Annotated in this window: 51 protein-coding genes, 4 tRNA genes and 1 pseudogene (2 of these 56 only partly in view); 28 read left to right on the forward strand and 28 right to left on the reverse strand. The window is 73.2% G+C overall.

Annotated elements, in window-relative coordinates; translation table 11 throughout:
• A protein-coding gene (gene malQ / locus SGUI_RS05730) for a 4-alpha-glucanotransferase (RefSeq protein ID WP_066637400.1) crosses the window boundary here: on the reverse strand, positions 1-1,322 show its 5' portion. Its footprint begins 862 nt before the window's first position; only the first 1,322 of its 2,184 coding nucleotides appear in the window; it begins with the start codon at positions 1,320-1,322; its stop codon lies off the left edge, out of view.
• Positions 1,323-1,399: 77 nt separating this feature from the next.
• Here malQ and SGUI_RS05735 point away from each other — a divergent pair, with 77 nt between their 5' ends.
• From SGUI_RS05735 to SGUI_RS05750, 5 genes and pseudogenes are all read left to right on the forward strand, one after another.
• A complete protein-coding gene (locus SGUI_RS05735; protein ID WP_066637403.1) occupies positions 1,400-2,305 on the forward strand; it encodes a mechanosensitive ion channel family protein in 906 nt (301 codons plus the stop codon).
• 68 nt (positions 2,306-2,373) lie between these two features.
• Positions 2,374-2,532 (forward strand): annotated as a pseudogene (locus SGUI_RS17955) (sigma factor); the annotation flags it as partial.
• Between the two features lie 106 nt (positions 2,533-2,638).
• Positions 2,639-2,878 carry an RNA polymerase sigma factor gene (locus SGUI_RS17960; RefSeq protein ID WP_237141524.1) on the forward strand — a complete coding sequence of 80 codons (240 nt, stop codon included), beginning with the start codon at positions 2,639-2,641 and terminating at the stop codon, positions 2,876-2,878.
• Between the two features lie 369 nt (positions 2,879-3,247).
• Complete coding sequence (locus tag SGUI_RS05745; protein ID WP_083190522.1) at positions 3,248-4,741, forward strand: hypothetical protein; 1,494 nt, start codon at positions 3,248-3,250, stop codon at positions 4,739-4,741.
• Between the two features lie 21 nt (positions 4,742-4,762).
• Complete coding sequence (locus SGUI_RS05750) at positions 4,763-7,099, forward strand: hypothetical protein (protein WP_066637410.1); 2,337 nt, start codon at positions 4,763-4,765, stop codon at positions 7,097-7,099.
• Positions 7,100-7,112: 13 nt separating this feature from the next.
• Here SGUI_RS05750 and SGUI_RS05755 read toward each other — a convergent pair whose 3' ends face one another.
• The gene (locus SGUI_RS05755; RefSeq protein ID WP_237141460.1) at positions 7,113-8,918 is read right to left on the reverse strand and encodes an alpha-amylase family glycosyl hydrolase; all 1,806 of its coding nucleotides are present in this window, start codon (positions 8,916-8,918) and stop codon (positions 7,113-7,115) included.
• 93 nt (positions 8,919-9,011) lie between these two features.
• Between SGUI_RS05755 and SGUI_RS05760 the strand changes: the two genes are divergently transcribed.
• The 5 genes from SGUI_RS05760 to SGUI_RS05780 all read left to right on the forward strand — a co-directional run bounded on the left by SGUI_RS05760 (position 9,012) and on the right by SGUI_RS05780 (position 13,023).
• Entirely contained in the window at positions 9,012-9,422 is a 411-nt protein-coding gene (locus tag SGUI_RS05760; protein WP_066637412.1) for a globin, read from the forward strand.
• Between the two features lie 122 nt (positions 9,423-9,544).
• Positions 9,545-11,269 carry a glycoside hydrolase family 13 protein gene (locus SGUI_RS05765; RefSeq protein WP_066642883.1) on the forward strand — a complete coding sequence of 575 codons (1,725 nt, stop codon included), beginning with the start codon at positions 9,545-9,547 and terminating at the stop codon, positions 11,267-11,269.
• Positions 11,266-11,541, forward strand: coding sequence for a hypothetical protein (locus SGUI_RS05770; protein WP_066637413.1), 276 nt, complete (start codon positions 11,266-11,268; stop codon positions 11,539-11,541). The genes SGUI_RS05765 and SGUI_RS05770 overlap by 4 nt, the downstream gene beginning before the upstream one ends.
• 76 nt (positions 11,542-11,617) lie before the next feature.
• Complete coding sequence (locus SGUI_RS05775; protein WP_066637414.1) at positions 11,618-12,157, forward strand: SigE family RNA polymerase sigma factor; 540 nt, start codon at positions 11,618-11,620, stop codon at positions 12,155-12,157.
• A complete protein-coding gene (locus SGUI_RS05780) occupies positions 12,154-13,023 on the forward strand; it encodes a hypothetical protein (protein ID WP_066637417.1) in 870 nt (289 codons plus the stop codon). The genes SGUI_RS05775 and SGUI_RS05780 overlap by 4 nt, the downstream gene beginning before the upstream one ends.
• A 105-nt stretch (positions 13,024-13,128) precedes the next feature.
• Here the strand turns inward: SGUI_RS05780 and SGUI_RS05785 are convergent, their stop codons facing one another.
• Both SGUI_RS05785 and SGUI_RS05790 read right to left on the reverse strand, forming a co-directional pair.
• Complete coding sequence (locus tag SGUI_RS05785) at positions 13,129-14,451, reverse strand: hemolysin family protein (protein ID WP_066637424.1); 1,323 nt, start codon at positions 14,449-14,451, stop codon at positions 13,129-13,131.
• A gap of 4 nt (positions 14,452-14,455) precedes the next feature.
• Positions 14,456-15,718 (reverse strand): MFS transporter, encoded by a 1,263-nt coding sequence (locus SGUI_RS05790; protein WP_066637427.1) that lies wholly within the window; start codon positions 15,716-15,718, stop codon positions 14,456-14,458.
• Positions 15,719-15,778: 60 nt separating this feature from the next.
• On the opposite strand from SGUI_RS05790, the gene SGUI_RS05795 reads away from it, so the two are divergent.
• The gene (locus SGUI_RS05795) at positions 15,779-16,375 is read left to right on the forward strand and encodes a 3'-5' exonuclease family protein (protein ID WP_066637429.1); all 597 of its coding nucleotides are present in this window, start codon (positions 15,779-15,781) and stop codon (positions 16,373-16,375) included.
• Positions 16,372-16,923 carry a winged helix-turn-helix domain-containing protein gene (locus tag SGUI_RS05800; RefSeq protein ID WP_066637431.1) on the forward strand — a complete coding sequence of 184 codons (552 nt, stop codon included), beginning with the start codon at positions 16,372-16,374 and terminating at the stop codon, positions 16,921-16,923. The genes SGUI_RS05795 and SGUI_RS05800 overlap by 4 nt, the downstream gene beginning before the upstream one ends.
• Positions 16,924-16,969: 46 nt before the next feature.
• On the opposite strand, the gene SGUI_RS05805 is transcribed toward SGUI_RS05800, so the two are convergent.
• The 3 genes from SGUI_RS05805 to SGUI_RS05815 are packed head-to-tail and all read right to left on the reverse strand — an operon-like array spanning position 16,970 to position 18,887.
• Complete coding sequence (locus SGUI_RS05805) at positions 16,970-17,659, reverse strand: DUF8185 domain-containing protein (RefSeq protein WP_237141461.1); 690 nt, start codon at positions 17,657-17,659, stop codon at positions 16,970-16,972.
• Complete coding sequence (locus SGUI_RS05810; RefSeq protein ID WP_066637433.1) at positions 17,656-18,153, reverse strand: acyl-CoA thioesterase; 498 nt, start codon at positions 18,151-18,153, stop codon at positions 17,656-17,658. Before SGUI_RS05810 ends, SGUI_RS05805 begins: the two co-directional genes overlap by 4 nt.
• 20 nt (positions 18,154-18,173) lie before the next feature.
• Positions 18,174-18,887, reverse strand: a complete 714-nt coding sequence (locus SGUI_RS05815) for a VldE C-terminal domain-containing protein (protein ID WP_157621749.1) — start codon at positions 18,885-18,887, stop codon at positions 18,174-18,176.
• 63 nt (positions 18,888-18,950) lie between these two features.
• On the opposite strand from SGUI_RS05815, the gene SGUI_RS05820 reads away from it, so the two are divergent.
• The 3 genes from SGUI_RS05820 to SGUI_RS05830 all read left to right on the forward strand — a co-directional run bounded on the left by SGUI_RS05820 (position 18,951) and on the right by SGUI_RS05830 (position 25,140).
• Positions 18,951-20,021, forward strand: coding sequence for an aldo/keto reductase (locus tag SGUI_RS05820; RefSeq protein WP_066637435.1), 1,071 nt, complete (start codon positions 18,951-18,953; stop codon positions 20,019-20,021).
• A gap of 19 nt (positions 20,022-20,040) precedes the next feature.
• A complete protein-coding gene (locus SGUI_RS05825) occupies positions 20,041-21,021 on the forward strand; it encodes an acyl-CoA thioesterase (protein WP_066637437.1) in 981 nt (326 codons plus the stop codon).
• 177 nt (positions 21,022-21,198) lie between these two features.
• On the forward strand, positions 21,199-25,140 hold the full coding sequence (locus SGUI_RS05830) for a cell wall-binding repeat-containing protein (protein ID WP_191090951.1): 3,942 nt from the start codon (positions 21,199-21,201) through the stop codon (positions 25,138-25,140).
• Positions 25,141-25,328: 188 nt separating this feature from the next.
• Here SGUI_RS05830 and SGUI_RS05835 read toward each other — a convergent pair whose 3' ends face one another.
• A complete protein-coding gene (locus SGUI_RS05835; protein ID WP_066637448.1) occupies positions 25,329-27,161 on the reverse strand; it encodes a glycoside hydrolase family 15 protein in 1,833 nt (610 codons plus the stop codon).
• 169 nt (positions 27,162-27,330) lie between these two features.
• Between SGUI_RS05835 and SGUI_RS05840 the strand changes: the two genes are divergently transcribed.
• Positions 27,331-27,525 carry a hypothetical protein gene (locus SGUI_RS05840; protein ID WP_066637450.1) on the forward strand — a complete coding sequence of 65 codons (195 nt, stop codon included), beginning with the start codon at positions 27,331-27,333 and terminating at the stop codon, positions 27,523-27,525.
• Here the strand turns inward: SGUI_RS05840 and SGUI_RS05845 are convergent.
• The 6 genes from SGUI_RS05845 to tyrA form a co-directional block, all read right to left on the reverse strand.
• Positions 27,517-28,449, reverse strand: a complete 933-nt coding sequence (locus SGUI_RS05845) for a pseudouridine synthase (RefSeq protein WP_066637452.1) — start codon at positions 28,447-28,449, stop codon at positions 27,517-27,519. The genes SGUI_RS05840 and SGUI_RS05845 overlap by 9 nt on opposite strands.
• Before the next feature lie 35 nt (positions 28,450-28,484).
• A complete protein-coding gene (gene ettA / locus SGUI_RS05850; protein WP_066637455.1) occupies positions 28,485-30,167 on the reverse strand; it encodes an energy-dependent translational throttle protein EttA in 1,683 nt (560 codons plus the stop codon).
• Between the two features lie 51 nt (positions 30,168-30,218).
• The gene (locus SGUI_RS05855; RefSeq protein WP_066637458.1) at positions 30,219-30,755 is read right to left on the reverse strand and encodes a single-stranded DNA-binding protein; all 537 of its coding nucleotides are present in this window, start codon (positions 30,753-30,755) and stop codon (positions 30,219-30,221) included.
• A gap of 231 nt (positions 30,756-30,986) precedes the next feature.
• The gene (locus tag SGUI_RS05860; RefSeq protein WP_066637460.1) at positions 30,987-32,624 is read right to left on the reverse strand and encodes a GTPase; all 1,638 of its coding nucleotides are present in this window, start codon (positions 32,622-32,624) and stop codon (positions 30,987-30,989) included.
• Positions 32,624-34,327 carry a dynamin family protein gene (locus SGUI_RS05865; protein WP_066637462.1) on the reverse strand — a complete coding sequence of 568 codons (1,704 nt, stop codon included), beginning with the start codon at positions 34,325-34,327 and terminating at the stop codon, positions 32,624-32,626. The genes SGUI_RS05860 and SGUI_RS05865 overlap by 1 nt, the downstream gene beginning before the upstream one ends.
• 53 nt (positions 34,328-34,380) lie before the next feature.
• Entirely contained in the window at positions 34,381-35,523 is a 1,143-nt protein-coding gene (tyrA, locus tag SGUI_RS05870; RefSeq protein ID WP_066637468.1) for a bifunctional chorismate mutase/prephenate dehydrogenase, read from the reverse strand.
• Positions 35,524-35,567: 44 nt separating this feature from the next.
• Between tyrA and SGUI_RS05875 the strand changes: the two genes are divergently transcribed.
• Positions 35,568-35,640 (forward strand) — tRNA-Arg (locus SGUI_RS05875).
• A gap of 92 nt (positions 35,641-35,732) precedes the next feature.
• Positions 35,733-35,963: a hypothetical protein gene (locus tag SGUI_RS05880; RefSeq protein WP_066637471.1), complete on the forward strand. Its 231-nt coding sequence runs from the start codon at positions 35,733-35,735 to the stop codon at positions 35,961-35,963.
• A gap of 9 nt (positions 35,964-35,972) precedes the next feature.
• Here SGUI_RS05880 and SGUI_RS05885 read toward each other — a convergent pair whose 3' ends face one another.
• On the reverse strand, positions 35,973-37,202 hold the full coding sequence (locus SGUI_RS05885) for a PrsW family intramembrane metalloprotease (RefSeq protein WP_083190525.1): 1,230 nt from the start codon (positions 37,200-37,202) through the stop codon (positions 35,973-35,975).
• A gap of 78 nt (positions 37,203-37,280) precedes the next feature.
• On the opposite strand from SGUI_RS05885, the gene orn reads away from it, so the two are divergent.
• Complete coding sequence (gene orn / locus SGUI_RS05890) at positions 37,281-37,856, forward strand: oligoribonuclease (protein WP_237141498.1); 576 nt, start codon at positions 37,281-37,283, stop codon at positions 37,854-37,856.
• Positions 37,857-37,927: 71 nt separating this feature from the next.
• Here the strand turns inward: orn and SGUI_RS05895 are convergent.
• Together SGUI_RS05895 and SGUI_RS05900 are read right to left on the reverse strand one after the other, a co-directional pair.
• Positions 37,928-38,000: transfer RNA gene (locus SGUI_RS05895), tRNA-His, on the reverse strand.
• 103 nt (positions 38,001-38,103) lie between these two features.
• Entirely contained in the window at positions 38,104-39,129 is a 1,026-nt protein-coding gene (locus tag SGUI_RS05900) for a YihY/virulence factor BrkB family protein (RefSeq protein WP_066637477.1), read from the reverse strand.
• 150 nt (positions 39,130-39,279) lie between these two features.
• On the opposite strand from SGUI_RS05900, the gene SGUI_RS05905 reads away from it, so the two are divergent.
• Positions 39,280-39,930, forward strand: a complete 651-nt coding sequence (locus SGUI_RS05905) for a DUF1801 domain-containing protein (protein ID WP_237141462.1) — start codon at positions 39,280-39,282, stop codon at positions 39,928-39,930.
• Between the two features lie 61 nt (positions 39,931-39,991).
• Here the strand turns inward: SGUI_RS05905 and SGUI_RS05910 are convergent.
• Positions 39,992-40,064, reverse strand: a tRNA-Lys gene (locus SGUI_RS05910).
• Between the two features lie 138 nt (positions 40,065-40,202).
• Positions 40,203-41,318, reverse strand: coding sequence for an NUDIX domain-containing protein (locus tag SGUI_RS17355; RefSeq protein WP_191090952.1), 1,116 nt, complete (start codon positions 41,316-41,318; stop codon positions 40,203-40,205).
• 69 nt (positions 41,319-41,387) lie between these two features.
• On the opposite strand from SGUI_RS17355, the gene tdh reads away from it, so the two are divergent.
• The 4 genes from tdh (at position 41,388) to SGUI_RS05935 (ending at position 46,394) form a co-directional block, all read left to right on the forward strand.
• Positions 41,388-42,440, forward strand: a complete 1,053-nt coding sequence (tdh, locus tag SGUI_RS05920; protein WP_066637481.1) for an L-threonine 3-dehydrogenase — start codon at positions 41,388-41,390, stop codon at positions 42,438-42,440.
• Between the two features lie 10 nt (positions 42,441-42,450).
• Positions 42,451-43,644: a glycine C-acetyltransferase gene (locus tag SGUI_RS05925; protein ID WP_066637484.1), complete on the forward strand. Its 1,194-nt coding sequence runs from the start codon at positions 42,451-42,453 to the stop codon at positions 43,642-43,644.
• Positions 43,645-43,731: 87 nt separating this feature from the next.
• Complete coding sequence (locus SGUI_RS05930; RefSeq protein WP_066637487.1) at positions 43,732-44,202, forward strand: hypothetical protein; 471 nt, start codon at positions 43,732-43,734, stop codon at positions 44,200-44,202.
• Between the two features lie 194 nt (positions 44,203-44,396).
• A complete protein-coding gene (locus tag SGUI_RS05935; RefSeq protein ID WP_066637490.1) occupies positions 44,397-46,394 on the forward strand; it encodes a heavy metal translocating P-type ATPase in 1,998 nt (665 codons plus the stop codon).
• A 27-nt stretch (positions 46,395-46,421) separates the two neighbouring features.
• Here the strand turns inward: SGUI_RS05935 and SGUI_RS05940 are convergent, their stop codons facing one another.
• Positions 46,422-46,700 (reverse strand): DUF3618 domain-containing protein, encoded by a 279-nt coding sequence (locus SGUI_RS05940; RefSeq protein WP_066637492.1) that lies wholly within the window; start codon positions 46,698-46,700, stop codon positions 46,422-46,424.
• 88 nt (positions 46,701-46,788) lie between these two features.
• Here SGUI_RS05940 and bcp point away from each other — a divergent pair, with 88 nt between their 5' ends.
• Positions 46,789-47,271, forward strand: coding sequence for a thioredoxin-dependent thiol peroxidase (gene bcp / locus SGUI_RS05945; protein ID WP_066637494.1), 483 nt, complete (start codon positions 46,789-46,791; stop codon positions 47,269-47,271).
• A gap of 25 nt (positions 47,272-47,296) precedes the next feature.
• On the opposite strand, the gene SGUI_RS05950 is transcribed toward bcp, so the two are convergent.
• The 6 genes from SGUI_RS05950 to SGUI_RS05975 all read right to left on the reverse strand — a co-directional run bounded on the left by SGUI_RS05950 (position 47,297) and on the right by SGUI_RS05975 (position 51,734).
• A tRNA-Leu gene (locus SGUI_RS05950) sits at positions 47,297-47,378 on the reverse strand.
• 12 nt (positions 47,379-47,390) lie between these two features.
• On the reverse strand, positions 47,391-48,341 hold the full coding sequence (locus SGUI_RS05955; protein ID WP_066637496.1) for a homoserine kinase: 951 nt from the start codon (positions 48,339-48,341) through the stop codon (positions 47,391-47,393).
• Complete coding sequence (gene thrC, locus SGUI_RS05960; protein WP_066637498.1) at positions 48,341-49,435, reverse strand: threonine synthase; 1,095 nt, start codon at positions 49,433-49,435, stop codon at positions 48,341-48,343. The genes SGUI_RS05955 and thrC overlap by 1 nt, the downstream gene beginning before the upstream one ends.
• A gap of 62 nt (positions 49,436-49,497) precedes the next feature.
• Complete coding sequence (gene rdgB, locus SGUI_RS05965; protein ID WP_066637507.1) at positions 49,498-50,130, reverse strand: RdgB/HAM1 family non-canonical purine NTP pyrophosphatase; 633 nt, start codon at positions 50,128-50,130, stop codon at positions 49,498-49,500.
• A complete protein-coding gene (rph, locus tag SGUI_RS05970; protein WP_066637509.1) occupies positions 50,124-50,918 on the reverse strand; it encodes a ribonuclease PH in 795 nt (264 codons plus the stop codon). Before rph ends, rdgB begins: the two co-directional genes overlap by 7 nt.
• Positions 50,919-50,936: 18 nt before the next feature.
• Positions 50,937-51,734 (reverse strand): LLM class F420-dependent oxidoreductase, encoded by a 798-nt coding sequence (locus SGUI_RS05975; protein ID WP_066637517.1) that lies wholly within the window; start codon positions 51,732-51,734, stop codon positions 50,937-50,939.
• Between the two features lie 34 nt (positions 51,735-51,768).
• Between SGUI_RS05975 and SGUI_RS05980 the strand changes: the two genes are divergently transcribed.
• Complete coding sequence (locus tag SGUI_RS05980) at positions 51,769-52,050, forward strand: DUF7218 family protein (protein ID WP_066637520.1); 282 nt, start codon at positions 51,769-51,771, stop codon at positions 52,048-52,050.
• 12 nt (positions 52,051-52,062) lie between these two features.
• Here SGUI_RS05980 and yczE read toward each other — a convergent pair whose 3' ends face one another.
• Positions 52,063-52,776, reverse strand: coding sequence for a membrane protein YczE (yczE, locus tag SGUI_RS05985; protein WP_066637522.1), 714 nt, complete (start codon positions 52,774-52,776; stop codon positions 52,063-52,065).
• A gap of 106 nt (positions 52,777-52,882) precedes the next feature.
• On the opposite strand from yczE, the gene yczR reads away from it, so the two are divergent.
• The gene (gene yczR / locus SGUI_RS05990) at positions 52,883-54,358 is read left to right on the forward strand and encodes a MocR-like transcription factor YczR (protein WP_066637524.1); all 1,476 of its coding nucleotides are present in this window, start codon (positions 52,883-52,885) and stop codon (positions 54,356-54,358) included.
• A gap of 140 nt (positions 54,359-54,498) precedes the next feature.
• Positions 54,499-55,776: an MFS transporter gene (locus SGUI_RS05995; RefSeq protein WP_066642893.1), complete on the forward strand. Its 1,278-nt coding sequence runs from the start codon at positions 54,499-54,501 to the stop codon at positions 55,774-55,776.
• A gap of 3 nt (positions 55,777-55,779) precedes the next feature.
• On the opposite strand, the gene SGUI_RS06000 is transcribed toward SGUI_RS05995, so the two are convergent.
• Positions 55,780-55,964 carry the 3' portion of a molybdopterin-dependent oxidoreductase gene (locus SGUI_RS06000; RefSeq protein ID WP_083190527.1) on the reverse strand. The gene runs 1,438 nt beyond the window's last position, so only the last 185 of its 1,623 coding nucleotides appear in the window; the start codon falls outside the window, past its right edge; the stop codon is at positions 55,780-55,782.

Consider the following 55,964-nt stretch of genomic DNA (forward strand, 5'->3'; position numbering starts at 1 on the left):
CGCCACGGCGGCTGCGACCAGTCCTGGCCGAGCTGGTTGTACTGGTCCGCCGGCGCGCCGACCGTCACGCCGCGGGCGAGCGCGTCGCCCAGGCCCCACGCGTCGGCGCCGTCCGGGTGCACGCCGACGGCGAGGTCAGAGATCACCCCGAGCGACATCCCGGTGTCGAGCAGGTCGCGCTGCACCCGGGCGAGCTGCTCGTCGAGCACCCACTGCAGCCAGCAGTGGAAGTCCACCTCGGCCTCGTGCTCCTGGCGGTATGCCTCGACCGCCTCCCCGCGGGCGTCCTGCAGCTCCTGCGGCCACTCCCGCCACCAGGTGCCGTGCTCCTGGCTGATCGCGCACCAGGTCGCGAAGTCGACGAGGCCCTGGCCCTCCCGCTCGACGTAGGCCTCGAACGCGCGGGCGCGCCGCAGCGAGCGCGGCTGCGCGTGCACGAGGCGCAGCGCCGCCTCCTTCGCCGCCCACACCGGGTCGCGCTCGAGCGTGTCGAGGTCGAGGTAGCGCTGGGCGTCGTCGGCGTGCCACTCGAGGAGCTGGCGCTGCGCGGCGGAGAGGTAGCCCACCTCGGGCACGTCCTCCACCCGGAGGTAGATGGGGTTGACGAAGCGCCGGCTCGTGGGCAGGTAGGGCGAGGGCTCCATCTCGCCGACCGGCTCGGCCGCGTGCAGCGGGTTGACCAGGACGAAGTCCGCGCCCAGCCCGGCGGCCCAGGCGCCGGCGTCACCCAGGTCGGCGAGGTCGCCGATGCCCCAGGATGAGGAGGAGCGCATCGCATACAGCTGGGTCATGAGGCCCCAGCCCTGCGCCCCCTCGGCAGCGAGACCCGGAGGCAGCCCCAGCCGCGGCGGCGTCACGACCAGCGGCATACGGGCCCCCTGCCCACCGGCCTGTACGACCACCTCGTGCCAGCCGAGCGGCAGGTCGGAGGGGACCTCCAGCAGCAGCCGGCGCACCGTGACCCCGTCGACCTCGCGCTCCTCAGGCTTGCCCCCACCCACGGCGAGCTGGTGCTCCGCGCCCTCCTCGGTCACCAGCTGCGCGCTCACGTCGTCGCCGGGAGCGACGTGCATGGGCAACGTCGCGCTCTCGCCCCCCGCGATGACGAGCACCGGCGGCAGGGTGCGCCGCCACTCCCGCTCCTGGGCACGGTCCAGCTCGCGGTCGGCGAAGTCGCCGCTGACGTCGACCCCGAGCGCGGCCAGGACGGCGACGACCGTCTCGTCGGGGACCTCGGTGTGCCGGCCCTGCCAGTCCCAGAACTCGGTGGCGATGCCGTAGGCGGCCGCCAGGTGGGCGAGGGCGGGCGTGCGCTGCGTCACAGGGGTGCTGACCTCTCGGGCGGGGGGCGTGCGGGGCAAGTCTCTCAGGAGGTCGGCGCCACGCCACAATGGCAGGCATGTTTGGTCTGGAACTGCCTTTCGACACCTGGGAGTCGACCCTGGACTGGCTCCTCGGTGCCCCCCTGCGCGTCGTCCTCATCCTGCTCTTCGCCGTGGCGGCCCGGTGGGCCGCCCACCGGGCGATCCGCGGGGTCGTGGAGGGCGCGGCGAAGCGCGCCGACGACCACGAGCGGTCCTCCCTCGAGCGCGCCTTCGACAGCGCCACCGGGGCCCGCAAGGAGCGTCGCCGGCAGCGCGCCCTGACCATGGGCTCGCTGCTGCGCAGCATCGCGACGTTCCTCATCGCCACGGTGGCCCTGCTGACGATCATGGCCGAGCTGGGGATGCCGCTCGCGCCGCTGCTCACCAGCGCCGGCATCGGTGGTGTGGCCATCGGCTTCGGCGCGCAGTCCCTGGTCAAGGACTTCCTCTCCGGCATCTTCATGATCATCGAGGACCAGTACGGCGTCGGTGACCTCATCGACACCGGCGAGGCCGTCGGGACCGTCGAGGAGGTCACCCTGCGGGTCACCCGGCTGCGCGACCCCAGCGGTGTCGTGTGGTTCATCCGCAACGGGGAGATCATCCGGATCGGCAACAAGAGCCAGGGCTGGGCGGTGGCCACCATCGACATCCCGGTCGCCTACGACGAGGACCCGGCCCGCGTCATACCCCTGCTGCGGGACGTCGCGGCACAGGTGTATGCCGACCCGGACTGGTCCGAGAAGCTGCTCGAGGAGCCCTCGGTGGCCGGCGTCGAGTCGGTCTCCGGCGGGACGATGACGCTGCGCATCTTCGCGAAGACCCGGCCGGGCGAGCAGTGGGGCGTGCCCCGCGTGATCCGGGAGCGCGCCAAGGAGCGCTTCGACGACGAGGGCGTCCGCGGACCGCGGATCTCGCCCTTCGGGGACGCCCAGGTCTGAGCGCCGCGTGCGGCGGTGACAACCCTTCCCGGCCCCTCGGTCGTCTGTCCGGGTCAGGAGGTGTCCGCATGACGAGCGAGAGGTTCACCGAGTTCGTGCTGGCGCACGGCCAGGGGTTGCACCGCACCGCGGTGCTGCTGACACGAGACCCGCACACGGCGCACGACCTGCTCCAGGAGGCGCTGCTCAAGGCGTGGCGCGCCTGGGGCAGGGTGACGGACAACCCCGAGGGGTATGTCCGCACGATCCTGCTGCGCGAGTTCCTCACCGCGCGCCGCCGCCGCTGGCACGGGGAGGTGCCCACCGAGACGCTGCCCGAGCCCGCCACCGACCGTGGTCCCGACGCCGCGACCGGGCTGGACCTCGAGCGGGCGATCGGCACCCTGCCGCCGCAGCAGCGGGCGGTGGTGGTGCTGCGCTACTTCCACGACCCTGACGGTCGCCGACACCGCCCGGACCCTCGGCCTCGCCGAGGGCACGGTGAAGTCGCACCAGTCGCGCGCCCTGGCGGCGCTGCGGATCAGCGAGCACCTGGACGACGACCACGTCGCCAGCGAAGGGAGGGGGCACTGATGGCTCCCACGACCGAAGACCTGCGCACCACGCTGCGGGCGATGGCGGACGAGCATCCCCCGCCCGCCCCCGCGGACCTGCTGGCCGAGCTGCGCGCGGAGCGGTCGGCGCGGCGCACCCGGCGCGGCTGGCTCGCCGCCGCCGGGGTCGCGGCCGCCGCTGCCGCCGCGGTCGTCGTCACCCAGGCCCTGCCGGGGCCGACGGCGACCGACCCCGGCGCGCGACGCCGACGTCAGCACCGGTTGGGAGCTCGTCGACGGCGAGCCCCCGGAGTATGCCGTCGGGCTGCACCTCCTCGAGTCCTCCGCGCTGGACCCCTCGGGGTCGGCGGACGTCCCCGCGACGGGGACGCAGGCCCAGCGGTACGCCGTGCTCTGGTGCGACACCGGGCCCGCGCTCGACGACCCGGCCGTGACTCCTCCCGGACTCACCCTCGACGTCGGGGAGGGCGGGCTTCTCCCGGTCCCCTGCCGCTCGAGCGACGGCTCCGGCGAGGGCGCCCCACCGGTGGCGCTGCCGCCGTCCGAGGACGGCTGGCAGGCCGCCTGGGAGGGTGACCTCCCGGCGGACGGCGACGCCGTGCTCGGGATCTACGAGGAGGCCGCGCACGCCGACTACCCCTTCCCGGGGTGGCCCGACCCGCTGCCGCAGGCGCCGGACGTTGCCGACGGCGAGGTGAGCCTGGACCAGGACACCCCGCTGACCGGGCAGCAGATCTCAGGGCAGGAGGTCACCGTCATGGTGACCAGCACCGTCGCAGCAAACCTCGACGAGGACAGCACCGTGGAGCTGTGGACCTCGGTGCCCGGCCGGATCCAGGTCTGGCTCGACGGCACCCTGCTGACCGACGACGGCGACGACCTGCAGGAATGGCAGGTCGCCGACCCGGCGCTGCGTGACGGCTCCTTCAGCGCCTTCACCGCCGGGCAGCGGCTCACCCTTGCCGTGCCGCCGGAGCTGGCGCAGCGCGGCGAGCCGGTCCGGGTCAGCGCGGGCGCCAACCACGGCCAGCCCTGGCAGGTCCGGGTCACCGGCGCCGACGGACCGCGGGGCGCCGTGGACGCGGTGGCACCGGTGTCGCCCGACGCGCTGCCCGACGCTCTTGTCGAGTGGTCCGGCGGGATGCACCGCCTGGCCGCCTGGGAGCTGCCCACCGACGGCACCGTCGCGGAGCTCGAGCTGCCCGAGGCGGTGAGGGGCGAGCCGGTGACCTGGGTCGTCGCCTGCCCCGGTGTCGATCCCTCACCCATCGGCATGGCGACGATCACCGTCGACGACGGCCCGCGGTTGGAGCGTGCTTGCGCCGACCCGGAGTACGGGTTCGGGTTCGTGGGAACCCAGGTCGACCTGTCCGAGGTGCCCGAGGGGAGCAGCGTGCGCGTCGGCCTGCCGTCGCTGGACGAGGTGGACACGGGTCTGGTCGCGGCCTACGCGCCCGTGCCCTTCGAGGACTTCGACCACGCCGCAGGAGCGACGTCGGAGTGGGCCTTCTCGGCCGAGGCGATCCTGCGCGCCGAGCCCGAGGTCGTGGCCACGCTCACGCTGGCCGACCTCGACGCGGACGGCGTCGCCACGCTCGCGGTGCCAGAGGGCGCGTCGATCCTGCGGGCCACCTCGGAGGGGGTGGGTCGTCTGGAGGTCTCGCACGAGGAGCGCTCGCTGCTGGACCCCGGGGTCGTCTCGGCCTCGGCCCGGGAGGCCGGCGAGCAGTGGTGGACCGCCTGGACCGACCAGCCGTCGACCCAGCTCGTCGCCACGCACCTCGAGCGGTCCGTCTCCTCCGGTGACGAGCTGCGCATCGAGGTCGAGGGCTACGAGGGCGGCAGCCTCACCCTCGAGCTGCTCGCACCGGCGGATCGCTGAGGTCTTTGCGAGACTGGACCCATGGCAGGGAGGCCGACCGATACCGGGTCCGGCGCCGAGGAGCTCGTACGGGCAGGCGCCGGGCTCCACCGGCTCGCGGCGATGCTCACCGGCGACACGGCGAGCGCCACCCGTCTGACGGGCCTCACCCTGGCCCAGGCGCCGCCGGACGCGGACGCCCAGGAGCTGCGCCGCCGTCTCGTCCGGACGTTCGTGCGCACCGCGCCCCGACGCCGGGACAAGAGCCTCGCGGTCGGGACGGGCGACCCCGGCGACGTCGTCGCGCGGCTCTCCCCGCGAGCCCGTGCGGCGGCCGTGCTGCGCCTCGTCGAAGGGGCCAGCGTCGCCGACGTCGCCACGGCGCTGCGCATCGCCCCGGACAAGGTGGCCCGGCTCGTCCCGGACGAGGAGGGGGTCGACGTCGCGCTCGAGGCCCTGGCGCACCGCTACGCGCTGCCGGCTGAGCAGCTGGAGCGCGAGCTCGGGACCGCCGTGGCGCAGGCACCGCCGGAGCCGCCGTCGCGCGACCGGCGGTGGTGGTGGGTGGCGGCCGCGGCCGTGCCGCTCGCCGTGCTGGGCGGGTATGCGCTCTCCCTCGGCCGCGACGAGCCCGCCGGGACGGACGAGGCGGCACCGACGGGAGGGGGCTCCGCCCAGGTGGGCTCGGTGGACCTCACGGAGGCGGGCTTCGAGCTGGACGACGGCGAGCCGCCGCGCGGCGCGGCGGGGCTGACGAGGATGGACACGGTCGAGGTGAGCTCCGGGGAGAGCGCCGGCTTCGTCCTCAGCACCGTCGACGCCCGCTTCGGCGGGCAGGTCTCGTCCTTCGGCGTCCTGTGGTGCGACATGCCGCCCGCCGACGACCCGGCCCTCGAGCCGCCCGTCGGGGAGGTCACGGTGGGCGGGTCGACCCTGACCCTGCCCTGCGCCGGGACCAGCGGGGAGCCGGCGGTGGGGCTGGACCACGTCGTGGCCCTGCCCGCGAGCGGACGGGCGGAGATCCGCATCAGCGGAGACCTACCACCGGAGGGACGGGCGGTGCTGGGGGTCTACGGGCAGACCGACGACATCCCGGCCACCCCGCTCCCCCGGGGTGACCTCACGGCCGGGCTCCCGGTCCCCCCGGACGCGGTCGTCGTCGACGAGGCCGGGACGGCATCGCCCTACGGCTGGGGTGAGCGCGTCGTGCAGCCGGTGGAGCTCTCGGCGGACAGCACGATCAGGGTGTGGTCCGGGAGCACCGGTGCTGTCTCGGTCCTCGTCGACGGCATCACCGTCACCGACGACGGGGACCTCGAGGCGTGGGCGGGCGGCCGGCCCGACTGGCGGGATCAGCAGCCCGACGTGCGGGACGGCCGGTGGATGGTCTACGTCCCCGGGACCGCCCGGGAGTTCCCGGTGCCCGAGGACCTGCTCCCCGGGGACGGCGAGCAGCGGTCCGTCGTCGTCGAGGCCGTGGCGGACAGCACCGACCACCTGCAGGTGGTGGCCACCGGGGCTGCGGCCGGGACGTCCGACCGCTCACCGGTGGCGCGGACCGATGCTCCTGACGCACCGGAGTACGTCTCGGGGCACCGCCTGGTGGCTGCCTGGGACCTGCCGATGGACGGGGTGGAGCGCGAGCTGCTCGAGCCGCCGGAGCGGGCGGACACCACCTGGGCGCTGCGCGTCCCCGAGCCCGAGGGAGCGCGCGGGGCCTGGCTGCCCTTCGTCACGGAGGGTGGCCTGCGCGACGGGGAGTGGCTCCGGACCCTGTGGACGGCCTACTCCGCCTCCGACGTCTCCAGCGCGTTCCAGGATCTCGGGTGGGGAGGAGACTGGGTCAAGCGGGAAGGCGGCAGAATCATCGAGAGCGACGAGTCCGGCCAGGAGGGGCCCACCGGGGAGCCGGACCTGCACGCGAGCGCACCGGCGTCACCCGGCCATCCCCCGGCACTGCTGCTGGCCTACGAGCCGGTGGCCTACGAGGACTTCGACTTCGCCGCGGCGCAGCTTCCCGCCACCAGCTGGCCACCGGACGAGGTGCCACCGTGGCCGGGCCTCTCCGACTCGCCGGTGGCGACGGTGACGAGCGAGGACCTCGGCGACGACGGACGGACGACGGTGACCGTCCCGAACAGCTATGAGCTCGGGGCGCGCATCGCCACGGAGGGCCAGGGCCGCATCCGCTTCCAGGTGGACGGAGGAACGGTCGACCAGCTGCAGGACACCCAGGGATGGTGGTCCAGCTGGACCGACCGCGAGGTCGTCTCCCAGGCTCCGCTCTTCATGGGGATCTACGAGCTCGACGGCGAGCTGGAGCTCACCATCACCGTCGAGGACTACGAGGACGTCACCATCGAGCTCTTCCGCAACTGAGCGGGCGCGTCGGTCAGTCGTCCTGCGAGAGGACCAGCGCGGCGTAGGGGCCGACGCTGACCAGCGCGCTGTCAGGCACACCGTCCCACGGCCGTGGCTCGGTGTCCGTGTCGTGGGCGTGCACCGCGCCGAGACAAGGACCGAAGGACGGTGCGTCGGTGTTGCAGCGGACCCGCCACCGGCCGGCCCGCGGCAGCCCGAGACGCACGTCGCGGCGGGGGTGCGTCGTGAGGTTGACGACGACCACGACGTCGTCGCCCGGACCACCACGGTCCCACCGGTGGTAGGCGAGCAGCCCGTCGTCCGCGCGCAGGACGTGGGTATGCCTGCCACGCAGCCCCCGGGTGGTGCCGGCCACGTCGCGGCGCAGCAGGACCAGCTGCCGGACGAGGTGGAGGAAGCCGGCGCGGTCGTGGGCCTTGGACCAGTCGACCGGGCGGGTGTCGGTGAACCACCCGTCCTCCAGCACGTCCTGGCCCTGGAAGAGCATGGGGATCCCGGGGGAGGTCAGGGTGAGCGCCAGCCCGAGGGCGCTGCGGGTGCGGGAGTGCCAGGAGTCCGCCCGCCCGGGCATGATCTGCTCGGGCACGCGGGCGCGGCCGTTGGCCACCTCGTCGTGCGACTCGGTGTAGACCACCCGCTCGTGCAGGGGACCGCCCTGCCCCAGGACCGCGGCGGCGACGGCCCGGACGTCGCGGGCGCCGTCGTCGACCGCCTCCAGCGCGGCCCGGACCGCGTGCACGAAACCGGCGTCCCACTGGCTGTGGAAGCCCAGCCCGCCCTCCTGCGGGGACTGGGTGACCGCGGGGTCGCGCTGCATGTCCTCGGCGACCAGCAGCTTCCACGGCTGGCGCGAGCGCAGGTCGGTGGTCAGCGCCGCGAGGTAGCGCTCGCCGGCCGCGATGTGGTGGGCGGGGTCGCGCACGTCGCCCCAGCGGGAGCGCACGAAGTTGGTGCCGTCGAGGCGCAGGCCGTCGACCCGGAAGTCCTCCAGCCACATGACGGCCGAGTCGCGCAGGAAGTTGCGCACCGCCTTGCGGTCGTAGTTGGGGCGGGTCGCCCCCCACGGGGTCAGCGCCCGTCGGTCGTTGTAGAAGAAGGCGCCGCCGTAGCGGCGGCGCCCGGCGGCGCCGTCGAAGCGCCACAGGTGGGGACCGTCCGGGCCCACGTGGTTGTGCACGACGTCCAGGAGCACCGCGATGCCGCGGGCGTGCGCCTCCCGCACGAAGCGCGCGAAGGCCCACGGCCCGCCGTAGCTGGACTCGATGGCATACAGCTGCGAGGGGTTGTAGCCCCAGCTCGTCCCGGAGGCGAACTCGAAGGGCGGCATCACCTCGACCGCGGTGACCCCGAGCCAGGCGAGGTGGTCGAGCCGGCCGATGGCGGTGTCGAAGGTGCCCGGGCCCTCGGCGGTGGCGGCGAAGGTCGGCACGTGCAGCTCGTAGACGACGAGGTCGTCCCACCCCGGCGCCCGGAAGTGCTCCCCGCCCCAGTCGATCCGCCGCGGGTCGAAGACGACCGACGCCCCGCGCGCACCGGTGACCTGTCGGGCGCACGGGTCCTGCCGCGAGAGGTAGGGGCCGCCGCGGCGCACGAGGAAGCGGTAGTGGGTGCCGGCGCCGGCCCCCGGCACGAAGGCGGACCAGGTGCCGGAACGGTGGTGGTCCTTCGCGAGGACGGTGCGCCGCCGCTGGTCCCAGCCGCAGAAGTCGCCCACGACGGCGACCTGCCGCGCCTGCGGTGCCCAGACGCGGAAGGTCACGCCGTCGTCGTGCGGGACCGCGCCCATACCGGGGTAGGACGAGGATCTGGCCGGCACGGGTCCGAGCCTAGGGGTCGGGACCGACAGCCCCGGAGGCGCGGCCCCGCCGCGGCGTCGTCCGGGGCCGTCCGCGTTTGGCACCATGGACGGGTGACCCAGCCCTCCCCCGACGTCCCCACCACCGTCTACGAGCGGGTCGGTGGCCACGACACCTTCGTCGCCCTGGTGCGCGAGTTCTACCGCGGCGTCGCCCAGGACCCGCCGCTGCGCGACCTCTACCCCGAGGAGGACCTCGGCCCGGCCGAGGTGCGGCTGCGGATGTTCCTCGAGCAGTACTGGGGCGGCCCCACGACCTACTCCGAGCAGCGGGGCCACCCCCGGCTGCGTATGCGCCACCACCCGTTCCGCGTCACTCCCGCGCAGCGGGACCGCTGGCTGCACCACATGAACGCCGCGCTCGACACCGTCAGCGACCGGATGAGCGCGCTGGACGAGCAGCAGATGCGCGCCTACATGGCCCACGCCGCCCAGGCCATGGTCAACACCCTCGCCGAGGACTGACCGAGCGACCGGCCGCACGGTTTGCGTCGACCGGCCGCACGGTTTGCGTGCACCGACCGCGCGGATTGCGTGGACGGGGGCGCGGCGACATAGCGTTGCCCAGCGTGACCGCCTCCCCCTCGATGCACGCCCCCACGACCCACGACGCGCCTTGGTGGCGCCACGCCGTGATCTACCAGGTCTACCCCCGCAGCTTCGCCGACCACGACGGCGACGGGGTCGGTGACCTCCCGGGCATCACCTCCCGGCTGCCCTACCTCGCCGAGCTGGGCGTGGACGCGATCTGGATCAGCCCGTTCTATCTCTCCCCCATGGCCGACGCGGGGTATGACGTCGCGGACTACCGCGACATCGACCCCGTCTTCGGCACCCTGGACGACGCCGACAGCCTCATCGCCACGGCCCACGACCTGGGGCTGCGGGTGCTCGTCGACCTCGTGCCCAATCACACCAGCGACGAGCATGCGTGGTTCGAGCAGGCCCTGGCGGCCGCCCCGGGGAGCCCCGAGCGCGAGCGCTTCGTCTTCCGGGACGGCCGCGGCGACGGCAGCGAGCCGCCCAACAACTGGAAGAGCGTCTTCGGCGGGATCGCCTGGACCCGGGTGACCGAGGCCGACGGCGAGCCCGGCCAGTGGTACCTCCACCTCTTCGACACCAAGCAGCCCGACCTCAACTGGCACAACCCCGAGGTCGTCGAGGAGTTCCACGACATCCTGCGCTTCTGGCTGGACCGCGGCGTCGACGGCTTCCGGGTCGACGTCGCGCACTCGCTGGTCAAGGACCCGGAGCTGCCGGACTGGGAGCAGCGGGCCGTCATGGCCGGCGCCGACGACGAGCCGCTGGTGCACGGGGACCTGGGCCCGATGTGGGACCAGGACGGGGTGCACGAGGTCTACCGCGGGTGGCGCCGGGTGCTCGACTCCTACAACCCCGAGGGCGACCCGGCGCGCGACCGGATCCTGTGCGCCGAGGCCTGGCTGCCCACGCAGGAGCGCACGATGGCCTACGTCCGCGAGGACGAGATGCACCAGGCCTTCAACTTCCACTACCTCCAGGCCGCGTGGCGCGCGACCGACCAGCGCCGGATCATCGAGACCTCCCTGGTCGCCGCCGAGGAGGTCGGGGCACCCACGACCTGGGTGCTCTCCAACCACGACGTGGTGCGGCACGCCTCCCGGATGGGCCTGCCGGTCGGGTCGCCCCGGCCCAACGGCATCGGAGTCGACGACCCGCAGCCCAACGCCGTCCTCGGGCTGCGCCGGGCCCGCGCCGCGACCGCGATGATGCTCGCCCTGCCGGGGTCGGCCTACCTCTACAACGGCGAGGAGCTGGGTCTGCCGGACCACACGGCGCTGCCGGACGGCGTGCGCCAGGACCCCGCCTTCCACCGGACGCAGGGCGAGGAGACCGGCCGCGACGGGTGCCGCGTCCCGATGCCGTGGGTCGCCGACCAGCCGTCCTTCGGCTTCGGGACCGGGGCAGACACCGAGCCCTGGCTCCCGCAGCCGCTGCTCTACGGCCCGCTGTCGGTCGACCGGCAGGAGGGCGTCGCCGGCTCCACCCTCGAGCTCTACCGCACCCTCCTGCGGCTGCGGCGCGAGCACGACCTCGGCGTCGGCGGGCTCGAGTGGGTCACCGACCTCGGGGGTATGCCGTTGCCCGCCGAGGTCGTCGCGTTCACCAACGCCCGCGCCGACGGGCCGGCGGTCACCGTTGTCACCAACCTCGGCGACGAGCCGGTGATGGTCCCCCAGGACCGCGACGTGCTGGTCTGCAGCGGCTTCCTGCACACCGGCGCCGACGGCCAGCGGCTGCTGCAGCGGGACACGACCGTCTGGCTGGCATGACCGTCGGACGGCAGGCCCGACGCGAGGAGCAGCTCCCCCGGCTCCGGCGGCAGTTCCCCGACGACGTCGGCCCCGCGGTCCAGGTCCTGGATCTGCTCGAGCTGGCCTGGCACGACTGCTACGGCGAGGTGGCGCCACCGGCCGCCGTCGTCGACGACGTGCTCACGGTGGCGGGCGGGACGCTGGCCGGGCTCGTCAACGCCGCCCATCTGGCGGTCATCGATCGCCGCGACCTGCGGATGTCGGCCCTGCGGGTCCGCCCCGAGGGCTGAGTCGGCCGGCCGAGGCAACCGATCCGCACCCCCAGACGGTTCACCCCAGGAGAGCACCCGAGCGGAGGGATGGACCATGGTGCGTGAACCGGACGGTTTCCGCGAGTTCGTGACCGATCGCTCGCCGGCGCTGCTGCGCACGGCGTGGATGCTCACGGGTGACGCCCACCGTGCCGAGGACCTGCTGCAGACCGCCCTCACCCGCACCTGGCCGCACTGGAGCAGGATCCGGGAGCAGCATCCCGAGGCCTACGTCCGCAAGGTCATGGTGCGGACCAACGCCAGCTGGTGGTCCCGGCGGTGGCGCGGTGAGCGGCCGACGGAGGACCTGACCGCGGCCGCTGCGCGGTCCGGCGACGCCTCGTCGACCCGGGCCGAGGCCGCAGACCCGCAGCAGGGCATACCGGAGCGGATCGACCTCGCCCGCGCCCTGCGCGCGCTACCCGTCCGCCAGCGGCAGTGCGTGGTGCTGCGGCACTTCGACGACCTGTCCGTCGCCGAGACCGCCCGGCTCATGGGCTGCTCGGAGGGCACCGTGAAGAGTCAGACCGCCAAGGGGCTGGCGAGCCTGCGGACCGCCATCGAGCGGGAGGAGCGGGAGGAGAAGGTGCGATGACGACGACCGAGCAGATCAGTCAGCAGCTCAAGGCGCTGCCACCGGTGATGGAGGAGCAGGACGACCGCTTCGCCCAGGTCGAGCGACGGGTCGGGCGCGCCCGGCGCCGGACGGCCGGCGCGACCGCCGCGGGCGTGCTCGCCCTCGTCCTCGCCGGATGGGGAGCGACCCAGGTGCTGCCCGGGGACGAGCAGCCGACCGGACCGGCGACGACCGGTGGGTCCGGCAGCCCCGGCACCGAGTTCAGCAACCGCTCGCCGGGCACGATCCTCGGGTCGTCGGCGCTCGCCGAGGGCACGACCTTCACCGGCGCCGGCGTGCAGGAGGTGGACCTGTCCACGGTGGGGACGCCGGGAGGGACGGACGCCCTGCGGCTGCAGATCACGTGCGAAGACCCGGCCGAGGTGATGTGGCCGTTCCGGGCGACGGTCACCGGGTGTCGACAGGCATCAGACCCGGCGTCGCCCGCCGACGAGATCTTCCCGTTGTCCTTCCTCGTGCCGGTGGAGGACGCCGAGGAGCCGTTCTCCGTCCAGGTGACGGACGACGTCTCGTGGGAGCTCATGGCCGAGCCGGTCGAGGTGGACCAGATCCCCCTCGGCGTCAACGAGCGCGGGCAGACCTACGGCGTGGACACCCCGCTGGCGCGACCCGACCTGGTCGAGGTGCGCGGCTCGGACCTCGGGGGCGGCTACGTCGAGGCGGAGCAGCTCGAGGACCTCATCGGCGAGCCGCCGACGACCCTGTCCGGGCTCGAGGCGTGGGAGTCGGTCGAGCGGGAGCCGCTGGAGATCCCGACCTATGCCTCCGACGGCCTCACCGTCAAGGGCACCCTCGAGATCCAGGTGCCTGTCGATCCGCGCTGAGCCCGGCGCTGGAGTGAGCCTGTGCAGGAACGGTGTGTCACATCCGTCGCCCGGGCGACGGATGTGACGCACCGTTCCTGCACCACAATCGGCAGGTATGCCCGCTCAGCCCGGCTCCGCGCCCTCACCCTCCGCAGGGGAGGGCTCTCGGCTGACCTCGACCTCGGTGATGCGCAGCCCGTCGAGCCCGACGACGGTGAGCCGCAGGTCGTCCACCTCGACCGTGTCGCCCTCCTCGGCCACCCTGCCCAGGAGGGCGAGCACGAGCCCGGCCACGGTCTCGTAGGAGCCGTGGGGCAGCGCGAGCCCGAGCGCGTCCTCGAGCTCCTCGACGATGAGGCTGCCCGAGACGACGGCGCGGCCGCCGGCCCGGACGAGCGAGTCCTCCGGGTCAGGGTCGGTGTCGTACTCGTCGTAGATCTCGCCCACGACCTCCTCGACCAGATCCTCGATGGTGACGATCCCCTCGGTGCCCCCGTGCTCGTCGACCACGAGCGCCAGGTGCTGCTGCTCGGCGCGCAGCAGGGCCAGCGTCGCGAGCACCGGCTTGGTCACCGGCAGCGCGGTGATGTCACGCAGGACCTCGCGCACCCGGCGCGTCTCCCGCTCCGCCTCGGGCAGCGTGAGCAGGTCGCGGATGTGCACGAAGCCGAGCACGTCGTCGACCCCGTCGCCGGTGACCGGGTAGCGGCTGTGCCCGCTCTCTCGGATCGGCCCGATGACCTGCGCGATCGTCGCGTCGGCCACGAGGAACTCCACGTCCGGGCGCGGCCGCAGCACGTCGCCGAGGGTCCGCTCGCCGGCCCGGAAGACGTCGGCGAGGATCTGCCGGCTGTAGGGCCGCAGGTCGCGGTTGTCCTCCACGGTCCGCCGCAGCTCCTCGATGGTCATCTGCTCGCTCGTCGCACTGGGGTCTCCCCCGAGCACCCGCACCATGAGGTTGGTCGAGACCGACAGGAACCAGATGACCGGCCGCAGCAGCGTCGCGAAGACGCCGAGCGGCGGCGCCAGCACCCGGGTGAAGCCGGCCGAGCGCTGCATCGCCAGCCGCTTGGGCGTCAGCTCGCCGAGGACGAGGGACAGGTAGGCGATGACCAGCGTCATCGCGACCAGCGCGAGCGGGTCGGCGACGGAACCGGGCACACCGAGCCGCTGCAGCCAGGCGGACACCGACGGCGAGATCGTCGCGCCGCCGAAGGCCGAGGAGAAGAAGCCCGCGACGGTGACCCCGACCTGGACTGCGGAGAGGAAGGTGTTGGGGTCGCGCACCAGCGCGGCGATACGCGCGCCCCGCTCGCCGGAGCGTTCGATGTCGTCGACCTGCGAGGGCCGCAACGACACGATCGCCATCTCGGTCGCCGCGAAGACACCGCCGATGAGCACGAAGAGCAGCACCAGCGCGATGTTGGTGAGCAGCGCGGTGTCCATGCGCTCAGGGTATGCCGGTGAGCGCGTCGAGCTCGCGCGGCAGGTCGCGCATCCGCACCAGCGGCGAGAGCAGCACGGGCAGCGACGCGAGCAGCGCCAGCGTGCACAGGATCCACAGCGTGGGCACGATCCCGAGCCCCCGGCCGAGCACGCCGCCGAGGAAGGCGCCGATCGGCATCGGGCCCCACACGAGGAAGCGGATCGAGGCGTTCATGCGGCCGAGCAGCGGCTTGGGGCACAGCCGCTGGCGGAAGCTCACCTGGACGACGTTGTAGACGACGACCGCCCAGGAGATGAGCAGGTTGCCGGCCAGCAGCGTCGGCACCGGCGGCAGCACCGAGGCCAGCGGCACGCTGAGCAGCGCGATCCCGCCGAGCAGCGTGGAGATCGGGATCGAGCGGCCCTCGCCGACGAGGCGCCCGAAGCGTCCCGCGCTCACCGCGCCGAGGATGCCGCCGACCGCCCCCAGGGAGAGCACCAGCCCGAGGGTGGTCTCGGACAGGCCCAGGGTGGAGACGGCATACAGGACGAAGAGCGCGAAGATGCCCGAGGAGGCGAGGTTGGTGAGCCCCGTGCAGGCGACGATGCGGCGCAGCAGCGGATGCCCGAGCACGAAGCCCAGGCCCTCCCGGATCTCGGTGACCAGCGGCCGGCGCGCCGCGGGGTCGGGCGCGGGCTCCTCGTGCCGGATCCGGCTGACGAAGAGCGAGGAGAGCCCCATGCAGACCGAGGTGACCGCGATCGTCAGCGGCGAGCCGAGCCAGCGCACCATGAAGGAGGCGACCGCCGGCCCGACGACCATGGCGCTCTGCTGGCTGGCCTGCAGCTTGCCGTTGCCGTCGCCGATCTGGTCGGACTCCACGATCTCGGGCAGGTAGGACTGGTTGGCGACGTCGAAGAAGACCGTGATGCAGCCGACGCCGAAGGCCACGACGTAGACCTGCCACATCGTCAACGCGTCCAGCACCCAGGCGACCGGCAGGGTCAGCAGCAGCGCCGCCCGGGTGAGGTCCCCCAGCACGAGCACCCTCTTCTTGCGCCAGCGGTCGACCCAGGCACCGGCGGGCAGGCCGATGAGCAGGAAGGCCAGCGACTCCAGCGCGGCGAGCAGGCCCATCTGGAACGCGTCGGCACCGAGCAGCTGCACCGCCATGAGCGGCATGGCGAAGCCCACGAACTGCGCGCCGAAGACGGAGACGGTGTCGCCCATCCACAGCTGCCGGAAGTCGTGGTGGCGCCAGAGGCTGCCGGGTCGGGGTGCGGTCACGCCGACGATCCTGCGGCAAGTGATTGGGTCCTGTCAATCACTTTTGCGTAGGATGCCGTCATGGCGGCTGACGACTGGCTCTACCTCGTGACCGACATCGAGGTCGACGGCCCCTGGCCCGGCCCCAACTCGATGCGCTCCTTCGCCAGCGTGGCGGTGCGCGAGACCGGCGAGGAGGTCGACGCCTTCGAGGCCGTGCTCGAGCCGCTCCCCGGCGCCGCGCCCCACCCGGACACGCTCGCGTGGTTCCAGGGGCACCCCGAGGCGTGGGCCGCGGCCACCACCGACCCCGAGCCGGTGCCGGAGGTCATGTCCCGCTGGGTCGAGTGGGTGCGCTCGCTGCCCCGACCGCGCGCCTTCGCCGCCTCCCCCATCGCCTTCGACGGGACGTGGATGGACCACTACCTGCGGCGCTTCACCCGCTACGGCCTCACCCAGGGGCCCTACGAGACCGACACCCTCTTCGACCACGGGGCGCTGTGCCTGCGCAGCTACGCCGCCGCTGTCCTCGGCCGCCCCGTCGGCGAGATCTCGCCGCACACGCTGCCGCCGGAGTGGCTGGGCGAGGCGGGGCATACCCATCGCGCCATCGACGACGCCCGGGGGTATGCCCATCTCCTCGGCGAGCTCATGCGCCGCTCCGGGGCGGTCCGGTGAGCGCGGGCGGCGAGCGCCGGCGCGAGCCACGCCCCGGCGGCGAGCGCTTCGAGGCGAGCGAGGCGCAGGCCAGGGCCCTCGCCTCCGGGGTCCGGCTGCGGATCCTGCGCGTCACCCTGGACGAGCCGCTCACCAACCGCGAGATCGCCGGAGCGCTGGAGCTCAACCCCGCGACCTGCCTGCACCACGTCCGCACCCTGGTCGACACCGGCTTCCTCGAGGCGCAGGAGCCGCGCCGCGGCCGCCGGGGCGCGCGCGAGATCCCCTACCGCGCCACCGGCCGCTCCTGGTATGCCGACACCCCGGTCACCGGCAACGGCATGGTCGAGGCCTTCGTCGCCGAGCTGGCGCAGGTGCCCGCGGACCGCACCGACGTCACGATGGCCCGGCTCGGGCTGCGGCTGCCCCCGGAGGAGCTGGCGGAGTTCCGCTCCCGGCTCGCGGCGCTGGTCACCGAGTTCCACGACCGCGGCCGCGACCCCTCCGCCGAGCCGTGGTCGCTCTTCCTCGTGCTGCACCCGGACACGAGCAGCCGTCCCCGCGACTGACGGCATACCTGCGCCGTCGCGTGAGGTTGCCGGCCCACCCGGAGACTCAGGGCCGCAGCACGACGTGCCCGGCGGCCGTCGAGACCCGCAGCCAGGGGCCGCTGCGGTGGACGGTCGCCGGCCGCCCAGCAGGTATGCCCGCCCCCTGCGGCCCGAGGAAGCCCAGGGCGTGCGCGGCCAGGGCGGCGCCGGCGGGCACGGCAGGCCGGTGCCCGGGCAGGTCGCGGCCCCACACCCGGGCGCGCAGGGCACCGACGGCGGCCGCACCGGAGCCCTCGGGCGCGCCCTCGGCCACCTCCGCGATCCCGGCGCGGGCGGCCTCCTGGAGGACCTCGGGGGCGACCTCGTCGACCTGCTCCCAACCGCCCATCGGCGGGGACTGCGCGGCCCACGGCGGGGCGACCGTCGTGGGCGGCACCGGCAGCACGGTCGAGACGTCACCGGTCGAGGCGCGTCGCGCGAAGCGGTCGGCCAGACCGCTCAGCGGCACGGTGGTGTCCAGCGCCTCCTGCCCCGGCTCCAGCCGCATCGTGCGCAGCCCGAGCACCAGCCCGGAGCGCAGCACCCCCTGGCCGGGGAGCACGCAGACCCAGGCGGCGAGCACCGCCGCCGCCCCGCCGCCCACCTGCAGCCGGATGGCGCCCTCCTCGTCGAGGAGCGCGGCCCGCCGGGCATACGTCGCCAGGTCGGCCAGGCCCTCCCCGTCGGGGAAGACCAGCGTGGCACCGCCGCTCACGACGCGGCCCCGCGCGCCCCTCCGCCGACCGCCCGGTCGCTGCGCAGCACGACGGCGGGGCCGCTCACCGCGGCCAACGCCTCCCGCTCCTCCGCGCCGAGCCGGCGCGGCCGCTGCTCGCGCAGGTCGTAGGCGACCAGCGTCACCCGGCCCCGCGCGTAGACCGTGTCGTCCCCCTCCGGCCCGGCGACGGCATACCCCAGCTCGAAGCTGGCCCCCGCGACGCCGCCGCACCAGACCGCGACCCGGGCGGGTGCGTAGGCGAACTCCATCGGCAGCAGGTAGTCGATCGCCTGCGACACCACGAGCATGCCCTCGTCGATGACGTCGCGCCCCTGCCCGAACCACTCCTTGAAGGCGTAGACGCGCGCCTCCTCGAGGAGCCGGAGGTACTGCACGTTGTTGACGTGGGCGTAGGCGTCGAGGTCGGACCAGCGCACGGTGATGCCGAAGACGGAGGCCGACCCGGGGACGTCGGGGAGGGAGGTGCTCATGCGGCCATTGTGTCGCGCCCTCACCCCTGGCCGCGGACGACGTCCACGTGCACGTGGTCGAGGTGGCGCAGCACCGGGTCGTCCGAGCTGCCGGGCACGCGGTAGTCCTGCCACCCGCGGCCGGACTCCCGCACCCCCCAGTAGTGGTCGTTGAAGATGACGTACTGCACCGACAGCTCCTCGGCGTGCGCGACCAGCCACTGGGCGAGCACCCACCCGCGGTCCAGGTTGTCCTCGGTCACCGGGCGGAAGAAGACGTCGACCGCGCGGCCGTCGTAGTGCGTGGAGTCCTCGCCGTGGCCGGAGTCGACCCCGCCCGGGGCATACCCGCCGGTGGGGAGGTCGCCGAAGGTCCCGCGGATCTCGTCGAGCACGGTCTGCGCCCGCGGCGTGAGGCCGCTGCCGGTCGGCTCCTGCGCCGTGACGTCGGGCGCGGCCGCCCGGCAGGTCAGCGCGGTGCCCTCCCGCGCCCCCCGGACCGCCTCGACCACTCCCGCGGGTATGCCCTCGCCCGCCTCCCCCGACCCGGCCGCGGCCGCGGTCGCCGCCTGCGCCTGCTCGCGGTCCAGCGGCACCCCCTCGCCGTCCAGGACGACGCCGCACGGGGCGGCGGCCTCCTCCACCCAGCCGGTCACCGGCCGCCAGGCGAGCGCGACCGCCGCGAGGAGCACCAGCACGACGCCGACCGTGACGACCGACCCGCCGCCGCGTCGACGCGGGCGCGGTGGAGGCATACCCCCAGCGTGCCGGGAGAGGCTGGCACGCGCCTGGGAGGCGCCCGGCGTAGCGTGACGCGCATGACCGACGCCTACTACGCGCAAGACGTCCCCGACACGCACCGGCCCTACGTCGCGGCCCCCGACCGGCACCGGAAGCTCGAGTACCGCCGGGTCGGCGACAGCGGGCTGCTGCTGCCGCCGCTGTCGCTGGGGCTCTGGTACAACTTCGGCGACAACCGGCCCTTCGACACCCAGCGCGAGATCCTGCGCCGCGCCTTCGACGAGGGCATCACCCACTTCGACCTCGCCAACAACTACGGCCCGCCCTACGGCTCGGCGGAGGAGAACTTCGGGCGGATGATGCGCACCGACTTCGCGCCCTACCGCCACGAGATGGTGCTCTCGACCAAGGCCGGGTGGGACATGTGGCCGGGCCCCTACGGCATGCTCGGCTCGCGCAAGTACCTCCTGTCGAGCCTGGAGGAGTCGCTGCGGCGCATGAGCGTGGAGGCCGTCGACATCTTCTACTCGCACCGGGCCGACGAGGGCACCCCCGTCGCCGAGACCGTCGGCGCGCTCGACACCGCGGTCCGCCAGGGCAAGGCGCTGTATGCCGGCATCTCCTCCTACTCCCCCGAGCGCACCGCCGAGGCGGTCGCCGTCGCGCGGGACCTGGGCACCCCGCTGGTCATCCACCAGCCGGCCTACAACATGCTCAACCGGTGGGTCGAGGACGGTCTGCTCGAGGCCCTCCCGGGCCACGGCATGGGCTCGATCGGGTTCACCGCGCTCGCGCAGGGGCTGCTGACGAGCAAGTACCTCGGCGAGGGCGAGGCGGAGCGCTCCATGCAGCGCCCGTCCTTCGACGACGCGGTGCTCACCGAGGACAACCTGGAGCGGCTGCGCGGGCTGGCCGAGGTCGCCGAGGGGCGGGGCCAGAGCCTGGCCCAGATGGCCCTGTCCTGGGCGATCCGCCCCGGCGGCGTCACCTCGACCCTCATCGGGGTCTCCAGCGTCCGGCAGCTGGAGGAGAACCTCGCCGCCGCCCACCGCACCGACTTCACCGACGAGGAGATCGCGCAGATCGACCGGCTCTCGGGCTACACCGAGGAGGTCGACCTGTGGGCGACCTCCGCCGACATCGGGTGAGTCACTAGGCTTCCTCCTCGTGAGCGACGCACCCCTGGACCCTCCCGTCGACTACCCGGTCGACGACCTGCTCGACGTGCTCGACCTGCGCCGGGAGGGGTCGACCACGATCCGGGTCGCCTCCCCCGAGGGCATGGGCGAGGACCTGGCCGACTCCCATGGCGACGTCTTCGTCGGCCGCAGCCAGCCGATGCCCCACGGCCGGGTCTTCGGCGGGCAGGTGCTCGCCCAGTGCCTCATCGCCGCCGGCCGCACCGTCGAGCCGGTCGAGGACGGGAGCGACCCCGAGCCGCTCCCGCGGCCCATCCACTCGATGCACGGCTACTTCCTGCGGCCCGGCGACGCGAACCGGCCGCTGCGCTTCCTCGTCGAGCGGATGCGCGACGGGCGCAGCTTCAGCGCCCGCCGGGTGCACGCCGTGCAGGACGGTCGCATCCTCATGTCGATCATCATGAGCTTCCAGGAGGCCGCCGGGGGGCTGGAGCACCAGCTGGCCATGCCACAGGTGGTCGGCCCCGAGGAGCTGCGCTCGGACCGGGAGATCCTCGAGCAGGTCGAGCACCCGGTGGCGCAGAAGACCGCCCGCCAGCGACCGGTGGAGCTGCGGCACGTCGAGCCGCTGCTGCTCGGCCCCGGCGAGCCCGGGCCGAGCGAGCAGGCGGTCTGGATGCGCATCTCCCGTCCGCTGCCCGACGACCCCCTGCTGCACGCGGCGATCCTGGCCTACGCCTCGGACTACGTCCTGCTCGAACCGGTGCTGCGGCGCCACGGCATCGGCTGGGGCGACCCGCGGCTGCGCCCGGCGAGCCTGGACCACTCGATGTGGTTCCACCGCCCCGCGCGGGTGGACGAGTGGGTGCTCTACACCCAGTCCTCGCCCTCGGCCAGCAGCGGCCGGGGCCTCGGGACGGGCCACATGTTCGCCGCGGACGGCACGCTGCTCGCCACCGTCGGGCAGGAAGGGATGGTGCGGCTCCGGTCCTCGGAGGAGCCCTCCTGATTGCCGCCACGTCAGGGTAACGATCCGGTTACGACGGCATCTCGGAGAGATCTCCCTGTAGACACCCTGGGAGCGCCGGACAATACTGCCAGGGGTCACCCCTGGGGATCTCTCGGCTTCTCGACGACGTGGAGCCGTCCAGCGGCGACGTCCACCGTTCCGAACAAAGGACATACAGTGCATCAGCCATCTGCACGCCGGAGGACGCGCCTGCTGGCGCTCGCCGGCGCGGGTGCTGTCATCGCGCCGTTGGCCCTGGTAGCCCCCTCAGCGTGGGCCAACCCGGACCTGACGGTCAACGAGGACGGCACCTATATCGTCATGCTCGCGGACAGCTCCCTGGCCGCCTACGACGGGGGCGTCCAGGGCATCCCCGCCACCAAGCCGGCCGAGGGCGAGAAGCTCAGCACCACGACCGCCGCCGCCGAGGACTACACCGCCTACCTCGACCGGCAGCAGAACGCCGTGCTGGACTCCGTGGGCCTGGACCGCGCCGACGCCGTCTACACCTACTCCACCGCGTTCAACGGCTTCACCGCCGACCTCACCGGCTCCCAGGTGTCCGCCCTGCGCAAGGACCCGAAGGTCGCCGCGGTGTGGGAGAACGAGGTCCGCTACACCGACACCATCACCACCCCGGACTACCTCGGGCTGACCGGTGACGACGGCGTCTGGAACACCCAGTTCGGCGGCGACGCCAACGCGGGTTCCGGCATCGTGGTCGGCATCATCGACACCGGCTTCTGGCCGGAGAACCCCAGCTTCGCCGCCCTGCCGGGCGACCCGGAGCCGCCCGCCGACTGGAACGGTGAGTGCGTCGAGGGCGACTCGGCCGACCCGGCCGACAACGTGACCTGCAACAGCAAGGTCATCGGTGCCCGCTTCTACCCGGACACCAACGACACGAGCTTCGACTTCGAGTCCCCGCGCGACACCAACGGGCACGGCAGCCACGTCGGCGGCACCTCGGCGGGCAACGTCGACGTCCCCATGGAGATCAACGGCGTCGAGCTCGGCGAGGGCAGCGGTATGGCCCCGGCCGCCCACCTGGCCTTCTACAAGGCCCTCTGGCAGACCGAGGACGGCAACGGCTCCGGTACGAGCGCCGGCCTCGTCGCCGCGATCGACGACGCGGTCGCCGACGGCGTCGACGTCATCAACTACTCCGTCTCCGGGTCCTCGGACTACGTCGTCACCGCGGACGAGCTGGCCTTCCTCGACGCCGCGAACGCCGGCGTCTTCGTCTCGACCTCGGCCGGCAACTCCGGCGACACGGTCGGCGAGAGCTCGGTCGCGCACAACTCGCCGTGGACGATGACGGTCGCGGCCTCCACGCACGACCGCACCAACTCGGCCGAGGTCGAGCTGGGTGGCGGTGCCCCGGTGACCCGCATCTCGGGCACCAACCGCTACGACACCGCGGCGCAGATCGCGGCGGCCTATCCCGAGGGCGTGGACACCGTCTACATCGCCACCGGCAACCAGTTCGCCGACGCCCTCTCGGGTGCCGCGGCCGCCTCGCAGGGCCTCGTCCCCGCGAACGGTCTCGACCAGCCCGCCGTCGCCCCCGACGGCTCGCCGGCCCCGGTGCTCCTCACCAAGGTCGACGAGATCCCCTCCGCCACCATGGAGGCGCTGGAGTCGATCGACCCGGACAACATCGTCGTGCTCGGCGGTGAGGTCGCGGTCTCCGACGACGTCGAGGACGCGCTGGGCGACTACGGCACGGTGACCCGCGTCGCGGGCGCCAACCGCTACGAGACCGCCGCGCTCGTCGCCGAGCAGTACGGCGAGGTGGACCACGTCTACGTCGCCACCGGTCAGGACGAGGCCTTCCCGGACGCGCTGTCCGGCTCGGCGCTCGCCGGCAGCGAGGGCGTGCCCGTCCTGCTGACCAAGAGCGACATGGTCCCCGGCGCCGTCTCCGACGCGCTCGAGGCCATGGGTGACCCCGAGGTGCACGTCATCGGTGGGTCGGCCGCGGTGAGCGAGGACGTCTTCGAGGACCTCGGCGGCTCCGAGCGGCTGTCCGGCACGGACCGCTACGGCACCTCCGTCGCCGTCGCCGAGCAGTTCGGCTACGACGCGGACAACCCGGCCCCGGTCGTGCACACCGCGACCGGTCGGGACTACCCGGACGCACTGGCGGGGTCGGCGCTGGCTGGCTTCCAGGGCGTCCCGGTGGTGCTGAGCCGCCCCGACGGGCTGCCCAACGTCGTCCGCGACGGGATGGTGGCCCTGGCCCCCGAGTCCGCCGTCATCCTCGGTGGTGAGGGTGCGCTCAACGACGACGTCCGGACTGAGATCGAGGCGCTCTTCGAGGACAGCTCGCAGACCTACCCGGGCATCAGCTCCGGTATGGGCGTGGGCCCGGCCCCGCTGGTGAACTCGGTCGACATCGTGGCGGCCGACTCGACCGTCGCCGATGCGGAGCTCTGCCTGCCCGGCTCGCTCGACGCGGCCGGAGCGGCCGACAACATCGTCATCTGCACCCGCGGCACCAACGCCCGGGTGGAGAAGAGCGAGACCGTCGCCGAGGCCGGTGGCATCGGCATGGTCCTGGCCAACAACAACAACGAGGAGTCGCTCAACGGTGACTTCCACTCCGTCCCCACGATCCACGTCGACGGCACCACCGGCGACGCGATCAAGGCCTACGAGGCTTCCGACCCCAACCCGACGGCCACCATCTCGGCGACCGGCGAGGGCCCGGAGCTCACCTACCCGGAGATGGCCGGCTTCAGCTCCTACGGTCCGGCCTCGGCCGGCGGCGGAGACCTGCTCAAGCCGGACATCACCGCCCCGGGTGTCGACGTCATCGCCGCGGTCTCCCCGGCCGGTAACGGCGGGAACAACTTCGACAGCTACTCCGGCACCTCCATGTCCGCCCCGCACATCGCCGGCCTGGCCGCGCTGATGATGCAGGACAACCCGGAGTGGAGCCCGATGGCGGTCAAGTCCTCGATGATGACGACGGCCGACCCGACCAACTCCGAGGGCGAGCTCATCAACTACGCGGGTGCGCCCGCGAGCCCGCTCCACTACGGGTCGGGTGAGGTCGAGCCGGGTGCTGCCTACGGCACGCCGCTGGTCTACGACTCCGACGTCATCGACTGGATCGGGTACGCCTGCTCCATCGGCCAGTGGCAGCTCATCGGTGGCGCTGCGGACTGCGCAGACCTCGGTGAGAGCGACCCGAGCGACCTCAACTACCCGAGCATCGCCATCGGCGACCTGGGTGGTACGCAGACGATCACCCGCACGGTGACCGACGCGAGCGGCGAGGGCGGCACCTTCACCGCCGAGGTCGAGGCTCCCCCGGGGATCGACGCGGTCGTCGAGCCCTCGACGATCACCGTCGAGCCCGGTGGCACGGCGACCTTCGAGGTCACCTTCACCACGACCGACGCCGAGCTGGGCGAGTGGACCTTCGGGTCGCTGACCTGGACCGGCCCGGGCGAGGACGTCCGCAGCCCCATCGCGATCAACCCGGTCGCCATGGGCGCCCCGGCCGAGATCCGCGGCGAGGGCACCGAGGGCTCGGAGACCTTCGAGGTCACCCCGGGCTTCAGCGGCGAGCTGACCTCGGTCGTCCACGGCCTCATGGCCTCGGACGTCACCGACCTGGACGTCACCTCTGACGGCCCGGCCGGTGGCGACGGCATCGCCGACGCGGTGGTGCCGGTCACGGTGCCCGAGGGCACCTCGGCCATCCGGGTCGAGGTCGTCGAGTCGGAGTGGACGCCGGACGGCCTCGACCTCGACCTCTACCTCGCGGACAGCGAGGGGAACGTCGTGGGTCAGTCCGCCGCCGGCGGGTCCGACGAGTCGGTCACGACGGTGGCGCCCGCCCCGGGCGACTACCTCGTGGCGATCGACTTCTGGAGCGGCGCCGAGGGCGAGGTCGCCAGCGGTCCGCTGCACGTCTTCATGCCGTCCGCGGACGAGGGCAACATGACCGTCACGCCGTCCCCGGTCGCGGTGACCGCCGGCGTGCCGCTCGACCTGACCGCCGCGTGGACCGGGCTCGACGCCGCCACCCGCTACCTGGGTGTCATCGGCTACAGCACCGGCGGCGAGGAGGTCGCCTCCACCCTGGTCTCGGTCAACACGCCGTGACCCACGGTCGGCCAAGCTGAGCCCGGCCGACCCGGCGCCTCGGGCCCGTCCCCTCCCTCACGGAGGGGGCGGGCCCGACGCATGTCCCTCAGGCCCCTCCCCGACCGGCCGCACGGTTTGTCTCGACCGGCCGCACGGTTTGCGTCGACCGGCCGCGCACTTTGCGCAGACCGGCCGCACGGTATGCCTCAGCCGGACTCTCCCCGCACGTGCGCGATCGCGTCCGCGGCCCGCACCAGCCCGAGGTGGCTGAAGGCCTGGGGGTAGTTGCCGAGCATCCGGCGGGAGGCGGGGTCGTACTCCTCGGCCAGCAGGTCGAGCGGCGCCCCGGCGTCGACGCAGGCCTGCATGAGCCGCTCGGCGTCCTCGATCCGGCCGGTGCGGGCATACTGCTCGACCAGCCAGAAGGTGCAGATGAGGAAGGGCGCCTCGGCCCCTCTCAGACCGTCCATGTTGTGCTGCTCGCCCATGCGGTAGCGGTGCAGGAAGCCCTGGTCGTCGACGAGCTCGCGCTCCAGCCGCTCGACCGTGGCGAGCATGCGCGGGTCGTCGTAGTCGCAGAAGCCGGTGTGCGGGATCTGCAGCAGCGAGGCGTCGACCTCGTCCGCGCCGTAGGTCTGCCGGAACGCGCCGCCCGGGCCCACCCCTTGCTCGTCGATCTCGGCCCGCACCCGGTCGCGCAGCGTGCGCCAGTGCTCCACGTCGCCGCTCAGGTCGTGCTCCTCGACGGCCTTGATCCCCTGGTCGAAGGCGGCCCAGACCATGACCCGCCCGTGGGTGAAGAAGTGCTTGTCGCCCCGCATCTCCCAGATGCCGTGGTCGGGGTCGTGCAGCCGCTCCGCCTGGGTGTCGAGCATCATCTTCTGGATCCCCCAGCTGTAGGAGCCCTCGGGGATGCCGGCACGGCGCAGGTCCGCCAGGGCGAGCATGACCTCGCCGATGACGTCGGCCTGGTACTGGTCGGCGGCACCGTTGCCGATGCGGACCGGGCGGGAGTCGGCATACCCCCGCAGGTTCGGGAGCTCGCGCTCGAGCAGGTCGCGCTCGCCGGCGAGGCCGTACATGATGCGCAGCTGGTTGGAGTGGCCGGCGATCGCCCGCAGCAGCCAGTCCTTCCACGCCTGCGCACCGCCGTCGAGACCGTGCAGGACCATCGCCTGCAGGGTGAGGGCGGAGTCGCGCAGCCAGGTGTAGCGGTAGTCCCAGTTGCGCTCGCCGCCCGGGTTCTCCGGCAGCGACGTGGTCGCCGCCGCGACGATGCCGCCGGTGTCCTTGTGCGTGAGCGCGCGCAGGACGGTCAGCGATCGCGTGACCTGCCGGGCCCAGGGACCGGTCGCCTCGATCTGCCCGCTCCAGGAGCACCAGTCGTCGATGGTCTCCTCGAGCACGGCGTCGACGTCGATCCGGCTCGGGAGCGGCTTCCACGACGCCTGGCCGGTGAGGACCCAGCACAGCTCCTCCCCCTCGGCGAGGGTATGCCGGGCGCGGTGCGCGTCCTCCTCGGGCACCGGCTCGGGGAGCGGGCCGTGCAGGATGAGCCGCGAGGGTCCGCCGACCGCGGTGAGCACCTCCTCGACCGCGCCGTCCTCCTCCTCGATCTCGGTCCGGTGCACCCACGGCCGCACGGTGGCGTAGTCGAAGCGCATGATCAGCTCGTGCTCGATCTCGACGGTCCCCGAGGTGCACCGCACGACCCGGACGATGTCGGAGCGGCCGTCGACGTGCGGCATGAAGGTCGTCACCTCGGCGGAGCCCTCCGGCCCCTGCCACACGGTGCGGAAGACGAAGGTGCCCTCGACGTAGTCCCGCTTCTCGACGTGCCCGCCGACGACACGGACCAGCCAGCGCCCGTCCTGCTCGGTCCCGAGCAGCGCGGCGAAGACCGAGGGCGAGTCGAAGCGGGGCAGGCACAGCCAGTCCACGCTGCCCTCCGGGGAGATGAGCGCGGCGGTGCGCATGTCGCCGACCACCGCGTAGTCGCCGATGGGCACGTCAGGGGTGGGGTTCTCCGCCGCAGTCATACCCTCGAGTCTCGCAGCAGACCCCTGCGACGCGCCGCCCGGCCCGGCCCGGTCGCGAGGGTCCCGACCACGACGCACACCTGCCGCACAGGTGGGGCGTGCACCATGGTGGTGGGCGGCCCACCGTGACGCCGCCCGTCCGTGACGGCCGAGCGAGAGGACACCGGCGATGTGGTGGCACGACCTGCTGTGGGGGATGTGGAACGGGCTGACCGCCTGGGTGGTCCTCATCGCGCACGTCTTCGGCGCCTGGGAGCAGTTCCCCTTCTACAACAGCGAGCGCGCCGGCAACTGGTACGACCTCGGCTTCCTCCTCGGGGCCGGCTCCCCGCTGCTGGGGATGCTCCGCGCGCGCTCAGGCTGAGCCGACGCCGACGCCGACGACGGGTAGGGCCCGCCGGGAGGAGAAGCTGCGCTCCCGGCCGCTGACCGGGTCGACGAAGGACACCTGCGCGGCCAACAGCTGCAGCGGCGTGCTGAAGTCACCCGGGTCGACGGCGCGGACCGTGGGGTAGAGCGGGTCTCCGTCGACGGGTATGCCCAGGGTCGCCAGGTGCAGCCGCAGCTGGTGGGTACGGCCGGTCAGCGGCGTGAGCCGGTAGTGACCGCGCCCGCCGCGTCGACCGAGCAGCTCGACGCGGGTGGTCGCGTTGGGTTCGCCGTCGACCACGCGCGCCTGCAGCGTCCCGCGCTCCTTGACGATGCGGTTGCTCAGGGTCAGCGGCAGGTCCAGCCGGTCCGAGGTGGGGGCGAGGGCCTCGTAGGTCTTGCGCAGCCCACCGGCCTCGACCATCCGCTGGTATGCCCCGCGCACCTGCGCCCGGGTCGTGAGCAGCAGGACGCCGCTGGTCAGCCGGTCGAGGCGGTGCACCGGCACGATCTCCGGCAGGCCCAGCTCCCGGCGCAGCCGCACCACCACGGTCTCGGCGACGTGCGCTCCCCGCGGCATCGTCGCGAGGAAGGGCGGCTTGTCCACGACGAGCAGGCCGGTGCTCTCGTCGTGCTCGAGGATCTCGATGTCGACGGGGACGGGGACCTCGTCCGGCAGGTCGCGGTAGAGGTGGACCACGCCGCCCGGACGGTATGCCGTCCCCCGATCGACTTGCGTGCCGTCCGCGAGGCGGATCTCGCCCACGGCGAGACGGCGGGCGATGCCGTCCTCGTCGCCGGTGCGCTCGAGGAGGAAGGCGACCACGGTGCGCCAGGTGCCCTCGTCGGGCATCCGGACGCGCGCCGCCCCCAGCCCGTCGCGCGGCGGCAACGGCGGCTGGGGGCGGCGGCGGGGCATACCGTGCGGTCGCCCGGGAGTCCGGTCGCTCCCGCTCAGTCGCGGGTGAGCTTGCGGTGGGTCACCCGGTGCGGGCGGGCGGCGTCGACGCCGAGGCGCTCCACCTTGTTCTCCTCGTAGGCGCCGAAGTTGCCCTCGAACCAGTACCAGTTCGCCGGCTCCTCGTCGGTGCCCTCGTAGGCGAGGATGTGGGTCGCGACCCGGTCGAGGAACCACCGGTCGTGGCTGATGACCACGGCGCAGCCCGGGAAGTTGAGCAGCGCGTTCTCCAGGCTGCCGAGGGTCTCGACGTCGAGGTCGTTGGTGGGCTCGTCCAGGAGCAGCAGGTTGCCGCCCTCCTTGAGGGTGAGCGCGAGGTTGAGGCGGTTGCGCTCCCCGCCGGAGAGGACCCCGGCCTTCTTCTGCTGGTCTGGCCCCTTGAACCCGAACTGGCTGACGTAGGCGCGGCTGGGGATCTCGACCTGCCCGACCTGGATGAAGTCGAGCCCGTCGGAGACGACCTCCCACAGCGACTTCTCCGCGGCGATGCCGCCACGGGACTGGTCGACGTAGGAGATCTCGACCGTCTCGCCGACCTTGACGTCGCCGGCGTCCGGCTCCTCCAGCCCGACGATGGTCTTGAACAGCGTCGTCTTGCCGACGCCGTTGGGACCGATGACGCCGACGATGCCGTTGCGCGGCAGCGTGAACGACAGGCCGTCGATGAGGGTGCGCTCGCCGAAGCCCTTCTTGAGGTCCTTGACCTCGATGACCTGGCTGCCCAGGCGCGGACCCGGCGGGATCTGGATCTCCTCGAAGTCGAGCTTGCGGGTGCGCTCGGCCTCGGCCGCCATCTCCTCGTAGCGGGCCAGGCGGGCCTTGTTCTTGGTCTGCTTCGCCTTGGCGTTGGAGCGGACCCACTCCAGCTCGCTCTCCAGCCGCTTGGCCAGCTTGGCGTCCTTCTTGCCCTGCACGGCGAGCCGCTCGCGCTTCTTCTCCAGGTAGGTGGAGTAGTTGCCCTCGTAGGGGTAGAGCCGGCCGCGGTCGACCTCGGCGATCCACTGGGCCACGTTGTCGAGGAAGTACCGGTCGTGGGTGACGGCCAGGACGGCGCCGGGGTAGGAGGCCAGGTGCTGCTCCAGCCACTGCACCGACTCGGCGTCGAGGTGGTTGGTGGGCTCGTCGAGCAGCAGCAGGTCCGGCTTGGACAGCAGCAGCTTGCACAGCGCGACGCGGCGGCGCTCACCACCGGAGAGCACCGTGACGTCGCTGTCGCCGGGCGGGCACCGCAGCGCGTCCATCGCCTGGTCGAGCTGGGCGTCGAGGTCCCACGCGTCGGCGTGGTCGATCTCCTCCTGGAGCGTGCCCATCTCGGCCATGAGCGCGTCGAAGTCGGCGTCCGGGGCGGACATCTCCTCGGAGATCTCGTTGAACCGGTCGACCTTGCGCTTGATCTCGCCGAGACCCTCCTCGACGTTGCCGAGCACCGTCTTGTCCTCGTTGAGCGGCGGCTCCTGCTCGAGGATGCCGACGGAGTAGCCGGGGGTGAGGCGGGCCTCGCCGTTGGACGGCTGGTCCATCCCGGCCATGATCTTGAGAATGGTGGACTTGCCGGCGCCGTTCGGGCCCACGACGCCGATCTTGGCGCCGGGGTAGAAGGACATCGTCACGTCGTCGAGGATCACCTTGTCGCCGTGCGCCTTGCGGGCACGCGTCATGGTGTAGATGAATTCGGCCATGACGCCAGGGTATAAGGGCTCCCGCGTCGTCTCCGAATCTCGCGGCCCGCCTCAGGCGCTGCGGGCGAGCGCCGCGTCGGCCTGCTGGTCGTCCTGGACCACGCCGTCCTCGTCCACGGCGATGTCCGGCTCGGGCTCGCCGTCGGCTCGCCGGTCCACCGCTCCGACGAGATCGTTCTGCGGCGAGGGGTCGTAGTCCGCAGACCGGTCGCCGTCGTAGCTGACCCATCCCTTGCTGAAGCGGCTCACGCCGAGGGACACGTCGTGACCGAGGCTGTCCACGTCGACCACCAGCCGGGCCCCCGCGGAGCTCTCCGTCTGCCACTCGTGGAGGGTGACGCGCCCGTGGGCGATCACCGGGTCGCCCTTCTTGAAGCTGGCGAGCGCGGTGGCACCCTTCGGGCCGAAGGCGAGCAGATCGACATAGGTCGTGTCGGAGGTGACCCAGGCCTCCTGCGTACGGTCGAACTTGCGCCGGTTGACCGCGATCGGCACGACGGCGAAGTCGTTGCCGCTCTCCTTGCCGACCCTGCGCTCCGGGTCGCGGGTCACGTTGCCCGAGACGGTGATCGTGGGTTCGTTCATCATGGTGCGTTCCCCTCCTGGTCGTCGCGCCCACGGATGCGGGCGTGCTCCCACCCTGCCCCCGACGGCGGACCGGGACCAGCGGCATACCCGGATCTGTGGACGAGCAGGCTCGCCGTCGCAGGGGTGTGGACGAACGAACGGAGGCAAGGTATGTCCGGTCGGCGGCCGGGAACCGTGCGAGCGGACGGAAGGGGTGTCCGGTCGCGGGGATGCCCTCAGGCGGGGATGCCCTCAGGCGGCGGCCTGCTCCAGCAGCGCGCGGGTCTTCTCGTGCCGGTCCAGGACCGTCATGACCGGCTTGCGGACGTGCCGGTAGGACACCTCGTCGATGGCGTCGTCCAGCACGTGCGCGACCTGCCGTCGGCGCCGCGCCGCCCCGACGCCGCCCGCGACCCGGCCGACCAGCGCGACCAGGAGCCCGGCCAGCACTCCCCCGGCGAGCAGGGCCAGCGGGATCGGCACCGGGCCCCAGAAGGGTGCGTCCACCGGCAGCTGGAGCCAGCCGAGCACCATGAGCAGCACGAGCCAGAGCAGCCCGACGACCGCGGTCGCGGCCAGGAGCAGCTGGAGCACGCCGAGCAGCGACCACCAGAACGGCGTGCGCGTCCGCAGCGGCACCCCCACGACGGCCTGGTCGAGCGCGTCGGACAGGGTGTCCTCCTGCGGGCTGGCCGCCTCGAGGACGGCGTCGGCCCAGCGCTGCGGCAGCGCCCCGCCGACGTTCTCGCCGAGCTGGCGGGTGGCGAGCTGCACGTTGGCGCGGGCCGCCGGGGTGGGGCTGGGCAGCGAGGAGCGGCCGAGCACCGCGCGCACGTCGGACGGCGCGATGCCGGCGCGGCCCGGCGAGTCGTCGCCCAGCCGGAGCCGGCGCAGCGGGTCCGGCCGCAGCCCGGCGACCCAGCGGGTGAAGGGCCACCCGGTGCGCGCCACGGCCCGGCGGCGGTAGTCGCGGTCCACCGCGTCGAGCACCACGGGGACGCCGGAGGCGACGGTGAGCGCGTGGTGCAGCCGCCGGTCCGCCTCCTGGCCGAGCTCGGGGGTCTGCCCGGCCACGCCGCGCTCGTGCACCCGCTCGGCGCTGGAGCGCAGGTCGGCGACGAGGCGCGCCTCGGCGGCGTTGCGGGCGCCGACGACCTCGCCGATCCGGTCCCGCAGGTCGGGTATGCCCCGCTGGGTCCGCGCCGAGGTGAGGACGATCTCGTGCCGGCCGGCCCCGTCCGCCTCGACCAGCCGGCGCAGGTCGGCGGCGACCTGCTCGACCTCGCCGTCCCCGCGGATCCGGTCGACCTGGTTGAGCACGACGAGCATCACCGCGTCGTGGTGCCGCAGCGGCCGGAGGTAGTCGTCGTGGAGGCGCGCGTCGGCATACTTCTGCGGGTCGGCCACCCAGACGAAGACGTCGGCCCGCTCCAGGATCCGGTCCGCCTCGACCCGGTGCCGCAGCTCGCGGGAGTCGAAGTCGGGCAGGTCCACGAGGACCAGCCCGTCCAGGCCCGCGTTGTCCTGCGTCATCGTCACGTGGTGCCGGTTGGCGACCCCGAGCCAGTCGAGCAGCTCGGAGGCGTCCTCCTCACCCCAGACCGCGGCACCCGCCTCCGCGGTGGTGGGGCGGCGCGGGCTGATCGTCGAGACGTCCTCGCCGGTGAGGGCGTTGAACAGGCTGGACTTGCCCGACCCGGTCGCGCCCGCGAGCGCGACGACGGTCCGCCCGCCGGCGATGGCCCAGCGCTCCCCGACCCGGCCGAGCACCTGCCGGGCGGCGTCGGACGACTCCGGCTCCAGCTCGGGCCCGCCCACCTCCAGCGCGGTCGACAGCCGCTCCGAACGCTCGACGACGCTCTGCGTGGTGCTCCCCTTGCCCCTCCGCATCAGCGGGTCTCCTCGACCTGCGCGGCGGCCGCCTCCAGCTCGCGGATCGGCTCCGGCGACACCGGGACCGAGCGCTGCAGCACGCCGTCGAAGCGTCCGGCCTCCGCGGCATACAGCGCGCGGACCTTGTCGACGAGGTCGTCGCGGGCGCGGGCCGCCATCCGCCGGACCGCCTCGTCCCCGAAGACCGCCTCGAGCAGACGCTGCGCCAGCACGGCCGACCCGGCGCCGACCGCGACCTCGGCCCCGGTCGGGATGAAGGCGGTGGCGCTGAAGACCACGACCATGAGCAGCACGCCGAGCCCGTTGACCCCGAAGGCGAGGTAGCGCGCGGTGGTGCGCCGCGAGCCCGCCTCCTCCCGGACCATCTCGAGGATGTCGCGCTGCCAGTCGCGGATGAGCCGCTCCACCTGCTCGGTGAAGTCGGGCGAGGCCTTGCCGAGCCCGGGGTGCTCCTCGACGAGGCGCCGGCCCCCGGGCGCCTGCTTCCAGGCGCGGGCCGCGGTGCTGGCCGCGACCTGGCCGTGCGAGGTGATGAGCGCGGCGGCACCGGTCTGCAGCGCCTCCCCCAACGGCTCGGAGGTGAGCTCCTTGCCGGTGAAGAACGAGGTCAGCCGGTCGCGCACGCGCCCGACGCCCGCCTCGATCGAGCGGAAGAACTCCCCGGTGCCGACCAGCTCGTGCCAGCGGGCGAGGACCTCCCCGCGCAGCAGCGAGCCGTCCCGCACCCCTTCACCGACCGACTCCAGCGCGTCCCGGTATGCCTGCTCCGGCGCCTCCTGGAGCGCACCCAGCGCCTCGACCTGGTCCCGCCCCGCGTCCGCGAGCGCGTGCGCCCGCGCGTCGAGCGAGCCGAGGGTCCCGGAGAGGGTGCGGCGGATGACGACCGCGCGGGCGCGGGCGTCGCTCGCCAGCGAGTGCAGCCAGCCGCGCAGCCGCTCGCTGTGCCGCCCGGGGATGCGGCCGTCCTCGAGGTCGACCTCGGGGACGGTGAAGATGGGCGACTTCCCCAGGCCCTGCTCGCGCAACATGGTCGCCAGGTGCACCCGGACCTGCTCCATGGCCTCCGGCGGCACCCGGTTGAGCACGATCGCCACCGAGGTGCCGCGCTCGCTGGCCTCGCGCAGCAGCCCCCACGGGACGGCGTCGGCATACCGGGACGCGGTGGTGACGAAGAGCCACAGGTCGGCGGCCGAGAGAAGCTGCTTGGACAGCTGCCGGTTGGCCGCGACGACGGAGTCGATGTCGGGGGCGTCGAGCAGCGCGAGCCCGGCCGGCAGCGCCTCCGCGGCGACCAGCCGGACCGCCCCGGGGTCCTCGACCTCGGCGGCCTCCCCGCCCACCCGTGCCAGCCCGGGCAGCACCCGGGTGCCGGTGAACCAGCGCGCGTCGTCGGGGTGGTGCACGAGGACCGAGGCGCGGGTGGTCGGGCGCAGCACCCCGGCGCGGCTGACCTCCTGGCCGACGACAGTGTTGACCAGCGTCGACTTCCCCGCGCCGGTGGAGCCGCCGACGACCGCGAGCAGCGGGGCGTCGAGGGAGCGCAGCCGCGGCAGGACGTAGTCGTCGAGCTGCTGCTCCATCTCGCGGCGGGCCGTGCGGGCCTCCTGGACGCCGTCCAGGTCGAGCGGGAGGGCGACCTCCCCGGCGCCGGCGCGCAGCCTCTCGACGGCAGCGAGCAGCGCAGCGGGGTCCGTGGTCACGGGCCTAGTGTGGCCCTCGCGCCGCCACCGGCCAAGACGAACCGCCGGGCCGCTCAGCTGCGCGTGGCGTCGGCGTGCGCGAGCAGCGCCCTGGACTCGCCGAGGAAGCGCTCGGCGTGCTCGCCGAACCACTCCTCGACCTCGCCGAACTGCCGCACGAAGGCCTCGCGGTCGCCCGTGCGCAGCAGCTCGATGGCTCGTGCGTAGCGCTCGTGGTAGCGCTCGACGAGCTCCAGCGCGTCCGAGGAGCCGGTGATGATGTCGAAGTAGAGCTCGGCGTCCTGGGCGAAGAGCCGGCCGACCATGATGAGCTCGAGCCGGTAGATCGGGGAGGACAGCGCCAGGAGGGTGTCGAGGTCGCGGTCCTCGTGCGCCAGGTGCCAGCCGTAGGCGAAGGTCGAGAAGTGGCGCAGCGCCTGGATGAGACCCATCGCGTGGTCGTGCTCGTCGGCGTCGACCTCGTGCACCCGGGCGCCCCAGAGCCGGATCTGCTCGACCAGCCAGGTGCTGGCCTGCGGCTCGCGCCCGGGGACGGCGGCCACGACCTGCTTGGCGAAGCTGTCGACGTCCGGGCCGAACATCGGGTGCAGCCCCAGCACCGGTCCCGGGTGGGTCTCGAGCATCGCCCGCATGACCTCGCGCTTGGTGGAGGTCAGGTCGGCGAGCAGGCAGTCGGCGGGCAGCGGCGGCAGCCCGCGCACGACGTCGAGGGTGTCGGCGATCGGCACCGAGACGAGCACCACCCCCGCCCCGTCGACCGCCTCGGCCACCTGCTCGGGGGTGTCGTCGCGCTCGACGACGCGCACGTCATACCCGGACAGCGCGAACATCCGCCCCCACAGCGCGCCCATCCGCCCCGCCCCGCCGACGACCACGACCGGGCCGAGGTCGGGTGCCTGCCGGGTGAAGCCCATGTTCTTCTCGTGGGTGTATGCCTCGCGCATGCACCGGCGCAGCACATCCTCGACGAGGTCGGGCGGCAGGCCGCGCTCGGCGGCGCGCTCGCGCTTCGTGGCGATCATCGCGCGTTCCCGCGCGGGGTCGTAGATCGGCAGCCCGTGCCGCCCCTTGACCTCCCCCACCTGGGAGACGAGCTCCAGCCGGCGCGCGAGCAGCTCCATCACCTGGGCGTCGACGTCGTCGATCTGGTCCCGCAGCGGCGCCAGGGCCTCCTGCGCCCCCGAGGGTGTGCTCATGGCGACCGATCCTAGAGGAGCGCGCACTAGACTGGGACGCTCCGGCCCCCGTAGCTCAATGGATAGAGCAACGGCCTTCTAATCCGTCGGTTGCGCGTTCGAGTCGCGCCGGGGGCACCGATCGGACGGTGCCGGGTCCGGCACGACCGGGTCGTCGCCCGGGGCCCGTCCAGGTCGCACACCCCGGCGCGATCGGGGACGCTGGAGGCATGAGCAAGCACACCCTCACCATCAGCCTGGAGGCCGACATCACCGACGAGGACGCCCTCGTGGAGTCGGTCGAGCAGGACACCCCTGACGACTCGCTGTCCCCGCACGACATCCGCGAGGAGGAGCGCGCCGCCTCCAGCCTGGTGGCGGGCGTCTCCAAGGCCCTCAAGGACCTCTCGGTCCCCGGGGTCGAGATCAGCCAGCCCAAGGTCGAGGCCCGCGACGCCTGAGGAGGACGCTCAGGCCTGGGGCACGAAGACCCGCCGGTGCGCGGTGACGGCGTCGAGGATCCGCTTCTCGCGCGCCTGCCACACCGGGTCCGGGCCGCCGGAGATCAGGTGCTTGCGTACCATCGCCAGCTCCCCGCTCTCGTCCTGGAAGGCCTCCATCGCCTTCTCGGCCTGCTTGCCCCCGACGCCGCCGGCCCAGCGGCGCGCCCGGCGACGCTCGCCGGGGCTGGCGAGCATGGCGACCTCGGCGGGGGTGTACCACCCGGCCATGCCGTAGGTCGTGAGCGCGTCGCGCATGAGCCGGGACTCGCGGTTGCGGGCCCAGCGCAGAAGCAGCAGGAAGGCGATGAAGAGCGGGACCTGGACGACGAGGAAGAGCACGAGGTAGTACTCCGAGGCGGCGACCGCGCTGTAGTTGAACAGCGCGTGCAGGAAGACCGCGCACGCCAGACCGACGAGCACGACCCAGGCGGAGCTGGCCCGGCGACGGTGGGCGACCAGCCCGAGCGCCAGGCCGGTGCAGACGGTGAACATCGGGTGGGCGAACGGGCTGACCAGGCAGCGCATGATGAACAGCCCGACCAGCCCGGGGGCGCCGGCCTCGAGGAAGGTCTGCCCGAGGTAGAGGATGTTCTCGACGAAGGCGAAGCCCGCGGCGACGATCCCGGCATACACGATGCCGTCGGTGACACCGTTGAACTCCCGCCTGGCGAAGAGGAAGATCAGCAGCACGCCGAGTCCCTTGGCGACCTCCTCGGTGAGCGGGGCCACCAGGACTGCGCCCGCGACGAGCGGGTCGGCCCCGGTGCCCGCGAGGACCGCCACGCCGATCTCGTTGAGCAGCAGCGCCGCGAGCGTGGAGATCAGCGCGCCCCAGAGGAAGGCGAACCACAGCAGGCGCGCGGGCTCGGCCTCGAGCCGGTCGACCCAGATGAAGAGGGGTATGACGATGCCCAGCGCGAGCGAGGCGCTCAGCATGCCGAGGATCGCGGCCTGCAGCCCGACCGCCGTGGTGACGATGAGGGTCATGGCCAGCGCGGCCAGCCCGAAGACGCTCACCACCGCGCTCCAGAGCAGCACGCGACGGATGACCGGGCGCCGCGTGGCGTTGGGCGGCGTCGGCCCCTGCGGCTGCTGGAAGGACATCACCTGGTGCCAGTCCCCGGACGTGCCGGGGGCGCCGCTGCCGGCGGAGGAGCCGGGCAGGGAGCTGCTCGGCGGAGTGGGCTGGAAGAGCATGGGCCTGAGGCTACCGGGACACGAGCGCCTACCCTGGATGCCGTGAGTGGTGAGCGGATCGTCTGGATCGACTGCGAGATGACCGGCCTGGACACGGTCGCGGACGCGCTGGTGGAGGTGGCCTGCCTCGTCACCGACTCCGAGCTGACCGTGCTCGGTGACGGCGTCGACGTGGTGATCCGGCCGCCGGACGAGGCGCTGGAGCAGATGGGCGACTTCGTGCGCACGATGCACACCGACTCCGGGCTCCTCCCGCTGCTGGAGAGCGGCATCACCCTGGAGGAGGCGCAGCGCCAGGTCCTGGAGTATGTCCGTGCGCACGTCCCGGAGGCGCGCAAGGCGCCGCTGGGCGGCAACACGGTGAGCACCGACCGTGCCTTCATCGCGCGCGACATGCCCGAGCTGGACGCGCACCTGCACTACCGGATCGTCGACGTCTCCTCGATCAAGGAGCTGGCCAAGCGGTGGTACCCCCGCGCCTACTACATGGCCCCCGCCAAGACCGGCGGCCACCGTGCGCTCGGCGACATCCGGGACAGCATCGCCGAGCTGCGCTACTACCGCGAGGCGCTCTTCCGCGAGCTGCCCGGGCTGGACTCGACCACGCTCAAGGAGATCGCGGCGCGGCACACCGAGGGCGCGGCGCCGGCCTGATCGGTCGGCCGATCGGCATACGCCCCGAGCACGACGAAGGCCCCGGCACGATTGCCGGGGCCTTCTCTCGGGGTGAGCGACGGGGTTTGAACCCGCGACCCTCGCGACCACAACGCGATGCTCTACCTGCTGAGCTACGCCCACCATGCTGCCTGCGGGCGAGCCCGGGCAACGCCGACCATCGTAGCGCCTCCGGGGTGTGCCCGAGAAACGCGGCGGTCAGCAGGAGCGTGGACGCGGGGACGGCTCAACGCCGCGAGGGCTCGCGACCCTCCAGCCCGGTCTCCTCCCCCGCCGCCTCGAGGTCCGCGGCGGCCTGCATGCGGGTCTCCCGCGCCTCGCGGACCACCTCGGCCTGCTTGGCCTCCTTCTTCTCCGTGCCCTCCACGTCGCGCGGCGGCAGCAGGATCTCGTCCTCGGCCGCCATCCCGGCGGCGAGCTCCTTGCCGCGCTCGATCTCGGCGTCGAGCTCGGCCCCCATGACCAGCGAGGTGTTGATGAGCCAGACCATGAGCAGCAGGATGATGACACCACCGAGGGCGCCGTAGGTGGCGTTGTAGCTGCCGGCGTTCATGGCGTAGACGAAGAAACCCGCCCCGGCCAGGATCGCCATGATGACGGCGAGGATCGCGCCCGGCGCGAGCAGGCGGAACTTGGGCTGCCGGACGTTGGGGGTGCCCCAGTAGAGCAGGCTGACGATGGTCATGAGGATGACGAGGATGACCGGCCACTTGGCGATGTTCCAGACCGTGGTGGCGGTCTCGTCGAGGCCGACGAGACCGAAGACCGCCTCGGACAGGGTGCCCGAGAGGGTCACCGACAGCACGATCGTCATGAGCAGGAGCATCACCAGCACGGTGAGCGCGAGCAGCCAGGGCCGCAGCTTCCAGATCGGCCGGCCCTCCTCGACCCCGTAGACGGTGTTCATCATCCGGCTGAAGGCGTTGACATAGTTCGACGCCGACCACAGCGAGCCGAGCAGACCGATGATGAGCAGCACGCCGGCGCCGCCCGCGCCGCTCATGCTGGCGAGGTACTCCTGCACCGTGGAGATCGTGGACTCCTGCATCCCGAGGTCGCTGCCCAGGTCGGAGATGGCCTCGCTCGTCGCGTCGCCCTGGCCGATGAAGGTCAGCGAGGTCGAGATCGCGAGGATCATCGGGAAGATCGACATCATCGAGTAGTAGGTCAGCGCGGCAGCGAGGTCGGTGCCCTTGTCGCCGGTGAACTCGGCCAGGGTCCGCTTGCCCACGACCTTCCAGTCGGTCTTCATCGCGCCCTCTCGTGCGTGCTGTCGGTGACGTCGGCCAGTCTGGCACGCGGGTCCGACAGGGGCAGGGCGGCGCGACCCCGTGCGGGCGTGCACGGTCAGGGCGGCGCCGGTCGGCCAGGTCTGTCGGTGCCGAGATCTAGGCTCCTGCTCATGAGTATGACGATCGCCGAGACCCCCGGCCTGTCCGCTCCGATGCGCTCGGCCCTGGCGGAGGCCGGCTTCACCACCCTGGCCGACCTCGACGGGCAGTCGCGCACGGCGCTCCTCCACCTGCACGGGGTCGGGAAGGTCGGGCTGACTCGCCTCCAGGAGGCGATGGAGCAGGAGGGGCTCGCGCTGGACGGCGGGCACGCCTCGTGGACGGCCACGGATCGCGGGGAGGCGCCGCTCGCGGCGGGCAGATCGGCGGAGGCGAAGACCGCGCCGTCGGGCGACTCGGCGCGCGAGTGGATCGCACAGCTGCCCTGGCCGCGCCGGGTCGAGCAGGGGCTGCGCCTGCTGGAGATCTTCGAGGACGTGACCGGCGCGCCACCGCGGATGTGGGGCCCGTCGATCGTCGGGTTCGGGGAGGCGCACTACCAGTACGCCACCGGCCGCGAGGGCGACACCATGCGCGTCGGATTCTCCCCGCGCAAGGGCGCGATCACGCTCTACGGCCTGCAGTCCTACGGCTCGCACGAGGACCTGGTCGACGCTCTCGGGACGACGAAGCTGGGCAAGGGCTGCATCTACGTCAACCAGCTGGAGGACGTCGACGAGACCGCCCTGCGCCGGCTGGTCGCCGCCGCCTGGGCGGGCTGAGGACATACCTCCGGGGATGCGAAGAGCGCCCCGGCGTGATGCCGAGGCGCTCTCGATGCGGTGCGCCCACAGGGACTCGAACCCCGAACCCGCTGATTAAGAGTCAGCTGCTCTGCCAATTGAGCTATAGGCGCGCAACAGCGAAGAACTTTACCACCGGGTCGGGCCGGCGACGAAATCGGCGCCTCGTCTGTTCGCGCGCCCGGCCCCGCACGAATTCGACCTCTCGAATCGTCGCCATGGCGACGTTTCGAGTGGTCGAATTCCGGCAGTCAGGGGCTGGTGGGGTTGGTGGGGCTCGACGGGTCGGTGCTCGTGGGGGTAATGGGCTTGTCGGGAGTGGTGTCGATGACCAGGTCGGCGCGCTCGCGCGGCCGGTCGGCGTCGAAGACCTGCTGCTCCTGGGCGGCCCAGCGCTCCCAGTGCGGCCGGAAGGTCTCGCCGTCCCGGGCGATCCCGCGCCGCATGCGCAGCCCGTCCTCGGCCTCGACCCAGACGCGGACCGCCGCGTGCTCCGCGGCCGGTCCGACGCTGGAGCCGCACCCCTCGACCACGAGCACCCCGCCCGGCTCCACCTCGACGGGCACCGGCTCGGGCGCCCAGCCGTCGGCGTGCCAGTCCCAGCGCCGGTATGCCGCCCGCTCGCCGCGCGAGAGCGGCTCCAGCACCTGCTCGGCCAGCAGCCCCGAGGCCTGCGCGAGCCCGTCCCAGCCGGGGTAGAGGTCGTCCATGTGGAGCAGGGGCGCCCCGAGGTCACGGGCCAGCGCCCGCGCCAGCACGGTCTTGCCCGAGCCGCTCGGCCCGTCGACCGCCACGACCGTGACCGCGTCGCCCGACGCGGGCGCCGTCCGCCCCTCGCCGCCCCGCGCCCGGTCGACCAGCTCGCGCAGGCGGGCGACCTCGCGGTCGTCGACCACCCCGAAGCCGAGGGCCTGGTCCGGCAGTCCGGCACCGCCGGCAGCCCGCCAGGCGGTGTCGACCAGGCTGAGGCAGGGCAGGGTCTCCAGCTCCTCCAGCGGCACCCACCGGACGTCGTCGCTGCTGCCGTCGGTCTCGACCGTCAGCCGGCCCCCAACCACCTCGGCGGTGAAGACGATCCGCACCGCCTGCCAGACGGTCTGCCCCGCCGGGTCGAGGTCGTCCAGGCCGCTCCACGCGTCGGTGGTGAGGACGCCGGTGAGGCGCACGGCATACCCGCTCTCCTCGTGCACCTCGCGCACCGCCGCCTGCTCCGGCGTCTCCCCCGGCTCGATCCCGCCGCCGACGAGGGTCCACCCGGGGCGTGCCACCCGACCGTCGGGGAGCGTCATCCCGCGCCACCGGCTCAGCAGCACCGCGCCGTCGCGCTCGATCCAGGCATAGCACCCCACCCGCGTCCGCACGTCCACCGCGCCACTGTATGCGCCCGCCGACGCCCACCCGGCCCGCCGACCTGACCCATACGTCAGGATGGACCCATGCGCGCCCTGATCAAGCCCAGCGCCGGGCCGGGACTCGAGCTCGCCGACGTGCCCGAGCCGCCGCCCGGGCCGGGCGAGGTCAAGATCCGGGTGCTGCGGGCCGGGCTCTGCGGCACCGACCTGCACATCGAGGCCTGGGACGACTGGGCCGCCTCCATGCTCGAGCCGCCGCTGGTCGTCGGCCACGAGTTCTACGGCGAGATCGTCGAGCTCGGCGAGGGGGTCCCGACCGACGAGCGCTACGGCCTGCAGGTCGGGCAGCGGTGCTCGGTCGAGGGCCACGTCGTCTGCGGCGTCTGCCGCAACTGCCGCGCCGGCCGGCGCCACATGTGCGTGCGCACCTCCAACCTCGGGGTCAACCGCGACGGCTGCTTCGCCGACTTCGTCGTCGTGCCGCACAGCAACGTCTGGGTGCAGCCCGAGCTCATCGACCCCGACCTCGGCGCCGTCTTCGACCCGCTCGGCAACGCCGTGCACACCGCGCTGTCCTTCCCGCTCGAGGGTGAGGACGTGCTCATCACCGGCGCCGGACCGATCGGCGTCATGGCCGCGGCGATCGCCCGGCACGCCGGCGCGCGATATGTCGTGGTCACCGATGTCTCGGAGTCGCGGCTGCAGCTGGCGCGCAGCGTCGGCGCGGACCTCGGCGTCGACGTCTCCCGCGAGCGCATCGCCGCGGCGCAGGAGCGGCTCGGGATGACCGAGGGCTTCGACGTCGTCCTGGAGATGTCCGGCAACCCGCGGGCGATGGCCGAGCTCATCGACAACTGCACGCACGGCGCCAAGGTGGCGATGCTCGGCATACCCGCCGAGCCGTTCGCCATCGACTGGGGCAAGGTGATCTCGCACATGATCACCCTCAAGGGGATCTACGGCCGCGAGATGTACGAGACGTGGTACAAGATGACCGCCATGCTGCAGACCTCCGGGCTGCTGCGCGACCGCGTGCGGTCGGTCATCACCGACCGCTTCCCCGCGGACCGGTGGCAGGACGCCTTCGCCGCCGCCCGCTCGGGTCAGGGCGGCAAGGTCATCATGGACTGGAGCTAGGAGCGAGACGATGTATGCCGATGTCAAGGACCAGCTGAGCGAGGAGCTCGCGCAGATCGAGGCAGATGGGCTCACCAAGGCCGAACGCCAGATCACCACGCCGCAGTCGGCGCACATCGCCACGACCTCCGGCGAGGCGCTGAACTTCTGCGCCAACAACTACCTCGGGCTGGCCGACCACCCCGACGTCGTCGCGGCGGCCCGGCAGGCGCTGGACGACTGGGGCTTCGGGATGGCCTCGGTGCGCTTCATCTGCGGCACCCAGACCCAGCACCGCGACCTGGAGCGCGCGATCGCCGACTTCCTGGGGTCCGAGGACTCGATCCTCTTCCCCTCCTGCTTCGACGCCAACGGCGGCATCTTCGAGGTCATCTGCGGCAAGGACGACGCGATCATCTCCGACCAGCTCAACCACGCCTCGATCATCGACGGCGTCCGGCTGTCCAAGGCGGCGCGCTTCCGGTATGCCAACCGCGACATGGACGACCTGCGCACCCAGCTGCAGGCCGCGCGGGACGGCGGGGCGCGGCGGGTGCTCGTCGTCACCGACGGCGCCTTCTCGATGGACGGCTACCTCGCGCCGCTGGGGCAGATCTGCGACCTGGCCGAGGAGTTCGGCGCGATGGTCATGGTCGACGACAGCCACGCCACCGGCTTCGTGGGCGAGGGCGGCCGGGGCTCGCACGAGGCGTGCGGGGTCATCGACCGGGTGGACATCGTCACCGGGACGCTGGGCAAGGCGCTCGGCGGTGGCAGCGGCGGCTTCGTCGCGGCGCACCAGGAGATCGTCGACCTGCTCAAGCAGCGGGCCCGGCCCTACCTCTTCTCCAACGCGGTCGCCCCCTCCGTGGTCGCGGGGTCCCTCAAGGCGCTGGAGATCGCCCGGGACAGCGACGAGCCGCGGGCCCAGCTGCGGCGCAACGCCGAGCTCTTCCGGGCGCTCATGGGCGAGGCCGGCTTCGAGCTGCTCCCCGGCGAGCACGCGATCGTGCCGGTGATGTTCCCCGGCGAGGACGGCGCCCGCAAGGCCAGCCAGATCGCCGACGCCATGCTCGAGCGCGGCGTCTACGTCATCGCCTTCTCCTACCCCGTCGTCCCCAAGGGCCAGGCCCGCATCCGGGTCCAGCTGTCCGCCTCGCACTCCGAGGAGGACGTGCGCGCCTGCGTCGACGCCTTCGTCGCCGCCCGCGACGCCGTCGGCTGAGGTGCCCCCTCCCTCGACCGGCCGCACGGTCTGCGTCGACCGGCCGCACGGTTTGCGTCGACCGGCCGCACGGTTTGCGTGGCATACATGAGTGAGGGGGAGGCCCGGCGGATCGTGCGGGCCGAGGCGCGGCGCCTGAGCCTCCTGCTGGTGCTCTCGGTCCTCCTCGTCCTCGGGCTCTACCTCGGCTTCCAGGTCGGGCTGCTCGACCGGCCGCTCGCCGAGTCCCTCAGGTTCGGCATCCCGCTGCTCGCCGGGATCGGGCTGGTGCAGTACCTCTTCCTCGGGCCGGTCTGGATCCGGCGACCGGGGTCTGCGCTGGTCGGGACGACGGTCGAGCGGGTGAGCACGTCGGGGGATCGCGACGACGCGATCGTGCTGACCAGGGACGACGTCACCGTGCGGGTCGGGCTGCCCCGCGGCACGTCCGGGTTCCGCCGCGGTGACACGGTCCTGGTGTGCCCGCGGCTGGACTACGGAAACGCCATGGGTCTGGTCGTCCCGGAGCACGTGAGCAGCACCCGGCCCGTCCTCACGGTGCGCGGCAGCGCCGTCTGATCCGCCGCGGCCGGGCATACCCCGTCGCCCGAGGCCTCCCGCCCCCGATCTCGGGCGCACCAGCCTGCCGGCTCAGCGAACCTGGGCAAGGTTGTGCACCTGAAGCAGCATTCTCGACGGCGCCTCCCGTGCACAACCTTGCCCAGGTCGGGTCGTGGTTGACTGATACCCCCTAGGGGTATAGATTCGACAGCATGGAGCAGCACCAGGGCCACGATGACCATGTCGGGCAGTTCCGCCGGCTCTTCTGGATCATGCTCGTCCTCGCGGTGCCCACGGTGCTCGCGAGCGGCGCCTTCGCGCACCTCGTGGGCTACCACCTGCCCGACGTGCCGGGCCTGACCTGGATCTCCCCGCTGCTCGGCACGGTGATGTATGCCTGGGGCGGGCGCCCGTTCCTCACCGGCGCCGTCTCGGAGCTCCGGTCGCGCCAGCCGGGGATGATGCTGCTCATCGGCACGGCGATCACCGTCGCCTTCCTCGCCTCGTGGGGCGCGACGCTCGGTCTGCTCGACGCCAGCCTCGACTTCTGGTGGGAGCTGGCCCTGCTCGTCGTCATCATGCTCCTCGGCCACTGGATCGAGATGCGCTCGCTCGCCGCCACCAGCTCGGCGCTGGACAGCCTGGCCGCGCTGCTCCCGGACGAGGCGGAGCGGGTCGAGGGCGACACCACGGTCACGGTCTCCCCCGCCGAGCTCGAGGTCGGCGACGTCGTCCTGGTGCGGCCCGGCGCCTCGGTGCCGGCGGACGGCCGGATCGTCGACGGGTCCGCGAGCATGGACGAGTCCATGGTCACCGGCGAGTCCACCCCGGTGCGCCGCGAGCAGGGCGACGACGTCGTGGCCGGCACCGTGGCCACCGACTCCGGGCTGCGGGTCGAGGTCACCGCCACCGGCGACGAGACGACCCTGGCCGGCATCCAGCGGCTCGTGTCCGACGCCCAGGAGTCCTCGACCCGGACCCAGCGGCTCGCGGACCGCGCGGCCGGGTGGTTGTTCTGGTTCGCGCTGACCGCGGCGGTCATCACCGCGATGGTCTGGTCCTCCCTCGGTATGCCCGACTCGGCCGTCGTGCGGGCGATCACCGTCCTCGTCATCGCCTGCCCGCACGCGCTGGGCCTGGCGATCCCGCTGGTGGTCTCGATCGCCACCGAGCGCGCGGCCCGGGCCGGGGTGCTCGTCACCGACCGGCTGGCGCTGGAGTCCATGCGCACCATCGACACGGTGCTCTTCGACAAGACCGGCACGCTGACCGAGGGCGAGCCCACGGTGACGGCCGTCGAGCCGGCCGAGGGGCACGACGAGGACGAGGTGCTCCGGCTCGCGGCGGCCGCCGAGTCGGACAGCGAGCACCCGCTGGCCCGCGCGATCCAGGGCGCGGCGGAGGAGAAGGACCTCGAGGTGCCCGCCGCCGACGACTTCAGCTCCTCCCCCGCCGTCGGCGTGCGCGCCAGGGTCGAGACCGCGACGGTGCAGGTCGGCGGCCCCTCCCTCCTCGAGCAGGAGAGCCTGTCCGAGCTGCCGGTCGCCGACTCCTGGCGCGAGGAGGGCGCGATCATCCTGCACGTCGTGCGCGACGGTGAGGTGATCGGTGCGCTCCGGCTGGCCGACGGCATACGCCCCGAGTCACGCGAGGCGGTGGACGCGCTGCACGCGGACGGGGTGGACGTGGTGATGATCACGGGCGACGCCCAGGCCGTCGCCGACGAGGTCGCCCGGCAGCTCGGCATCGACCGGGTCTTCGCCGGGGTGCGGCCGCAGGACAAGTCCGACAAGGTGGCCGAGCTGCAGCAGGAGGGCCGCAGGGTGGCCATGGTCGGCGACGGGGTCAACGACGCCCCGGCCCTGGCCCAGGCCGACGTCGGCCTGGCGATCGGGGCCGGCACCGACGTCGCGATCGGGTCGGCCGGCGTGGTGCTGGCGAGCTCCGACCCCCGCTCGGTCCTGTCGGTGCGCCAGCTGTCGCGCGCGAGCTACCGCAAGATGACCCAGAACCTCTGGTGGGCCGCCGGCTACAACCTCGTCTCGGTGCCGCTCGCGGCCGGGGTCCTGGCACCGATCGGCTTCGTGCTCCCCATGAGCGTCGGCGCCCTGCTCATGTCCGCCTCGACCGTGGTCGTGGCGCTCAACGCCCAGCTGCTGCGCCGCCTCGACCTCACCCCCGGCGCGGGCACCACCCAGGACCGGGCCTGAGCTGCACGGGGGCGGGCGGCAGATCCCTCAGCTGCGGTTGAAGATGCGGCGCAGGCCGCCGAGCGTGACGGCGACGACGGCGACGCCCCCGAGCACGGTCGCGAGGCGGTCGTAGCGGGGGTTGCCCTCGCTGTCCATCGTCGCGTCGTTGACCTTGCCCTTGAGCGAGGCGATCGCGTTGGCCTTGATCGTGTCCGGGCTGACCCGGTAGGTCAGCTCGTCGACGGTGCGGGCGAGCCGGCTGCGGGTCGCCGAGATGTCGGCCTCGATCTCCTTGACGGAGCGGGAAGGCTGCTTGTTGGCCATGTGCGGGAGTCCTCGGGTCGAAGTCGTGGTGCGGTCTGCAGAGACGATAACTTAGGCCCTCCCTGTTGGTGACGTCGAAAGGACCTCCGTGCCCCGTCTCGAGCCCGGTCAGCCCGCCCCCACCTGGACCCTCCCCACCGCCGATGGCGGCGAGCTCAGCCTCTCCGACCTCGCCGGGCGCAAGGTCATCCTCTACGTCTACCCCGCGGCGATGACCCCGGGCTGCACCACGCAGGCCTGCGACTTCCGCGACAACGAGGCGGTCTTCACCCGGGAGGGGTATGCCGTCGTCGGCGTCTCCCCGGACCCGGTCGACAAGCTCGCGACGTTCGCCGACCAGGAGTCGCTGGGCTTCCCGCTCGTCTCCGACGAGGACAAGGAGATGCTCACCGCCTACGGCGCCTACGGCGAGAAGCAGAACTACGGCAAGACGGTCGTCGGCGTCATCCGCTCGACCTTCGTCCTCGACGAGGAGGGCGTGGTCGAGGTCGCGAAGTACAACGTGCGCGCCAAGGGCCACGTCACCTCCCTGGCCAAGCAGCTCGGCGTGGAGCTGCCCGGAGCCGGCTGAGGGCATACCTGCGACGAGAGATCGGTGCGCTCGGCGGGACTCGAACCCGCACACCCGGAGGCACAGGAACCTAAATCCTGCGTGTCTACCAGTTCCACCACGAGCGCGGAGGGACCAGCCTAGCCAGCGGCGTCGGTGACCGCGTGCAGCCCTGCCTCGGGTATGCCCGGGGTCAGCACCCGCCAGCCGCGCCCCCACGAGCGGGTCTCGGCGAGCACGGTGTCGACGAGGTCGCCCGTCGTGAGGCAGAGCACGGTCGGGCCGGCCCCGGACACGACCGCGGCGTGCCCGAGGGTCCGCAGCGTGTCGACGGCGCCCATGGTGACCGGGTAGGCCTCGCGCCGCTGCTCCTGGTGCAGCCAGTCGCTCGTGGCGTCCAGGAGCAGCGTCGGCTCGCTGGTCAGGGCGTGCACGAGCAGCGCCGCCCGCCCCGCCTGCCGCACGGCGTCCTGGCGGGGGACCGTGGGCGTCAGCACCGCACGGGCGGTGGCGGTGTCCAGCCGCTGCCCCTCCGGCAGCAGCACCACCGGCACGACGTCCGGGTGCAGCGGCGGCCGGGCGGTCCGGACCACCTGGGCGGCCGGCATCCAGGAGACCGTGAGCCCGCCGTAGACGGAGGCCGAGGAGTTGTCGGGGTGCCCCTCGGCGACGCCGGCGTGGGTGTTGATCAGGCCCAGGTCGGCCTCGGTCAGCGCCCCCTCGCGCACCAGCGCGAAGCCCAGCCCGAGGCCGCCCACGATCGCGGTCGCCGAGCTGCCCAGGCCGGCGGCCATGGGGATGGTGTTGGCGCAGGTCAGCCGCAGGCCGTAGCCCGAGAGCCAGTCGACGCCGCACGCCTGCAGCGCCTCGCGCAGCCGGGTCGCGACGAGGTGCCGCTCGTCCGCGGGCAGGTCGCCCGCCCCCTCGCCCGCGAGCACGAGCTCCAGGGCGCCGGGCTCGGGGAGGACCTCGACGGCATACTCGTCCCAGATGCCGAGGGCGAGCCCGATGCTGTCGAAGCCGGGCCCGAGGTTGGCGCTGCTGGCGGGCACCCGCACCCGGGCGGTCGCGCCGGGCGTCAGCGGCGCCATCACCCCAGCCCGAGGGCGTCGGCGACGCTCACGACGTCGACCGAGACGCGCACCGGGTCGATGTCGCTGCCGTCGGCGCCCTTGAGCGCCCACTGCGGGTCCTTGAGCCCGTGCCCGGTGACCGTGCAGACGATCGTGGCCCCGGCCGGGACGTGCCCGGCGGCGTGCCGCTTGAGCAGCCCGGCGACCGAGGCGGCCGACGCGGGCTCGACGAAGATCCCCTCGCGCGAGGACAGCAGCCGGTGCGCGGCGAGGATCTCCTCGTCCGTCACCGCCTCGATGACACCGCCCGACTCGTCGCGGGCGGCCTCGGCCTGCTCCCACGAGGCCGGGTTGCCGATGCGGATCGCGGTGGCGATGGTCTCCGGGTCACCGACCGGGTGGCCCTGCACGATCGGCGCCGCCCCGGCGGCCTGGAAGCCCCACATCTGCGGCCGGTGCGAGGCCGGGGCCTCGCCGCCGGCACCGGGGGCGCCGGGATCGGCATACTCGCCGTAACCCTTCCAGTAGGCGGTGATGTTGCCCGCGTTGCCGACCGGCAGGCAGTGGATGTCGGGGGCGTCGCCGAGCGCGTCCACGACCTCGAAGGCCGCGGTCTTCTGCCCCTCGATGCGGGCCGGGTTGACCGAGTTGACGAGCTCGACGGGGTAGGCCTCGGCCAGCTTGCGGGCCACCGTCAGGCAGTCGTCGAAGTTGCCCTGCACCTGGATGAGGGTCGCGCCGCCGGCGATCGCCTGGCTCAGCTTGCCGATGGCGATCTTGCCCTCGGGCACGAGCACGCCGCACTCCATGCCCGCCTTGGTGGCGTAGGCGGCCGCGCTCGCGCTGGTGTTGCCCGTCGAGGCGCAGATGACGGCCTTGGCCCCCTGCCGCGCGGCGTCGCTGATGGCCGCGGTCATGCCGCGGTCCTTGAAGGAGCCGGTGGGGTTGAGGCCCTCGTACTTCACGTGGACCTGCGCGCCCACGAGCTCGCTGAGGTGCTCGGCGGGGATGAGCGGCGTCCCGCCCTCGCGCAGGGTCACGACCTGCTCGGTGATCGAGGCGGGCAGGCGGTCGGCATACTCGGCGATCACGCCGCGCCACTGGTGGGCCATGGGTCGTCAGTTCCTTCGTGCTTGACCACGGGTCAGGGACCAAGGGTATGGGGTGGGTCCCGTCAGTCGAGCAGCGCCTCGACGTCCTGGGCCAGGGCGCTGAAGGCCTCGCCCCGGTGGGAGATCGCGTGCTTCTCCGCAGCGGTGTGCTCGGCCAGGGTGCGGCCGTCGGGCCGGACGAGCAGCGGGTCGTAGCCGAAGCCGTTCGTGCCGCGCGGCTCGCGGCCCAGCACGCCCCGGCAGCTGCCCTCGCGCACGACCTCCTCGCCCCCCGGCAGCACCAGCGCGGCGGCGCAGACGAACCCCGCACCGCGGTGCTCTTCGGGGACGTCGGCCAGCTGGGCCAGGAGCAGGTCGTTGTTGGCCTCGTCCTTGCTGCGGCCGGTGGCCTCCCCCAACGGGCCGGACCAGCGCGCGGAGAAGATCCCCGGCGCCCCGCCCAGGACGTCGACCGCCAGGCCGGAGTCGTCGGCGAGGGCGGGCACGCCGGTGGAGGACGCGGCATACCGGGCCTTGAGCAGGGCGTTCTGCGCGAAGGTGACGCCGGACTCGACGACGTCCTCGAGATCCGGGAAGGCGTCCAGCCCGACGAGCTCGAGCCCGGTCCGCCCCAGCACGTCGGCGAGGATGTCGCGCAGCTCGCCGACCTTGCCGGGGTTGCGCGTGGCGAGCACCAGCCGACGGTCGGTCACCACGTGGGCGGGCCCTGGTCCACGTCGGCCCCGGCCTCGTGCGAGTCCGACCCGCCCATGTCGTCGGCGCCGAAGGCGGCGGCCTGGCGGGCGGTGAGCTCGGCGCAGCCCTCGGCGGCCAGGTCGAGCAGCGCGTCGAGCAGCTCCCGGTCGAAGGGCACGCCCTCGGCGGTGCCCTGCACCTCGATGAAGCGCCCGTCGCCGGTCATGACGACGTTCATGTCGGTCTCGGCGGTCGAGTCCTCCGGGTAGTCCAGGTCCAGCACCGGCTCGCCGTCGACCACGCCGACGCTGACGGCCGCGACCGAGCCGGTGATCGGCTCCGCCTTCTTGGCGATGAGCCCCTGCTCGCGGGCCTGCTCGACGGCGTCGACGAGCGCGACGTAGGCACCGGTGATCGCGGCGGTGCGGGTGCCACCGTCGGCCTGCAGCACGTCGCAGTCGAGCTGGATGGTGTTCTCCCCCAACGACTTCAGGTCGACGACGGCGCGCAGCGAGCGCCCGATGAGCCGGCTGATCTCGTGGGTGCGGCCGCCGAGCCGGCCCTTGACCGACTCGCGGTCGGAGCGGGTGTGGGTGGAGCGCGGGAGCATGGCGTACTCCGCGGTGGTCCAGCCCAGGCCGCTGCCCTTGCGCCAGCGCGGCACGCCGGCGGTGAAGGACGCGGCGCAGAGCACCCGGGTCCTCCCGAACTCCACGAGCACGCTGCCCTCGGCGTGGTCGAGCCAGTTGCGGGTGATCCGGATCTCGCGGAGCTGGTCGGCGCTGCGGCCGTCATGGCGTGAGGTCATGGCAGCCAGGGTATGCGCTCAGCCGTTGCGCTCGTCCCGCCAGTCCAGCCAGGCCTGCAGCTCGTCCAGCGGGTGGTCCGGCCCGCTCGTGGAGACGGTGAAGAGCCGGGCCCCCTCGGCATACAGGGCGTCGGCGGTCTCGCCGGGCGCCTGCTGCACCGAGCCGCCCCCGACGGACACCTCGATCTCGTCGACGTCGCGCCCGACCGCCTCGCCGTGCTCGCGCAGCACGCCCAGCTTGTGCCGCAGCGTCTCGGCGTCGCTGAAGGAGTGCCAGATGGTCGCGTGCTCGGCGACGATCCGCAGCGTCTTCTTCTCGCCCCCACCGCCGATCATCACCGGTATCTCGCGGGTCGGCGGCGGGTTGAGCCGGGCCCAGCGGTCGCGGATGCGCGGCATCGCGGCCGCCAGGTCGTCCAGCCGCGAGCCCGCCGTCCCGAAGTCGTAGCCGTACTCGGTGTAGTCGCGCTCGAACCAGCCCGACCCGATGCCCAGGACCAGCCGCCCGTCGCTGATGTTGTCGACCGTCCGCGCCATGTCGGCCAGCAGGTCCGGGTTGCGGTAGGAGTTGCAGGTCACGAGCGCCCCGATCTCGACCCGCGAGGTCTGCTCGGCCCAGGCGCCCAGGGTGGTCCAGCACTCGAAGTGCAGCCCGTCCGGCTCGCCGGTGAGCGGGAAGAAGTGGTCCCAGGTGGTCACCATGTCGACCCCCGCGTCCTCCAGCCGGGCGAGGGTGTCCCGGATCTTCGGGTATGCCGCGTGCTGGGGCTGGAGCTGCACGCCGAGTCGGACCGGTCGGTCGGGGGTCTTCGCCATGCGGCCCAGCGTGGCACGGCATACCGTCGGCCGCATGGCAGGCGAGAACACCCAGGACGACCCCGGCCCGAGCGTCAAGGACCCGGAGATGTACGAGTCGCTGCGCGAGGACGGCGCGAGCAAGGAGAAGGCCGCGCGGATCTCCAACGCGGCCGCGGCGAGCTCGCGCTCCGACGTCGGCGAGCGCGGCGGCGAGGCCTCGGACTACGAGGACCGCACCGTCGAGGAGCTGCGCGAGCGGGCGGCCGAGCTGGACGTCGAGGGTCGCTCCTCGATGACCAAGGACGAGCTCATCGAGGCGCTGCGCGACCACTGACCCGGGCCGGCCTCAGCGCCGCCCGGCCCGCGTGAGGTCGACGGTGAACCACGGCAGCAGCGCCTGGGTCAGCGGTCCGATCGCGACGGCATACACCACGGTGCCGAGCCCGACGACGCCCCCCAGCAGCCAGCCGAGCGCGATGACGGTGACCTCGATGCCGGTGCGCACCAGCCGCAGCGACCACCCGGTGCGCCGCGCCAGGCCCGTCATGAGCCCATCGCGGGGACCCGGCCCGAGCTGGGCACCGATGTACATCGCGCTCGCCACCCCGTTGAGCAGCACGCCCGCGGCCATGAGCGCGCCGCGCTGGAGCCAGCCCTCCCCCGGCGCGATCAGCCACAGCGTCGCATCGGCCGCCACGCCGACGAGCAGCGCGTTGGCGATCGTGCCCAGGCCCGGCGGCTGCCGCAGCGGGATCCACAGGAGCAGCACGAGCACCGACACGACGATGATGATGACGCCGAGGCTGAGCGGCACCTGCCGCGCGACCCCCTGGTGCAGCACGTCCCACGGCATGTTGCCCAGCACCCCGCGCACCATGAGGCCGATCGAGGCGCCGTAGAGCGTCAGCCCGACGAGCAGCTGCAGGACCCGTCGGCCGAGCCGGCCGGCGCGCAGCTGCTCGACCGGACCGAGCGCCGCGAGCTGCCGGCGCGGGTCGGCCGCGCGGCGCCGGGCGCCGGCCACGGTCCGGGAGTTCTCCACATGGGTGAGGATGCTCATATCGTCATGGTGCGCGCAACTGGCTACGCGGTCCATAGCCACTTCGGAGGCAGTGGACACAGATTGGCTATGGACGAGATAGCCACCTGGGCGCCACAGTGGAGGTATGCCTCGTGTCCTCACCGCCCGCACCGTCGCCGACCTCGTGGCGCCGGCCCTGACTGCGGAGTCGTCCGACCCGACCTACGGGCGCCTCACCGAGGCGCTGCGGCACCTCATCGCCGACGGACGGCTGCCCGAGGGCAGCCGGCTCCCCTCCGAGCGCGACCTGCCGGGCCCGCTCGGTCTCAGCCGCACCACGGTGACCCGTGCCTACACCGAGCTGCGCGCCCAGGGATACCTGCGCACCCGCCGCGGCTCGGGGAGCGTCGTCCAGGTGCCCGACGTGCCGGGCGGGCGGATCGACCACCTCCTGACGCCCTCGGCCCTCAGCGACGGCGCCATCGACCTGACCTGCACCGCTGCCGGGGCGCCGGGCGGCACCTCGGAGGCATACGAGCAGGCCCTGGAGGAACTCGCCGCCTATCTGCCCGGCACCGGCTACTACCCCGGGGGTGTGCCCGTCCTCCGCGAGGTCGTCGCCGCCAGGTACTCGGCACGCGGTCTGGCCACGACGCCGGACCAGGTCATCGTCGCGCCCGGTGCCCTGGCCGGCGTGGCGATCGCCGCCCGGGGACTGCTCCCCCAGCGCGAACGGGTGCTCGTCGAGACCCCCACCTATCCCAACGCGATCGCCACCCTCGAGGGCGCCGGTGCGCGCATCGTGGCCCACCCGATCGACCACGAGCGCGACGACTGGGACGTCGGTGGCCTGGGGCGGGCGCTGCGCCAGAGCGGTGCCCGGGTGGCCTACCTCATCCCCGACTTCCACAACCCGACCGGCGCCCTCATGCCGAGCCATCAGCGGGCGGAGGTCGGCCGGATGCTGCGTGCCGCGTCGGTCGTACCGATCATCGATGAGTCCATCGTCGACCTTCCGCTGGACGGACAGCCGGTGCCCGAGCCGCTGGGCCGGCACGTCCCGGACGCGATCACCGTCGGCAGCGTGAGCAAGTGGCTCTGGGGCGGCCTCCGAGTCGGCTGGCTGCGGGTGCCCCGCGGCCGCGCCGAGGACATGGCGGCGAGCCGGCTCAAGCTGGACCTGGGCGTGCCGGTGCTCGAGCAGCTGGTCGCCGCCCGGATGCTGCAGGCGTCGGACGAGATCCTGCCGCAGCAGCACGCCCGGCTGCTGGAGGGCCGCGAGATCCTGCTGGCCGGCCTGCGCGAGTACCTGCCGGAGTGGCGGGTGCGGGTGCCCAAGGGTGGCATGGCCCTGTGGTGCGCCCTGCCTCACTCGGGGTCGACCGCGCTGGCGACCGCGGCACGGGCGTACGACGTCGCGCTCGCCTCCGGCCCGAACTTCGCCGCGGGCGGTGGGCTCGACGGATGGGTCAGGCTCCCCTACGTGCTCGGCCGGGACCAGCTCGAGCAGGTCGCCCCTCGCCTCGCCCAGGCATGGGCGGACGTGCAGGCGGGCCACGTCACCCTCGCACGGGAAGAGCGGGGAGGTCGTCAGTCGGTCGCGCGTCGCATCATCGCCTGACGGTGGCCTCACCGCCGCCAGACGAGCGCCCCCTGCCGGACGAGATAGACTGGAGGCGATTGACCAGGGTTCTGCGCGCCGGGTGGCTGGGACGGCGCGCGCGTCCGTCCCAGCACGGACCGATGCGAGAGGCATACCCCGTGTCACCCGTCCAGTCCTACCGCCAGCTCTTCGCGCTCACCGGCCCGGTATACGTCCTGGTCGCCTTCGTCGCGCGGCTCCCGCTGGCCATGTCCCAGATCGCCGCGCTGCTCGCCGTCTCCGGCGCCACCGGCTCCTACGCCGCCGGCGGCATGACCGCGGGTGCGCTCGCCGTCGCCAACGCCGTCGGCTCCCCGGTCGCCGGGGCGCTCACCGACCGGGTGGGGCAACGCCCGGTGCTCGTGACCCAGAGCGTGCTCGGGACCCTCGGCCTGCTGGCGCTGGCCGTCCTCACGCTCGGCGCCGGACCCGGCGAGCCGTGGTGGCCGCTGCCCGTCGTGGCCGCGCTCGCCGGGGTCTTCCTGCCGCAGGTGGGCACCATGGCCCGGGTCCGGTGGCGGCCGATCAGCGCCACCGGCCGACGGGGCGCCGAGCCGCGGCTCATGGATGCCGCCTTCTCCTACGAGGGCGCGGCGGACGAGGCGTCCTTCGTCCTCGGCCCGGCGGTCGTCGGCGTCATCGTCGCGATCGCCGCACCGGTGACCTCGCTCGTCGTCGCGGCCCTGCTCCTCGGCGCCTTCGGCACGTGGTTCGCCCTGCACCCGACAGTCACCCTCGTCGGCAGGGACACCGGCTCGCGCGCCGGCCGCGGCCGTCTGGTCACGCCGGCCCTGCTCGTGCTCGCGGGCGTCCAGCTGAGCATCGGCATGATCTTCGGGTCCATCCAGACCGGCACGTCGGTGCTCGCGACCCAGGCCGGGGCGCCCGGCCTCACCGGCCTGCTCCACGCCCTGCTCGGCGTCGGCAGCGTCCTGGCGGGGCTGGCCGTCGTGGCCCTGCCGGAGCACGTCGGGCACGTGCGCCGCCTGCGGATCTTCACCAGCGCCCTGGTCGTGCTCGCGCTGCCGCTGCTGCTGGTCGGCTCACTGACCGCGCTGGCCGTGGCGCTGCTGGCCCTCGGCGTGGCCATTGCGCCGTCGATGATCACGACCTTCACGCTGGCCGAGCGCAATACCCCCGTGCGCCGGCTCGGTGGGGCGATGACCACGCTGGCGGCCACGACCGGCACCGGGTATGCCCTGGGCGCCGCCCTCGCGGGCCGCTTCGCCGACCTGGGCGGGCACCGTCCCGCCTTCGCCGTCACCATCGCCGCGACGCTGCTCGCCACGACCCTTGCCTGGACCGGGGCCGGTGCGGTGCGACGCGCCCTCGGTGCCGCCCGTCAGCCCGAGGCGAAGGACCAGGAGGCCCCGTCGCCGGTCGCTGCGACGAGCTAGGGGTCAGGCGACGCGGAAGTCGACCGTGTGCCAGCCCGAGGCCCCGTTCGGTGCGGGCGGGGCCGTCTCCTCGGTCTGGGTCTCGCCGTCGGCGTCGGTCGCCCGCACCCGCACCTGGTGGTCGCCGGAGCTCGCGTCGGGCCAGGCATACGTCCACAGCCGCCAGGAGTCGACGGTCGGCTCCTCGA

The organism is Serinicoccus hydrothermalis (assembly GCF_001685415.1).
Lineage (GTDB): Bacteria > Actinomycetota > Actinomycetes > Actinomycetales > Dermatophilaceae > Ornithinicoccus > Ornithinicoccus hydrothermalis.

Excerpts from the sequence above, each read along its gene's own strand:
- SGUI_RS05735 (WP_066637403.1), top strand. The coding sequence starts at position 1,400 with ATGTTTGGTCTGGAACTGCCTTTCGACACCTGGGAGTCGACCCTGGAC.
- SGUI_RS05750 (WP_066637410.1), top strand. The coding sequence starts at position 4,763 with ATGGCAGGGAGGCCGACCGATACCGGGTCCGGCGCCGAGGAGCTCGTA.
- SGUI_RS05765 (WP_066642883.1), top strand. The coding sequence starts at position 9,545 with ATGCACGCCCCCACGACCCACGACGCGCCTTGGTGGCGCCACGCCGTG.
- SGUI_RS05770 (WP_066637413.1), top strand. The coding sequence starts at position 11,266 with ATGACCGTCGGACGGCAGGCCCGACGCGAGGAGCAGCTCCCCCGGCTC.
- SGUI_RS05775 (WP_066637414.1), top strand. The coding sequence starts at position 11,618 with ATGGTGCGTGAACCGGACGGTTTCCGCGAGTTCGTGACCGATCGCTCG.
- SGUI_RS05780 (WP_066637417.1), top strand. The coding sequence starts at position 12,154 with ATGACGACGACCGAGCAGATCAGTCAGCAGCTCAAGGCGCTGCCACCG.
- SGUI_RS05785 (WP_066637424.1), bottom strand. The coding sequence starts at position 14,451 with ATGGACACCGCGCTGCTCACCAACATCGCGCTGGTGCTGCTCTTCGTG.
- SGUI_RS05795 (WP_066637429.1), top strand. The coding sequence starts at position 15,779 with ATGGCGGCTGACGACTGGCTCTACCTCGTGACCGACATCGAGGTCGAC.
- SGUI_RS05810 (WP_066637433.1), bottom strand. The coding sequence starts at position 18,153 with ATGAGCACCTCCCTCCCCGACGTCCCCGGGTCGGCCTCCGTCTTCGGC.
- SGUI_RS05815 (WP_157621749.1), bottom strand. The coding sequence starts at position 18,887 with ATGCCTCCACCGCGCCCGCGTCGACGCGGCGGCGGGTCGGTCGTCACG.
- SGUI_RS05820 (WP_066637435.1), top strand. The coding sequence starts at position 18,951 with ATGACCGACGCCTACTACGCGCAAGACGTCCCCGACACGCACCGGCCC.
- SGUI_RS05835 (WP_066637448.1), bottom strand. The coding sequence starts at position 27,161 with ATGACTGCGGCGGAGAACCCCACCCCTGACGTGCCCATCGGCGACTAC.
- SGUI_RS05840 (WP_066637450.1), top strand. The coding sequence starts at position 27,331 with ATGTGGTGGCACGACCTGCTGTGGGGGATGTGGAACGGGCTGACCGCC.
- SGUI_RS05845 (WP_066637452.1), bottom strand. The coding sequence starts at position 28,449 with ATGCCCCGCCGCCGCCCCCAGCCGCCGTTGCCGCCGCGCGACGGGCTG.
- ettA (WP_066637455.1), bottom strand. The coding sequence starts at position 30,167 with ATGGCCGAATTCATCTACACCATGACGCGTGCCCGCAAGGCGCACGGC.
- SGUI_RS05855 (WP_066637458.1), bottom strand. The coding sequence starts at position 30,755 with ATGATGAACGAACCCACGATCACCGTCTCGGGCAACGTGACCCGCGAC.
- SGUI_RS05860 (WP_066637460.1), bottom strand. The coding sequence starts at position 32,624 with ATGCGGAGGGGCAAGGGGAGCACCACGCAGAGCGTCGTCGAGCGTTCG.
- tyrA (WP_066637468.1), bottom strand. The coding sequence starts at position 35,523 with ATGAGCACACCCTCGGGGGCGCAGGAGGCCCTGGCGCCGCTGCGGGAC.
- SGUI_RS05880 (WP_066637471.1), top strand. The coding sequence starts at position 35,733 with ATGAGCAAGCACACCCTCACCATCAGCCTGGAGGCCGACATCACCGAC.
- SGUI_RS05885 (WP_083190525.1), bottom strand. The coding sequence starts at position 37,202 with ATGCTCTTCCAGCCCACTCCGCCGAGCAGCTCCCTGCCCGGCTCCTCC.
- orn (WP_237141498.1), top strand. The coding sequence starts at position 37,281 with ATGACCGGCCTGGACACGGTCGCGGACGCGCTGGTGGAGGTGGCCTGC.
- SGUI_RS05900 (WP_066637477.1), bottom strand. The coding sequence starts at position 39,129 with ATGAAGACCGACTGGAAGGTCGTGGGCAAGCGGACCCTGGCCGAGTTC.
- SGUI_RS05905 (WP_237141462.1), top strand. The coding sequence starts at position 39,280 with ATGAGTATGACGATCGCCGAGACCCCCGGCCTGTCCGCTCCGATGCGC.
- tdh (WP_066637481.1), top strand. The coding sequence starts at position 41,388 with ATGCGCGCCCTGATCAAGCCCAGCGCCGGGCCGGGACTCGAGCTCGCC.
- SGUI_RS05925 (WP_066637484.1), top strand. The coding sequence starts at position 42,451 with ATGTATGCCGATGTCAAGGACCAGCTGAGCGAGGAGCTCGCGCAGATC.
- SGUI_RS05930 (WP_066637487.1), top strand. The coding sequence starts at position 43,732 with ATGAGTGAGGGGGAGGCCCGGCGGATCGTGCGGGCCGAGGCGCGGCGC.
- SGUI_RS05935 (WP_066637490.1), top strand. The coding sequence starts at position 44,397 with ATGGAGCAGCACCAGGGCCACGATGACCATGTCGGGCAGTTCCGCCGG.
- SGUI_RS05940 (WP_066637492.1), bottom strand. The coding sequence starts at position 46,700 with ATGGCCAACAAGCAGCCTTCCCGCTCCGTCAAGGAGATCGAGGCCGAC.
- SGUI_RS05955 (WP_066637496.1), bottom strand. The coding sequence starts at position 48,341 with ATGGCGCCGCTGACGCCCGGCGCGACCGCCCGGGTGCGGGTGCCCGCC.
- thrC (WP_066637498.1), bottom strand. The coding sequence starts at position 49,435 with ATGGCCCACCAGTGGCGCGGCGTGATCGCCGAGTATGCCGACCGCCTG.
- rph (WP_066637509.1), bottom strand. The coding sequence starts at position 50,918 with ATGACCTCACGCCATGACGGCCGCAGCGCCGACCAGCTCCGCGAGATC.
- SGUI_RS05975 (WP_066637517.1), bottom strand. The coding sequence starts at position 51,734 with ATGGCGAAGACCCCCGACCGACCGGTCCGACTCGGCGTGCAGCTCCAG.
- SGUI_RS05980 (WP_066637520.1), top strand. The coding sequence starts at position 51,769 with ATGGCAGGCGAGAACACCCAGGACGACCCCGGCCCGAGCGTCAAGGAC.
- yczE (WP_066637522.1), bottom strand. The coding sequence starts at position 52,776 with ATGAGCATCCTCACCCATGTGGAGAACTCCCGGACCGTGGCCGGCGCC.
- yczR (WP_066637524.1), top strand. The coding sequence starts at position 52,883 with ATGCCTCGTGTCCTCACCGCCCGCACCGTCGCCGACCTCGTGGCGCCG.